Raw genomic sequence first — 57671 nt, 5'->3', positions numbered from 1 at the left:
TCAGCACCGCCCAGTCGCGCACGCAGCCTTCGTCGTGGGCGGGGGAGGTGCGCAGCTTCAGCGGCCAGTCCGGCCAGGTCAGCGACTTGTTCTCGCGTTCCGGCGGCCGGGGCATGATCTCGATCTGCGTGACCGAGGCCGCGCCCTGGCGGATCGAGGTGCCGACGCAGTCCGCGCCGGTGTCGCCGCCGCCGATGACGACGACGTGCTTGCCGGTGGCGCTGATGGTGCCGTGCGGGGCCGCCAGGGCCTCGTCGTCGCCGGCGAGGCGCTTGTTCTGCTGGACCAGGAAGTCCATGGCGAAATGGATGCCGTCCAGGTCGCGGCCGGGCACCGGCAGGTTGCGTGGCTGCTCGGCGCCGCCGCACAGGACGATGGCGTCGAACTCCGCCTGCAGCGTGGCCATGCTGATCACCTTGCCGACCTCGACGCCGGTGCGGAAGGCGACGCCTTCCTCGGCCATCTGGTGGACGCGGCGGTCGATCAGCCACTTCTCCATCTTGAAGTCGGGAATCCCGTAGCGCAGCAGCCCGCCGATGCGGTCATGCTTCTCGAACACGGTCACGGCATGGCCGGCGCGCCCGAGCTGCTGGGCGCAGGCCAGGCCCGAGGGGCCGGAGCCGATGACGGCGACGCGCTTGCCGGTGTGGTGCGCGGGCAGGCGCGGCCGCACCCAGCCTTCTTCCCAGCCACGGTCGACGATCGCGCATTCGATCGTCTTGATGGTCACCGGCGTGTCCTGGATGTTCAGCGTGCAGGATGCCTCGCAGGGGGCGGGGCAGATGCGGCCGGTGAACTCCGGGAAGTTGTTGGTGGAGTGCAGCGTCCGCAGTGCTGTTTCCCACTGCTCCCGGTACACCAGGTTGTTCCATTCCGGGATGATGTTGTTCACCGGACAGCCGTTGTGGCAGTACGGGATGCCGCAATCCATGCAGCGTGCCGCCTGCTGGGTGAGTTCGTTCTCCGGCAGGGGATGCACGAACTCGGTCCAGGTCTTGCTGCGCACCTCGGGCTTGTCGTAGCCGCGGTCGTGCCGCTCGATTTCGAGAAAGCCTGTGGGCTTGCCCATTCTTCAAGTCCTCCGAACGGCTTTCGGTCAGTCGGCTGCCGCAGCCTTGGCGTGGTGATCGGCCCGCAGCTCCAGCAGGGCGCGCCGGTAGTCGTTTGGCATCACCTTCACGAAGTGGGGCAGGGCGGTCTTCCAGTTCTCGAGCAGTTTCCGCGCGCAGGCGCTGTTGGTGAACAGCAGGTGCCGCTCGACCAGGATGCGCAGCCGTTCGGCATCGAAACGCAGCACGTCGCCCATGCCGTTATCGGTGACGGACACCGAACGCTGGCGCGGCCGGTCGGCCTCGTCGGCGGGGCCGGTGGGTGTCGCTTCGATCTTCTCCAGCGTCACGCTGTCGGTGTTGCAGAGGCTCTGGAAGCGGCCCTCGGGGTCGTAGACATAGGCGATGCCACCGGACATGCCGGCGGCGAAGTTGCGGCCGGTCTCGCCGAGCACGACCACCACGCCGCCGGTCATGTATTCGCAGCCATGGTCGCCGCAGCCTTCGACCACGGCGACGGCACCCGAGTTGCGCACGGCGAAGCGCTCGCCGGCCACGCCCTCGAAATAGGCCTCGCCGGTGATGGCGCCGTAGAGCACGGTGTTGCCGACGACGATGTTGTCCGCCGGCGTGCGCGGTGCCTGCGGGGGCTGGCGCACGATGACCCGGCCACCCGAGAGGCCCTTGCCGACATAGTCGTTCGCATCGCCGATCAGATCGAGCGCCACGCCGCGGGCGAGGAAGGCGCCGAAGCTGCCGCCCGCGGTGCCGCGGAAGGTGATGGCGATGGTGTCTTCCGGCAGGCCGGCCAGCCCGTGGCGCCGGGCGATCTCACCGGAGAGCATCGCGCCCACGGTGCGGTCGACGTTGCGGATGCCGCGTTCCAGCCGCACCGGGGTGGCGTGCTCGATGGCCGGGCGTGCCGCCTCGATCAGCTCGCGATCCATCACGGTGTCGAGCGCGTGGACCTGGTGCTCGCAGTTGCGGATCGCGATGTCGGGGCCTGCCGGCACCTGATGCAGCAGCTTGCTGAGATCGACGCCCTGTGCCTTCCAGTGCTGGAGGGCGCGGCGCATGTCCAGCCGGTCCACCTGGCCGGTCATCTCGTCCATGTTGCGGAAGCCGAGCTTCGCCATCAGCTCGCGCACTTCCTCGGCGACGAAGAAGAAGTAGTTGATCACGTGCTCGGGCTGGCCGGCGAAGCGCTGGCGCAGCACTGGGTCCTGCGTGGCGACGCCGACCGGGCAGGTGTTGAGATGGCATTTGCGCATCATCACGCAGCCGGCGGCGATCAGCGGGGCGGTGGCGAAGCCGAACTCGTCGGCGCCGAGCAGCGCGGCGATGACCACGTCGCGGCCGGTGCGCAGGCCGCCATCGACCTGCACCGCGATGCGGCCGCGCAGCTCGTTCAGCACCAGCGTCTGCTGCGTCTCGGCGAGGCCGATTTCCCACGGCGAGCCGGCATGGGTGAGCGAGGTCAGCGGGCTCGCCCCGGTGCCGCCATCAAAGCCGGAGATGGTGACATGGTCGGCGCGCGCCTTGGCGACGCCGGCGGCGACCGTGCCGACGCCCACTTCGGAGACCAGCTTCACCGAGATGCGGGCCCGCGGATTGGCGTTCTTCAGATCGAAGATGAGCTGCGCAAGATCCTCGATCGAATAGATGTCGTGGTGCGGCGGCGGCGAGATCAGGCCGACCCCGGGCGTGGAGTGGCGGACGCGGGCAATGTGCTTGTCCACCTTGTGGCCCGGCAACTGTCCGCCTTCACCGGGCTTGGCGCCCTGTGCCATCTTGATCTGAATGTCGTCGGCATTGACCAGGTACTCAATGGTCACGCCGAAGCGGCCGGACGCCACCTGCTTGATCGCCGATCGCATCGAATCGCCGTTGGGCAGTGGCCTGAAGCGATCGGGTTCCTCGCCGCCTTCGCCGGTATTCGATTTGCCACCGATGCGGTTCATGGCGATGGCGAGCGTGGTGTGCGCCTCGCGGCTGATCGAGCCGAAGCTCATGGCCCCGGTGGCGAAGCGCCGGACGATCGAGGCAGCGGGCTCGACTTCTTCCAGCGGCACCGGGGTTTCGGCGAATTTCAGCTCCATCAGGCCGCGGATGGTCAGCAGCCTTTCGTTCTGGTCGTTGATGGAGGCGGCGAATTCCCGGTAGTCCGCGATCGAGTTGCCGCGCACCGCGTGCTGCAGGCGGGTGATCGATTGCGGCGTCCAGGCATGGTCCTCGCCGCGCAGGCGGAAGGCATAGTCGCCGCCGACGTCGAGCAGATCGAGGTAGATCGGGTTGTCGCCATAGGCGTTGCGATGGCGCTGCACCGCTTCGCGTGCGATCTCGGCCAGCCCGATGCCTTCGATGGTGGTGGCGGTGCCGGTGAAGCACTTCTCCACGAAGTCGCTGGACAGCCCGACCGCGTCGAAGATCTGCGCGCCGCAATAGGACTGGTAGGTGGAGATGCCCATCTTGGACATCACCTTGAGAATGCCCTTGCCGACCGCCTTGAGGTAGTTCTTCTGCACCTCATAGGGTTTCATCGGCAGCTTGTTGCGGACGCGGACCTGTTCCAGCGTGTCGAAGGCGAGATACGGGTTGATCGCCTCGGCGCCGTAGCCGGCCAGCACGCAGAAATGATGCACTTCGCGGGCTTCGCCGGTCTCGACCACCAGGCCGGTGCTGGTGCGCAGCCCCTGGCGGATCAGGTGGTGGTGCACGGCGGCGGTGGCCAGCAGGGCCGGGATCGGCACGCGCTCGGCCGAGACCGCACGGTCGGACAGGATCAGGATGTTGAACCCGGCCAGCACCGCGTCGGTGGCCTCATGGCAGATCCGCTCCAGCGCCGGCGCCAGCCCCGCTTCGCCTTCGGCGATGGCCCAGGTGGTGTCGATGGTCTGGGTGCGGAACGCATCGCCGACCAGCGAGGAAATGGCGCGGATCTTCTCGAGGTCGCTGTTGGTGAGGATCGGCTGCGCCACTTCCAGGCGGTAGTGGTTGCCGGCGTGGTGCCCGAGCAGGTTCGGCCGCGGCCCGATCATGGAAACCAGCGACATCACCAGCGCCTCGCGGATCGGGTCGATCGGCGGGTTGGTGACCTGGGCGAAGTTCTGCTTGAAGTAGTTGTAGAGCAGCTTGGGCTTGCGCGAGAGCACCGCCACCGGGGTATCGGTGCCCATCGAGCCGACCGGGTCATCGCCGGTGCGTGCCATCGGCTCCAGGAAGAACTGGATATCTTCCTGCGTGTAGCCGAAGGCCTGCTGGCGGCACAGCATGGCCGCCTTGCCGTTGGCCGCCGCATCGGTCAATGCCGCGGCATCGGCCGGATCCGCCAGGTCTTCCAGCTTGATCTGGGTTTCCTTCAGCCACTCGGCGTAGGGCTGCTTCTCGGCCAGGTCCCGCTTGATTTCCTCGTCGTCGATAATGCGGCCCTGGTCGAGGTCGATCAGCAACATCTTGCCGGGCTGCAGGCGCCACTTGCGGACGATGCGCTCCTCGGGCACCGGCAGCACGCCGGCCTCGGAGGCCATGATCACGTGGTCGTCGTCGGTGACGATGTAGCGCGCCGGGCGCAGGCCGTTGCGGTCGAGTGTCGCGCCGATCTGGCGGCCATCGGTGAAGGCGATGGCGGCCGGGCCGTCCCAGGGCTCCATCAGCGCCGCATAATATTCATAGAAGGCGCGGCGCTGCGGATCCATCAGCGGATTGCCCGCCCAGGCCTCCGGGATCAGCATCATCATCGCATGCGCCAGCGAGTAGCCGCCGGCCACCAGCAATTCCAGCGCATTGTCCAGGCAGGCGGTATCGGACTGGCCGTGCGGGATCAGCGGCCACATCTTGTCGAGATCGGGCCCGATCAGGGTCGAGGCCATTTCCTGCCGGCGCGCGTACATCCAGTTGACGTTGCCGCGGACGGTGTTGATCTCGCCGTTATGCGCGAGGAAGCGATAGGGATGCGCGAGGCGCCAGGAGGGGAATGTATTGGTCGAGAAACGCTGGTGCACCAGCGCAAGCGCCGAGGTGGTCAGCGGATTCTGCAGGTCCCGGTAGAAGCTGCCGACCTGGGTCGCCAGCAACAGCCCCTTGTACACCATCGTCCGGGTCGAGAAGGACGGGATGTAAAGGTCACGCAGCCCGGGCAGCTTCCTGTCCTCGGCGAGGGCGCGGACATTGTTCAGCACCTGCTTGCGGATGGTCAGGATCTTGCGCTCGAACGCATCCTGCGTCTTGAGCCCGGCGCTGCGCACCACGATCGCCTGCCGGATCACCGGCATGCTGTCCAGCACCCGCACGCCGAGGCCGGTGGTGTCGACCGGCACGTCACGCCAGCCCAGCAGCGTCTGCCCTTCCGCGGCGACATAGCGCTCGATCAGGCGGGTGGCGAACTCGCGGGCCTGGTCTTCACGCGGCAGGAAGCACATCGCGACCGCGTAACGGCCTGGCACCGGCAGTGTCAGTCCCTGGCTTTCCGCCCAGTCGCGCAGCAGGGCATCGGGCATCTGCACCAGGATGCCCGCACCGTCGCCGACCAGCGGATCGGCCCCGACGGCGCCGCGGTGATCCAGGTTGACCAGGATCTGCAGCCCGCGGGTAATGGTGTCGTGGGATTTCTGGCCTTTGATATTGACGATGAAGCCGACGCCGCAGGCATCGTGCTCGTTGCGCGGGTCATAGAGGCCCTGGGCCGGAAAACCATCCATCATCGACAATCCTCAGTAATACCTGCGTACGGCGAGCGTTGGGATTTTGGCGCAGCCCTTGCGATGCGTTCTTGCAACACGAAATTCACTCACCTGAGGTTTCCTGAGGGCCCGCCGGCCGATCGCGGGGGCGGAACCTATAGCCTTGACCGTACATCCGCAATGACCGGCCTCGACATCCTGCCGGACGTGCCGGAAGGACTGGTCAGAGGTCTGGACCGGAGGCTGTGGTCATTCAGATCTTGACATAATGGCTGGCTTGTGTCCCAAGCAACAAAAATTGCAGACCCCGGCCACCCTGATTGCCGGAAATTGCGGTCTGCCCCGCTTTATCGACCGAACCGGTGGCCGCGTCCCAGCGCAGCCGCTGGCGCGTTGTCGTACCATGCCGTGTCGGGCGTGGCGGACGAGGAAGCTCTGCCGCCGTCGATTATTTGCGAATACTCTGGCCTTGCTGCGTCTGACACACAGGATGACGTCAGCCCGGCAGCCAGGGCTGCACCGTCACCACGATCCCCAGCGTGATCAGGGCGATGCCGAGCTCGCCAAGCGCGCCGACGATGAAGGGGCGGAAGCCCTGCCGGCGCATCGCGCGCAGGTCGGTCTGCAGGCCCACGCCGGCGAAGGTCAGCAGGAACGCCCAGCGTGACAGCGCCGCGATATCCGCGCTCTGCGTCGGGGTGAAGGCCCCGAAGGTCGCCAGCAAGGAAACCAGCAGGAAGCCGAGGATGAATTTCGGGAACTTCGCCCACAGGAAGGCGGCCTTGTTGCCGACCGCCTGGGCCTGCCCCCGTGTGGCCCAATAGAGAGCAAAGCCGAGCACGACGAAGCCGATCGTGGCGTTGCGTGTCGTCTTCGCCAGCACCGCGATCCGGCCGGCTTCGTCGGACCATAGCGCGCCCGCCGCGGCGGCCTCCGCGGTGTTGTCGATCGCCAGCCCCGCCCAAAGGCCGTAAGCTTGGTCGGTCAGGCCGATGGCCTGGCCGATCACGGGGAAGGTAAAGAGCCCGATCGCCCCCAGGGCCAGGATCGCGGCGATGGCATAACTGACGTCCTCGTCCTTCGCGTCGATCGCTCCCCTGGCTGCGATAATGGCGGAAACGCCGCAGATCGAGGAGCCGATGGCGAGCAGGCTGGTCAGTTTTTCGGACAGTCCGAAACGCCGGCCAAGCCAGGTCATCAGGGCGATGGAAAGGATCAGTTCCACCGCCACCACGATCAGGCTGATGGCGCCGAGCCTGAGCACGTCACCGAGCAGGAAGCGCACGCCGAGCAGGATGATGCCGATCTTCAGCCAGAACTCGTAGGTCGCGACGCCGGCGCGGAAAATCCGCGGCACGCCGACGGTGTTGGAAACGACGAGCCCGATCAGGATGGCCCAGAGCACGTATTCGATCGTGGGAACGGCCACGTGGTGTGTCCGGCCCCAGTCGGTCAGGGCATGCTCGGCGACCTTGCCCGCATAGCCGATGGCGAACAGCAGCCCGAGACCGGGGGCGAGTGCCAGGCTGCGGGGGAACCGGCCGAAGCGCAGCGGCTCGGACGTGGTCAGCGACATGCGGCGGCAGGCTACCAGGTGATGCGTGGGACGTAGCCGGCGACCACGACCAGGACCGCCGCGGCGGCAGCCAGCACGGCCCATGTGTCCGGCGACAGGTGGGGGCGTTCAGGGGGCGGTGACATGGATCGGATTCCTGCGGCTCCGGGGGGCATCGGGACGTCCGGGGAAAGGGCTGGGTTGGGATGCCCGAAGGCGGGGAAATGCGACTGCAAACGTCCTGGGTCGGACGATGCCGGGATCACCTGCAAGAGCAGGGCGTGTCGTGTGACGGGCCAAAATCATGCCGCGCCGTGTCCGCGCATTGTCGAGGGTGTTCAGCGTTCATCGATGAAACAACGCTGCAAGATTGCATATTGTAAGTCAAGCTCATCTTTTTGCGAAAATGCGACGTCGAATGACTGGATCGACGTTAGTTTGGTATCAAATCACCCTATGGGCCAGCCATATATGACGGCGGCTGCACGCATCATATCGTGCTGGTCGTGAACTGGGGCAGATGATCAACTTCATGGGGGCAGCGGTCTGTTGGCGTCGTCGAGCAATGGCACGCCGTACTCGGCCAGGATCCGGTTGATCTCCGGCTGGTTCTCGGCGATCAGCCGATTGAGTGTGCGCTTCCACGTCTGGTCGGTGTGCCGCACGCCCATGCCGATGCGGAACGTCATCTGCGCCCCTTGTTCCTTTAGCAGGGGGACAACCACGAGGCTCGGGGTCACGTGCCGCGCGTAATAGCCGGCCATCGGGCCCCACAGCACGCCGGCATCGATGCGACCCGCAGCGATATCCTCGACCATGGTCCGTGCCGGAGCCTCGACCCGCGTATCCACGGTCAATGGATAGGACCTGGCCAAACCCATCAGCCCGTTCCGCACCATCAGCGTCGCCGGAGGCGTGCCCGCGACCACGCCGATATGCTTGTCTCGCAACCGGACATCAGCGAGCGTGTCGATGCCGTCGAGACCGTTTCCCGCCCGATAGACCAGGGCATAGGTGGTGCGGTAATACGGATTCGTAGTCTGCATGACGGAATCGCCGACCGCGACGCCCATCACCACGTCGCATCGTAACGCTGCCAGCGTGTTGCGCACGAAGCCGATTACCTGCGGATGGTAGGTGTAACTGACCGGCTCACCAAGCTTGCCCGCCAGCAATGCGGCCAGCCGGTTTTCGAACCCTTCCTGCCCGGAATCGGAGAATGGCAGGTTATGGGGGGCGGCGCAGACGCGGAACACGTGCGGGTCGACCAGTTCGACCGACGCGCCCAGCCCCGGCGCCTGGGCGAGGGCCGGTGCGGCCAGCGCGAATCCCACCGCAACCGCGGCCAGCCTGCGTGTCATCCCATGCATTCGTTCTCCGCCTTCACGTAGCTTGCGGGCTTCGGGGCATGCTGGGCCGGTCGGCCGCGCCCCAGCGCACCATCGGCGCGGGCGCGCAGATACACGTAGATGGAATCGACGTAGCACATCACGTTGCGATCGCCGCCAAGCGCGGGCATCACCAGTGTCTGGGCCGCGTTCACGTCCTGCTTGCCACCGGCAACGGTCGAGAAGAAGTCAGAGTAGCCAAGCCGCTTCAGCGATTCCACCAAGGCGGGGCCATAGCTCGATCCCATGCCATCGGGGCCGTGACACCGCAGGCATTCGGCCGAATAGCGGACGAAGCCGGAATAGGTGTACCAATCGACCTCGCCGCCCTTGCCGATCTGGTAGGTCGGGTTGCCGTTCTTGTCGACGTATTTGCCGTCATCCGACCGTATCGGGGTCGGATCGCCCGGCGGCTCGGCCTTGGCCAGGGGCGTGCCTGCCAGAAGGGAAGCGGCCAATGCCGCCGGCGCCGTACAACGCCACAGTCGCTCTATCAAAGCCACCTCGATCGCAAAGGAGATCCGGCCGGCGCCGCGGCAATGCCAACGGTGCCGGCCGAAGACAGGAAGAAACGCCGTGCCGCCGCTTGCCTCAGTTGGCCGGCAGCCTGAACACCGTGAGCGTGCCGCCCAGCGCGGTGAAATTGTTCAGCGACGCATAGCCGCCAACGGCACCGAGCCCGGCATGTGGATCGGTCAGGCCAGCGGCGAGTCCGATGCCGGCCCAGCCGCCGACCCCGGACAGGACGGCGACGTATTGCCTGCCGCCATGCTCGTAGCTGATGACGTTGCCGATGATGCCGGACGGCGTCTTGAACCTGTACAGCTCCTTGCCGGTGCTGGCGTCCACCGCCTTCAGATAGCCTTCCAGCGTCCCGTAGAACACGACGCCGCCCTTGGTGGCGAGCGCCCCCGACCACACCGAGAAAGGCTCGGGCAGCGACCAGACGATCTTGCCGGCCCGTGCATCCCAGGCGATGAAGTTGCCCATGTTGCTGCTGCCCGGCGGCGGATACATCGACAGGGTCGCACCGACATAAGGCTGTCCCGCCGTGTAGGCCACCCGGAACGGCTCGTAATCCATGCAGACGTGGTTGGTGGGCACGTAGAACAGGCCGGTGACCGGGGAGTAGGCGGCCGGCTGCTGGTCCTTGGTGCCGAGGGCGGCCGGGCAGATGCCGGTGGTGTTGGTGTCCTCGCCGTTCTGCGCCGTCGAGTATTTCGGTACCACCAACGGGCGCCCATAGGTCGGGCTGTTGCGGTCCATGTCGACCTTGGTGGCCCAGTTCACTGCCGGGTCGTATTTCTCCGCCACCAGCAATTCGCCATTGATGCGATCCAGGGTGTAGGCGAAGCCGTTGCGATCGAAATGGACCAGCAGCTTGCGCGGCCGGCCATTGATCTCCTGATCGGCCAGGATCATCTCGTTGACGCCGTCGAAATCCCATTCGTCATGCGGCGTCATCTGATAGACCCATTTGGCCATGCCGGTGTCGGCGTCACGGGCGAAGATGGTCATCGACCACTTGTTGTCGCCGGGCCGCTGTCTTGGATTCCAGGTCGAGGGATTGCCGGTCCCATAATAAATCAGATTGAGCTCGGGATCGTAGGCATGCCAGCCCCAGGTCGTGCCACCGCCGATCTTCCACTGGTCGCCTTCCCAGCTCTTCAGGCTGGAATCGGCACCGATCGGCTTGCCAAGCTGCGTGGTCTTCTGCGGATCGATCATGACCTCTTTGTCTGGCCCGACCGAAAAGGCGCGCCAGACCTGCCTGCCGTCAGCGACCGAATAGGCGGCGAACCAGCCGCGCACGCCGAACTCGCCGCCGGAGACGCCGACATAGACCTTGTCCTTGATCACGATCGGCGCCGAGGTGCCGGTCTCCCCCTGGCCCGGATCACCGGTCTTCACCGACCAGGCAACCTTGCCGGTCTTGGCGTCGAGTGCGACCAGCCCGGTATCGGCCTGGTGCAGGAAGATCTTGCCGTCACCGTAGGCCACGCCGCGGTTGACGGTGTCGCAGCACATGATCGGGATGACGTTCGGATCCTGCTTGGGCTCGTATTTCCACAGGATCTTGCCATCGTTGTTCAGGTCGAGCGCGTAGACGATGTTGGGGAATGGGGTGTGCACGTACATGACGTCCCCCAGCACCAGCGGCCCGCCTTCATGGCCTCGCAACACCCCGGTCGAGAAGCTCCAGGCGACCTGCAGCCGGCCGGCGTTCTCGGGGGTGATCTGATCAAGGGCCGAGTAACGCTGGTTGTCATAGGTGATCGTCGGCATGATCACATTGGCCGGGTTGGCCTGCAGCTTCACGAGATCTTGCGCCGGCGCGGATCCGCTGCCCCCGATTAAGCTCACCATCAAGGTCGCGAGAATGGTGCCGGTTGACAGGGATTTCCTGGACACGACGTGCATTGGTTTCCTCCCGTTTTGATTTATTTCGCTTACGACACGGCGGCACGCAATCGGGCCTGTCCGGCATTCGTCACAAGCTCGGCTGGGAAGAGCGGCTGCGGCACCATGTGATGGCGGCGCCCGATCGCTGATCCTGCGAATCGGCGCCACCTTCGAGGAAACCCGCCCTTCCCACCTGCGGGTGTCATTGAAGCCGGAAGCAGCGAAAACTATTCAGCGATCAGGCCGGTCGGCAAGAGCTTTTCTCTTCCCGGAACTGCGAGCCGGCTCGTGATACTTGGCGTGTTCAGCGAGCCGGAACGGGAGCAGCCGCACGCCCCCGCCAGTCATAGTGCGGGGTCCCGCCTGTCGAATCCTGCCCGGCCAGAAGCCGCATCAGCGCATGGTCGGGGGAGCGCTCGCAGGCCGGGTCGGTCGCGGCGGCATCGCCGGTAATCGCCAGGGCCTGGCAGCGGCAACCGCCGAAATCGATCTCCCGCCGGTCACAGGAACGGCAGGGCTCAGGCATCCAGTCAGTGCCGCGGAATGCCTGGAATGCCGGCGACCGCTCCCAGATTTCCGCAAGGGGTCGCTCGCGCACCGACCAGAATTCCAGACCCGGGATGGTCTCGGCGGCATGGCAGGGCAGCACGCGTCCGGAGGGGGTGACATTCAGGGAGCGGCGTCCCCACCCGCCCATGCAGGGCTTGGGCCAGCGTGCGTAGTAATCAGGGACCACAAGGTCGATGGCCAGCCGGCCCTCGTACTGCACCCGCAACTGCGCGAGGCTCGCCATCGCCTGCTCGACCTGTGCCCATGTCGGCATCAGGGCGGCACGATTGCGCAGGGCCCAGCCATGATACTGCGCATGGGCGATCTCGATGCGGCCGGCGCCGAGCGAAGCCGCCAGGCCGACCAGGCCAGCCAGGTTTCCGATATTGGCGCGATGGATCACCGCGTTCACCGTCAGGGCCAGGCCCAGCTCCACCACGCGATGGGCCAGCGTCAGCTTGCGGCGATGGGCGCCCGGGTAGTCGGCGATATGATCCGCGCTGCCGGCATCGACGTCCTGCAGCGAGATTTGCACGTGGTCGAGGCCGACGCCCCGCAGCCGGTCAAGCCGTGTGGCGTCGAGCCCGACCGCCGAGGTGATAAGGTTGGTGTAGAGCCCGGCCGCGTGTGCCGCGCCGGCGATCTCCACCAGGTCACGCCGGGCGGCGGGCTCGCCGCCGGAGAGGTGCACCTGCAGCACGCCGAGCCCGGCGGCCTCGGTGAACACGCGCGCCCACTCTCCCGCCGTCAACTCCCCTGCCTGTGGCTCGAGCGCCGTTGGATTCGAGCAGTAGGGGCAGGCCAGCGGGCAACGATGTGTCAGCTCGGCGAGCAGGCCAAGCGGAGCCGGAAGCGCCGGCGGCGGGGCGGCGGTCATGGCGCCAGCAGGCGGCGGCTGGCGAGATCGGCGAGCAGGTCGCACACATCCGCCGCGATCACCTCGCGCTCGGCCGCATAAAGCCCGGCGAGCTCGTCGATGATCTGGCCGATGCTGCGGCTGCCGTCGCAGCGTTGCAGGATCTCGCTGGCCGGACCTTCCGCTTCGATGACGCGTTCGGGGCCGAGCAGCACCCAGGCATTGCGCGTGCGGTCGAAATGCAGGCGCACGCCGGGGGCGAGGCGGGGACGGTCGGGCAGGTCGACGGACACGCTCAGCCCTCCGGCACGAAGGCGCCTGGCGGTATCAGGCCGGGCGAGACATAGGCGTGATGCAGCGCGTCCAGCATGCTCCACAGCACGTCGCACTTGAAGGTCAGCGTGTCGATCACGGCCTGTTGCTGTTCGGGGGTGCGCGCATGTCGCTTCACGTAATCGAGCGCGAAATGCGCGTCGCGCCGGGCCTGCGGTGGGCGCTTGGCGAAGTAAGACAGGGTTTCCGGCGTGATGTAGTCGTAATGCGCCAGCATGCCTTCCATCCGCTCGGAGATGATCTGTGGCGAGAACATCTCGGTCAGGCAGGAGGCCACTGCTTCCAGCAGGCTGCGCTCGCGCACGAAATGGACATAGGCCTGCACCGCGAAGCGGGTCGTGGGCAGCAGGGCACGTGTCGAGGTCACCAGCTCCCGGGCGAGGCCGAGACCGTCGGTCAGCTTCAGCCAGCGCTCGATTCCGCCTGGATGCGTGTCGGTGCCGTCATGGTCCTCCAGGCGCCTGCGCCATTCCCGTCGCAGCACCGGGTCCTCGCAGCGTCCTATCAGCGAAGCATCCTTCAGCGGAATCATCGACTGGTAGTAGTAGCGATTGAGGGCCCAGGCCTGAACCTGGGCCTTGCTGCTGCGCCCGCTGTGCAGCATGCGGTGGAAGGGGTGCAGGTTGTGATAGCGCGCTGCTCCCAGCTCGCGCAGGCGGGATTCCAGTTCGTCAGGCGTGAGCAGACGGGTCATATCTGAACCTGCATTCCGTCATATGCGATTTCAAAACCGGCGGCTTCGGCCATTCGCCGCTCCGGCGAATCGGCCAGCAGGATCGGGTTGGTGTTGTTGATGTGATAGAAGATGCGCCGCCCCGGCAGGTCGCGCAGGCGGGACAAGGAACCCGCTTCGCCGTCGATGCAGACATGGCCCATCCGTTGCCCGGTCTTCACGCCGACGCCGGCGGAGATCATCTCGTCATCGGTGAACAGCGTGCCGTCGAAGAACAGAGCATCGGTGTCGCGCAGCGCCGCCCGCACCGGCCCGGTAATTTCGGCACAGGCCGGGGCGACGACGATGCGCCGTCCGGCGGCGTCGAGCCGCACGGCATAGGTCGGTCCCGGCTCTGGCTGGCTCGCCTGGCGATCTTCCAGGTAGAGCGGGACTTTCCCTGGCATCGGCAGCACCGTCATGGTGATCCCGGCGCACGCGACAGACGTATGCGGCGGCAGCGGAATGCGTCGCACCAGACTGGGATCCAGCACATCGAAGACCCGATTGCTCCCCAGCACCTCGAGGATGGCAGGGGGGGCGTAGATGTCGAAGGCCTGGCTTTCCCGCAGTGTCAGCAACCCGGCGATGCCGTCAATATCAGCGCTGATCAGCAGCACGGCTGTAATCGGAGTGTCACGCCCGTCGCCCCGTGGCGCCAGTGACGGTGTGGCAGTCAACTGCTGCCGCAGATCCGGTGACGCACCGATCAGCACCCAGTTCCTGCCATTTGCCGTCACGGCCATGCCGGCCTGGGTCGCGGGCCGGACCCGTGCATCCCCGGCCCTGGCCAGACAGCAAAGCCGGCAGGCACAGTTCCATTGCGGGAACCCGCCGCCGGCTGCCGCGCCAAGGACCAAAGCCGTCAGTGTCGCGGTCTGCTCACCCATCCCCCGTATCAGGCCGATGGAACCTCAGAGCTGCCCGGGCAGATAGCCGTTGATCTCCATGCCGATGCAGATCTCGCGGAGTTTCGGACGCGTCCAGGTCATGATGGAGGTCTCCTCTGCCTTTTGGCCTGTTGTTATGGACGGTGTTGACGCATGCTGGTTGCGGAACGCCTGCGCGTGCGAAAGCGTAGCAGTGCCGGATGATCCCGTCCAGAAGCTGACTGAACGCGGGAAGAAGGACCAGTTTCTGTTCTTCCCCATGGCGGGTGGTGTCTCGGATATCGTGTTTCCGCGGTCGCAGCAGACGCGCCGGCATTGATGTCACGCTGCGCGGCATGCGCGGCGCCGGGATCCATCATCATCACATCTTCGGCACTGCCGCGGGCCGCCGCACAGGCGTCGGTGCAGCCGGGTCCCGATCGCCGGGAATTCGCAGCGGCGCTTCTTCTTTTGGCGTAACGGTGCGCGGATGTTCCGGGCGAAGTCGCGGATAGCGAAGCCCGGTTGTTCAGCGGGGAATGGCCGATTGAGCCTGCCGGCACCTGAGGTCCGGCCGCGAGGATTTGTTCAGAAGCAGCGTACCTCGGCTTCCGCCTGGGCCTCGTCCAGATCGCGCACGATGTCATTGCTGATGCCCGTACGAAACTGCTGGGCGAGGTAGCCACCCACATCCCGGCGCATCCGCAGCACCGTCTCGGCCGCCTCGTAGCGGTCACGCGGCAGCAGCGAGGCGATGACATCGATGGCGCAGGCGCAGCGCTGCAGAGCGTCCCTGGTGCCACCGTTCACGGCCATGCAGGTGAAGACGTATTCCGCACGCGTGGCCGTGGAGTAGTCGGTGGGAGCATCGGGTCGGTCCGCCCGCAAGAGCGTCGGCGGCACCAGGACAAGCACAGCCGCCAGCAGCAGCCTTCGCATCGCGGTCTCCTTCGCATGGACAGGGGAGGACAGGCTACCGTGCGGGCTGATCCGGCCCCTTCTCAATCCTTCGCTCAAGCGGAGTGTGCCATCCGCATACCGGCCCCGCACTGGTGCGCCGTACGTCCACAACAGAGCAGATGGGACGGACAGGAAGGATGGAAGAAAATCGACGGCATACGCTCGACGGCGCGAATGGCTTCGCGCTTGAGACGCCAATGCGTGCCAATACCGGGGCCGGTCGCTCGGGGTGCGCCGGTGCGGTGGTGCCGGAGGCGGGTGACCGGACGACCTGACCTTCCATCGGCAACCATGCGCATCGGCCCGACGTTCTTTCCGAAATGTCGGCGGAATCTTGAATTCTGCTGCGGAAGGGGGGCAGCCGATAGTGAAGGGCAGGCGATGCAGTCCGGTTTTCGTGGCTGTCATGATGCTGGTTTTGCCGGTTGCTGGCGCCCGTGCTGAAAGCCCCGGCCAGGGCGTGACCTCCGGACCGGCGTCCGGCAATCCTTCGGCGGCGGCGGGAAACAGCACCGGGCAGGGCACTGCCAGCGTGCAGGGCACGCCCGATAACAAATCAGGGCCGTCAACCCGGACAGACGGTCAGCAAGGCGTTGCCAACACCAGCCAGCCCGATGCCAAGGGGATCGGGGCGAAACCGGGAACCGAGGGCGGACCGAGCCCTCGTTGATGCCGTCACGCCGTCGGTTCGCGGGTCAGGGCATCTTTCCGGAGGGGGCAGCCTCTGTCGCGGGATGGTCGAGCGCATCCTGCAGCAGACGGGTCAGTGCGAACAGCCGCTGTTCGATCCGGCCAGGTACGTCGCAAACCGAGGCCAGCATTTGCCGGCGTTGATCGAAAACCCGTGCCTGCCACTCCACCTGTTGCCGCAAGGGATCAATCGCGCCAGCTTCACCAGCAGGCCCCGCAGGACTTCCGTGCAGCTTCTCCACCGCTTCCCGCAACTCCACGGCGAGGGCTTTTTGTCGTCGACCGAAGCGTTCCAGTCCGCTCAGGACACTGTCACGCTGCTGGTTCATCACCTCGAACAGCCCGACCAGCAACGAAAGTAGTTGTTGCCGCCGCTGAGCGCCGGCTCGGAGGGCGAAATCCTGGATATCTGCCTTCGCCTGGTCCAGCGGCAGGCGTCGCTCCGCCAGCCGGCGCACGGTTTCCGCCACGGTGGCGTCCGCCTGCCATCCGGCCGCTTCCGGGGCGGGGGATGGCCCAGCCCACATCGCGGCAAGCGACATCTCCGGCACCTTGATCTGCTGGCAGGGCCAATCGGGATCCTGTGTCCTTGGGGGGGCAGCCGGGGTTGCGCCAGTGGCGGCCAGCACGGCGGCCACGGTCACGAAGCTGCGAAGCCATCCGCTCATGCATCGCCTCCGCTGCGGCGTGCGATCAGCCCGCGCGCGGGGTCATAGGCCAGGATGGCGCCGGTGGTGAATACGACGGTTATTCCCATCACGACCGCCAGCGACAGCCAGTCCACTTCCACGTACAGGGCGAAGCGAATCAATTCGACCGCATAGGTGAAGGGATTGATCCGGCAGATCAGGTGCACCACCGGGCTCGATTGCTGCACCAGCCAGAGCGGATAGAGCGCCGAGGAGGCGAAGAACATCGGGAAGATGACGAAGTTCATGACCCCTGCGAAGTTCTCGAGCTGCCGGATCATCGAGGACAACAGCATGCCCATCGCCCCGAGCATGACCCCGGACAGAGCCAGGGCCGGCAGGACCGTGATATAGCCGGGCAGGGGCGGCTCGATCTCCCAGGCCCAGGCGATGGCCAGGAAGACATAGGCCTGCAGGATCGACACCACGGTGCTGGCCAGCAACCTGCCGCTCAGCAGGAACCAGCGTGGAAACGGGCTCACCAGCAGCATGCGCATATGGCCCATCTCCCGGTCATAGACCATCGACAGCGAGGACTGCATGCCATTGAAGAGCTGGATCATCGCGATCAGCCCGGGGGTGACGTAGACCTCGTACAGCACATAGGTCTGGTACGGCGGGATAATGGACACGCCGAGGATCTGTCGGAATCCGGCGGCAAAGATGAACAGCCATACCAGTGGCCGCACCAGTGCCGAGACGAAGCGCCCCCGCTGCTGCAGGAAGCGCAGCGCCTCCCGCCAGATGATGCCGCGCAGGCAGATCATGTACTGGCCAGTGCGGAAGCCACGCGGGGGGATGTGTTCATGGGAGGTCATGGCGCATCGTCCTGCCCGTCGCAGGTCAGGCGCATGAACGCCTCGCGCAGGTCCGTCGCTCCCGCGGCGACCTCCCCGGCCTCGCCCGCCGCCACGACCCGTCCCCGGTGCAGTACCACCACGGCATCGCCCGGGTCGATCTCGTCCAGCAGATGGGTCGCCCACAACACGGCGACCCCCCGGTTTTGCACCAGATCGCGGACGTGTCGCAGGATGCTCCTGCGGGAGGCGACATCGAGGCCGACCGTCGGCTCGTCCAGCACCAGCAGGCGCGGCGCGTGCAGCAGGGCCCGTGCGATTTCCACGCGCCGCATCTGCCCCCCCGACAACAGCCGCGCCCGGTCCCGCGCCCGGACAAGCAGCTCCACATCCCGCAGCACCGCCTCGGCCCGTGCCCGCGCCTCGCGCCCGCCGATGCCATGCAGCGCCGCGTGATAGAGCAGGTTGTCCATGACCGAAAGGTCGAGGTCGAGCGTGCGTGCCTGGAACACCACGCCCAGCCGGCGCAGCGCCTCGCCCGGTTCGCGCGCCACCGGGTGGCCGAGCACCTGGATGCTGCCCTGCCTGGTGTGGAACAGCCGTGTCACCAGGGAGAATAGCGTGGTCTTGCCGGCGCCGTTCAGCCCGAGCAGCGCGGTGAAGCGCGATTGCGGCACCGTCAGCGTCACGTCCCGCAACGCCGGACGGGAGCCATAGCTATGGCTCACCTTCTCGACCATGAGCGCCGGTGGGCCTGGCGGGGTCATTGCGGCGCGACGACCACTCCCCAGGGCAGGCGCCCGACCGGGATCGACTTCACGACCCTCAAGGCCCCGACATCGATGACGGAGATGTCGTTGGACAGGCCGTTCGTGGTGAGGAGGTATTTCCCATCCGGCGTGAAGGCCATCTGCCAGACACGTTGCCCCACCAGCAGGTACTTCTTCACCTCGTAGCTTCCGGTATCCACCACGGCGACACGGTTCGCCGGTCCAAGCGCGACGAAGGCCAGCGAATCATCCGGGGCGAAGCGGAGGCCCACCGGCTGGATCGCTTCCGCCCGCAGCCCCGGTACCGTGAAGGCGATCCTGTGAGTCACCGCGTGCCGGGTCGGATCGATCACGCTCACGGTGCCGCCGAGTTCCGCGGACACCCAGACCTCCCGCCCGTCATGCCGGTACTGGGCGATGCGTGGCCTGGCATCGACCAGCACGCTGGCCACCATCCGCTGACTGGCGACATCGAAGAAATGCGCCATGTTGGTCGTCTCGGAGGTGTTGACGATGGTGCGGCCGTCCGGGCTCACTTCCATGCCCTCCGGTTCCACGCCCGTCGATATCTGCGCCAGCATCTGGCGCTTGGCGACGTCGATGATCGTCACCATGTTGTCGTTCTCGTTGGAGACGAACAGCGGGTTGCCGGAGACATGCAGCACGAAGGTCTCCGGATCGGGGCCGGATGGCAACGTGCCTGTGATCGCCAATGTCTTCGGGTCGATGATCTGGATGATGTCGTCGTCGCTGGCGCACAGCAGGATCTCGCGACCATCGGGTGTCATGGTGATGCCGCGGGGGCGCTGGCCGACCGGAACGGTCTTCACCGTCTTCATCTGGTCGAGGTCGACGACGCTGATGGTATTGTCGCGTTCGTTGCTGACATAGGCAATGAAGGCCCTGGCCGGCAAGGCGGGCAGCGTCGTGGCCAGAAGCAGCACGGCGGTTCGTAGCGCCTTTCGAATCATGGCAATTTGCACCGTGTTTCCGGTCGATCGACACCAAGCGTGTCGAGTTCATTCACCTGATGCAGGAAGCCGGGTTGCGGCGAGACGGACACGACGTTACGGCCGTCGGACAGCAGGATTGGCTGCCGCAACTGCCCGTTCCAGGCGCGCAGTGTCAGCTTCTGCCCCTTGTGGGCGCCCACGCCGAAATCCGGCGACCGCAACTGGCCGATCAGCTTCTGCGGTTCCGCGCCGCCGCGGCTCGCGGCCTCGCCGATCAGGCGCATGGCGGTCCAGGCCTGCATGTCGAGCGGAGTCATGCCACGGTGGAACATGCGCCGAAAGCGATCCTGCACCTGCGTGCCGCCCCAGGATTCGCTCGATGCATCCCAGGTCACCGGGCGCAACCCGGCCGATCCCGCCACCGGTCGCGGGTCCCAGGTGCGGTAGGGCAGATAGCCGGCGAACACCTCGTTCTCGTCGGCGGCGACCAGGACATCGTACTCCGGCAGGCCCTGGGTGAAGACCGGCATCTGCTGCTGCGTCTGCAACAGGCCCGTGTCGGTCTGCCGGGAGCCTCCGGTATCCTTGTAGATGATCTCCTTGACGATGCGCGCACCGAAGCGCTGCGCTGCACGGCGATAGGCATCGGCCAGCAGCGCATCGTCCGGATGCGATCCCGCCGCCAGCACCCAGCGCGACCATTTCTTCCAGACCAGGTACTGCGCCAGCGCGTCGGCCAGCATGCTGCGCGACGGGGCCACATGGATCACCGCGGCACTGCAGTTCTCTTCGCGCAGGGCGTCGTCCGGCGCGGCGATGTTGAACAGGGTGATTCCCCGCTGCGATGCCACGGGGGCAAGCTGCAGGATGGTGGGCGCCGGGGCATCGGTCAGCACCAGTCCGATGCCGTCATCGGCCAGCCGGTTCAGCGCACCAACGACGTCGTCACCGGCGCGCACCGGGATGGTCTGCCACTCGTAGCGTTGGCCGATGAAGCTTCCGGTGCTGTTGTTGTCGGCCAGTGCCAGTCGTGCCCCGGCCAGCCCATCGTCGGCGGCCGGTCGATCGAGCAGGGAGATGGCCAGCCGCGGCTCCGTCCAGCGGAGATAGCCGATGTGGATCACCGCCTCGGCCCGGGCCGGTGCGGCCACGAATCCCATCAACGCCATTCCGGTGATGGCGGTCCGTCTGCCGATGACGTTGTCGGCGGTGCGGTCTGGACGTTTCATTGAGACCAGGATGAACAGCCATCCGGCCGCGTTCAAGGGCCGCAGGACCAAAGGGAGCGTGATGGACAGGGCAGGGGAGGGAAAATCCGGTGAACGATGGCTGGCCCTGCCCGGCGTCATCACGACGCTGACGTCTTTGCAGGCACAGGCGAAGCCGTTGCGGACCGCAGTGTTCGACGTCGAGTTCGTCGACACCAGCCTGGAAGGGGAAATCCATGGCCCGCGGCCGGAGGAAAGGGAGCGACTGATCCGCATGGATGCACAACTGCGCGATCGTCGATATCCGCGGCAACACCAACGAGTCCTGGGCGCGGGGACTGCGCTTCCTGCTGCGCAACCGTCTGCTTGCCGGCGACTGGTCGGCGCCGCGGTGACGAATGGTCGTGGCTGCCAGGGCAGGGTGCGGGATCCATCGCGCTTGTCCATTGCGCATCGCGCGCAGCATAGTCATCCGAGCCCGCATGACGCCGCAACCGTCACCGCCCCACCTGGCCGGGATCACGGGGCGGGATAAGAACAGGAGGGATGGATGGCGGATCGCCCTAAGGAGCGCGTGTACAAGGACGCCGAACTACAGCAACTTCTGCGCGAACGCCTGCCGCACTGGCGGTTCGAGCAAGGCCATATCTGCCGTGCTTATCGGACGGCATCCTGGAAGGCCACGCTGATGGTTGTCAACACCATCGGCCATCTCGCCGAGGCGGCGTGGCATCATCCCGACCTTGCCGTGTCCTATGCAACCGTCGAGGTCAGGCTGATGACCCACACGGCCAAGGGCATTACCGACAAGGACCTCGAACTCGCGGCGAAGATCGAGGAGGTGATCCAGTGGCAGCCCGCCCGGGCGGGGGGTGCCCTGGAGGGCACGCCGGAGGGCGACGAGCGGTTCGCCTATATCACGTACGATGACTGACGCCTGCCGTCATGGACCTTGTCGACCTGATCCTGCTCGCCTGCCTGCTGACCGATCCCGGAATCTGCCGGGAACATCACGTCCTGCTGCAATCCACCGCCTCGTTGCGATCCTGTACGATGCAGGCACCGGCCTTCCTGGCGCAATGGTCGGGGGCTCACCCCGGCTGGCGGGTGGTGCGCTGGCATTGCGACTGGCCCGATCACGAGGGACGGAGCACGGATCTCTCGAGGCGTCCTGCCGGGGCGACGCTTTGACAGGTCACGGTGGCGGATGCTGAAACGCATGGCGTTTGCAGCAAGCGATGATGTGCCCCGCAGAGGGCCACAAGGGAGGTTGCGTGATTCGCATCGGTCTTCTGGCGACCCTGTTGATGGTCGCGTCCGCCATGGCTGCCCGTGCCCAGGATGCGGCGGCCGGGGAGAAGGATTTCGTGGTCTGCCGCTCCTGTCACCAGATCGGCCCGACCGCGAAGAACGCCGTCGGCCCGGTGCTGAACGGCGTGGTCGGCCGCAAGGCCGGCACGATTCCGGGCTTCAGCTATTCCGAGGCCAACCGCAATTCCGGCCTGACCTGGACGCCCGAGGAACTGGACAAGTACCTCACTTCGCCGCAAACCGTGGTTCCCCGCACGAAAATGATCTTCCCGGGAATCAAGGATGAGACGAAGCGCAAGAATATCATTGCCTTCCTGGAGCAATACGGTCCGGACGGAAACAGGAAGTAGTCGGCCGGGTGCCGCCGGGCGGCACGACCGATGCGCCTGATCGAGCCCCTCGGCCTGCTCGAGGGCGAGGCGGCCCGGCAGGCGATCGGCGAGGGCCGGGCGCTGAGGCTGGCGGGGGGCGGTGCCTTCACCCTGGCCCGCCTGATCGATGGCGATTCAAGGCGCCTCGTGGCGGCCACGGACCTGCCCGCCGACTGGCATGACCTTGCCACCCGGCTTGGCACCACCCCGCCCGACTGGGCCGGGTTTGGTGCCGTGCCGGTGGTCATGGGCATCGTCAATGTCACCCCGGACAGTTTCAGCGATGGCGGCGACCGTTTCGACCCCGGCCGCGCCTGCGCCGCGGGACGGGAGATGGTGGAAGCGGGGGCCGGCATCCTCGACATCGGCGGCGAGAGCACGCGGCCCGGCTCCGCCCCCGTGTCGCCGGAGCAGGAACAGGCCCGTATCCTGCCGGTGATCCGCGGCCTGCGCGATCTCGGGGTGCCGATTTCGGTCGACACACGCCACGCATCCACCATGGCGGCCGCGCTCGATGCCGGGGCCGCCATCATCAACGACGTCTCGGCGCTGGCCCACGATCCCCGAGCGCTTGCCGTGGTCGCCGGCCATGGCGCCCCCGTGGTGCTGATGCATATGCGCGGCACCCCCGACACCATGGCCTCGCTTGCCCAGTACCAGGATGTCGCGGTGACGGTGACGCGGGAACTCGCCGCCCGTGTCGCCGCGGCGGAGGCGGCCGGCATTCCCCGCGCCCGGATCGTGCTCGATCCCGGGATCGGCTTTGCCAAGGACCTCGGCCATAACCTGGAGACGCTGCGGCGCCTGCCGCTGCTGCTCAATCTTGGCTGCCGCCTTCTGGTCGGGGTGTCGCGGAAATCCTTCATCGGCGGGGTCGTCGGCGGCATTCCCCCGAAGCAGCGCGATCCCGGATCACTGGCGGCGGCGTTGTTCGCGCTGGCACGCGGGGCCTCGATCCTGCGGGTGCACGATGTCGCGGCGACGGTGCAGGCGGTGCGCGTCTGGCAGGCGCTGTCGACCGGCCTGCCGCCGCACTGATCCGCGTGCCGACGGGGGGCGGGTTTCGCCTGCCCCTCTGGCCCCGCTCTTGCTAAACCGGCCCGGGGGCTGCCGCCGCAGGCAGGCCGAACAGTATGGAACTGCCGACGGCGTGAAGATCCTGCTGGCTGACGACGATGCTGATCGGGCCGCCTATCTCGCCCGGGCGCTGCGCCGCGACGGCGATATTTCGGTCGTCTGCGCCCTTCCGGGGCAGCTTCTGCACGATGCCGTGGCGCTGCATGCGCCCGACGTGGTGCTGGTGGACATGACCCGGCCCGACCGCGACACGCTCGAGGGGGTCAGGCAGCTTTCCGGCAGCCGCCCGCATCCGGTCGTGCTGTTCGTGGACGAGGACGATCCGGCGTTCATGGAAGAGGCCATTGCCGCCGGGGTCTGTTCCTACAATGTCGGCTCGGTCGCGCCCGCCGAGGTTCGGCCGGTGCTGCGCGCCGCGGTCGCCCTGTTCCACCGCCATGAACAGACCCGTGCCGCCCTCAGCGAGGCCGAGGCCCGCCTGCAGGAACGGGCGCTGATCGACCGGGCCAAGGCCATGCTGATCCGCACCCGCCGCTGCTCCGAGCCCGAGGCCTATCGCTGGCTGCAGCGCCAGGCCATGGCCGGCGGCCGGCGCCTCGCCGACGTCGCCCGCGCGGTGCTGCAGACCAATGGGGAGATCGCGCCATGACCGCCGCCCTGCGCCTCGGCGTGCTCCGTCTTGCCGACAGCGCGCCCGCGGTGCTGGCTGAAGCCGAGGGGCTGTTCGCCGCCGAGGGGGTGGAGGTGGCGCTGCAGGTCGAGCCGTCCTGGGCGAATGTCGCGGACAAGCTGGCCTGGGGCATGCTGGACGCGGCCATTATGCTGCCGCCGCTGGCGCTGGCCATGGCCGCCGGGTTGCGGGGCCGCCGCACCGGCCTGATCGTGCCGATGGGTATCAGCCGCGGCGGCAATTCGGTGGTGGTCGCGCGCGACGTGCCGGCGGGGGCGGATCTGGCCCCCTGGCTGCGCAGCCGCGCGCAGCCGCCGCGCTTCGCCGTCGTGCATGGCTTTTCCACCCATAACCTGCTGCTGCGCCACTGGCTGGCGGCGGGCGGCATCGATCCGGACCGCGCCGTGGAGATCGTCGTGGTGCCGCCCGATCGCGTAGTCGGTGAACTCGCCGCTGGCCGCATTGCCGGCTTCTGCGCCGGTGCGCCCTGGGGGGAGGTTGCGGCGGAGCAGGGGGTCGGTCAGGTCCTGTTGGGCACGTCGTCAATTCGCCCGGGGCATCCGGAAAAATGCCTCGCCCTGGCCGAGGGGCTCTTGCGCAGTCGGCCCGGCGAGGTGGCGGCGCTGCTGCGCGCATTGCTGCGGGCGCAGCGTCTATGTGCCGATCCGGCCCTCGCGCCGGAGTTGGCTGCGCTGCTGGCGGCGCGGCTGGCCTTGCCGCAGGCGGCGGTGCGCCTGGCTCTGCCCGGTGGTGGCGCCACGGAGTGCATCGGCTTCGCCGGGGCGGACGCGATTACGGTCGGGGAGGCGCTCTGGTTCCTGGCGGAGATGCGCCGGTGGGGATGGCTGGAGGACGGCGCCGACGATGCCGCCTTCGCGGCCAGGGTCTACCGGCCGGACGTCCTGGCCGAGCTTGCCGTGGGATAAAGGCAGCTCGACCAGTGGGAATGGGCCTGTGTTCGCCCAAAATATGATCATTTATGCCTGTAAGCGCGGAAAATAGGCAAATATAGATATTTATATGTGCATTTGCCTGCATCGTGAGCGCATCCGGGGTGGCGATTTTGCCCATTCCGTGGTCGCGTTTTGTGGCATGCCCATTGCTCCTTAGCCACTGCCGGGCGCAGCCTGCCCGGGGACGGGCATCCAATGGCGGATGTCCCGTGTCATCGGGGCCGTTCCGGCCTCTGACCGATGCCGGCGGGCCAAGGACGGTCCGCCCCGGGCGCCATGCCCCCGGAGCATCAGCCAATGACCAAGGGTTTCTTCAAGGCCGGGCATCTGCCCACCCTGTTCGCCGCTTTCCTCTATTTCGACCTGAGCTTCATGACCTGGGTGCTGCTCGGGCCGCTCGGCGTCGCCATTTCCCGTGACCTGGGCCTCACCCCGGCCGAAAAGGGGCTGATGGTCGCGGTGCCGGTGCTGGCCGGTGCCATCCTGCGCGTGATCCTCGGCGTGCTGGTCGACCGCTACCGCCCGAAGCGGGTCGGCATCGTCGCCCAGATCCTGGTGATCGCCGGGCTCGGCGTCGCCTGGGCGCTGGGGATCTCCAGCTATCAGGGTACGCTGCTGCTGGGCGTGGTGCTCGGGCTGGCCGGCGCCTCCTTCGCCGTCGCCCTGCCGCTCGCCTCATCCTGGTATCCGCCGGAGCACCAGGGCACCGCGCTCGGCCTCGCCGGCGCCGGCAATTCCGGCACGGTGCTCGCCGCCCTGTTCGCCCCCGGCCTCGCCGTGCTGTTCGGCTGGCAGAATGTGATCGGCCTTGCCACCCTGCCGCTGCTGGCGACGCTGGCCCTGTTCATTCTGCTGGCAAAGGACAGCCCGCTTGCGCCGGCCCGCAAGCGTTTCGCCGATTACATGCGGCTGCTGCGGATCGGCGATGCGTGGTGCTTCATGTTCTTCTATGCCGTCACCTTCGGCGGCTTCGTCGGGCTCGCCTCCTCGCTGACCATCTACTTCAACGATGCCTATGGCCTGTCCGCCGTCGCCGCCGGCTATTGCACCGCGACGGTGGTGTTCGCCGGCTCCCTGGTCCGCCCCCTGGGCGGCGCCGTGGCCGACCGCGTCGGCGGGGTGCGGGCGCTGACCGCGCTCTATGCCGTCGCCGCCATGGCCTTCGCCACCATCGCCACCGGCCCCGGCTCGATCTGGCTGGCGATGCCGGTGTTCCTGATCGGCATGCTGGCCCTGGGCATGGGCAACGGCGCGGTGTTCCAACTGGTGCCGCAGCGCTTCCCGCGCGAGATGGGCATCATGACCGGCCTCGTCGGCATGACTGGCGGCTTCGGCGGCTTCTACCTGGCGTCCAGCCTCGGTTACGCCCGCCAGATCACCGGCAGCTACGGTCCCGGCTTCATGGTCTTCGCGGGGCTCGCCGCCATCGCCCTGGTCGGCATCGCCGGAGTCGGGCGCCGCTGGCGCGGCACCTGGGTCGCCCTCTACAACGCGGCGCGCGTCTGAGCGGGGAGGGCAGGCACCATGAACATGCTCGCACCCAGCCGCCGTCGCCTCGTGCTGGTCGGCAACGGCATGGCCGGCATCCGCACGCTGGAGGAAATCCTCGCCCGCGCGCCAGCCGCCTTCGACATCACCGTGTTCGGCGCCGAGCCACACGGCAACTACAACCGCATCATGCTGTCCCCGGTGCTTGCCGGGGACAAGAGCTTTGCCGACATCGTCACGCATGACCGTCCCTGGTACGCGGAACGCGGCATCGAGCTGATCGCCGGCGAGGCAGTCGCCGAGATCGACCGCACCGCCCGCGTGGTGCGCGGCGAGTACGGCACCACGCGCCCCTATGACGTGCTGCTGCTCGCCACCGGATCAGAGCCCTTCATCATCCCCGTGCCCGGCGCCGATTTGCCGGGCGTGGTCGGGTTCCGCGGTATCGCCGATGTCGAGACCATGCTCGGCGCGGCGCGCACGGGCGCTCCGGCAGTGGTGATCGGCGGTGGCCTGCTCGGGCTCGAAGCCGCCAGCGGCCTTGCCCGCCGCGGCATGGACGTGACCGTGCTGCACCTGATGCCGACGCTGATGGAGCGTCAGCTCGATCCGGTCTCCGCCGGCATGCTCCGCGACGATCTCACCGCGCGCGGCCTGACCATCCTCACTGAAGCCAATACCAAAGCCATCCTGGGCGAGGGCCGAGTCCAGGTCGTGCAACTGGCCGACGGGCGCGAGATCCCGGCCGAACTCGTGGTCATGGCGGTCGGCATCCGCCCGAACGCGACGCTGGCGCGGGCGGCGGGACTCGCCTGTGGCCGCGGCGTGCGCGTGGACGACGCCATGCGCAGTTCCGATCCGCATGTCTTCGCAGTCGGCGAGTGCATCGAGCATCGCGGCGCCACCTACGGCCTCGTCGCCCCGCTCTGGGACATGGCCAAGGTCTGCGCGGATGCCCTCACCGGGGTCGCCGACACGGCCTATGTCCCCGCCGTCACCGGCACAAGGCTGAAGGTCACCGGCATCGACATGTTCTCCGCCGGTGACTTCCTCGGCGATGCCGGTACCGAGGAGATCGTCTTCCGCGACGCCGCCCGTGGCGTGCACAAGCGCCTCGTGCTGCGCGGCGACACGCTTGCCGGTGTCGTGCTCTACGGCGATGCCGCCGATGCCGCCTGGTATTTCGGCATGCTCAAGGCCGGCACCGACGTTTCGGCGCTGCGCGACGGCCTGATCTTCGGCCCCGCAATTGCCGGTGCCCCCGCCGCCGGTGTGGAAAGCCTGCCCGACACCGCCGAGATCTGCGGCTGCAACGGCGTCTCCAAGGGCCGCATCGTCGAGGCCATCACTCGCCTGAAGCTCACCACCGTGGAAGCGGTGCGCGCCCATACCAAGGCCTCCGCTTCCTGCGGCAACTGCACCTGTCAGGTGGAGGCGCTGCTGCAGCACACCGCCGGCAGCGCTTATGACGCGGCCCCCAAGGTCAGGCCGATGTGCAAATGCACCCCGCACGGCCATGACGCGGTGCGCGCGGAGATCCGCGCCCGCGGGCTGAAGACCATCCCGGCGGTGATGCGCGCGCTTGACTGGGCCACGCCGGATGGCTGCGCGTCCTGCCGCCCGGCGCTGAACTACTACCTGCTGTGCGAATGGCCCGGGGAGTATGTCGATGACGCCCAGAGCCGCTTCGTCAACGAGCGCCTGCACGCGAACATCCAGAAGGACGGCACCTATTCGGTGGTGCCCCGCATGTGGGGCGGCGTCACCACCGCCGCCGAGCTGCGCGCCATCGCCGACGTGGTGGAGCGCTACGCCATCCCCGGCGTGAAGGTCACCGGCGGCCAGCGCATCGACCTGCTCGGCGTCACCCGCGAGCAACTGCCGCAGGTCTGGCGCGACCTCAACGCCGCCGGCATGGTGTCCGGCCACGCTTATGGCAAGGCGCTGCGCACGGTGAAGACCTGCGTGGGCTCCGAGTGGTGCCGCTTCGGCACGCAGGATTCCACCGCCATGGGCATCGCCCTGGAAAAGATGGCCTGGGGCAGTTGGACGCCGCACAAGACCAAGCTCGCCGTCTCCGGCTGCCCGCGCAACTGCGCCGAGGCCACGATCAAGGATTTCGGCGTCATCGCGGTGGAGAGCGGCTGGGAACTGCACGTCGCCGGCAATGGCGGCATCAAGGTGCGCGTCACCGACCTGCTCACCAAGGTCGCCACGCCCGAGGAGGTGCTGGAATACGCCGCCGCCTTCCTGCAGCTCTATCGCGAGGAGGCGCGCTACCTGGAGCGCACCGCCCCCTGGGTCGAGCGCGTCGGTATCGACAGCATCCGCCGGCGCCTCGTCGACGATCCCGATGGCCGTCGCGCCCTGCGCGATCGCTTCCTGCACGCGCAGCGTTTCGCCCAGGACGATCCCTGGGCGCAGGAGGCCGAGAAGGCTGAGCGGTTCACCGATCTTGCCGTGGTGGAGTGATGCCGATGGACGGAGGTTTCCCCGCCTGGCGGGATGTCGGCGCGATCGACGACATCCCGCTTCCCGGTGCCCGCACGGTCGCGACCGCCGCCGGGCCGGTTGCCATCTTCCGCACCGCCGACGACCAGGTCTTCGCGCTGTACGATCGCTGTCCGCACAAGGGCGGCAAACTGTCGCAGGGCATCGTGCACGGTCATTCCGTAACCTGTCCGCTGCACAACTGGGTGCTGTCGCTGGAAACCGGCGAGGCCGCGGCGCCCGACGATGGCTGCGCCCGTCGCTTGCCGGTGCGGCTGCAGGGACGGCGCATCCTGCTCGGGGCCGGCGCATGACCGCCGTGCACAGCACCTGCCCTTATTGCGGCGTCGGCTGCGGCGTCATCGCCGGCGGCGAGGCGGTACGGGGCGATCCCGCGCATCCATCCAATCGCGGCCGGCTCTGCTCGAAGGGGGCGGCGCTTTCCCGCACCCTCGATGACAGCTTCCGCCTGACCGAGCCGTTGCTCGGCGGCGTGCCGGCCGGCTGGGACAGCGCGCTTGACCACATCGCCGGTCGCTTCGCCGACACCATCGCCCGGCATGGGCCGGACAGCGTCGCCTTCTATGTCTCCGGCCAGTTCCTCACCGAGGACTACTACGTTGCCAACAAGCTGATGAAGGGCTTCATCGGCAGCGCCAATATCGACAGCAATTCGCGCCTGTGCATGGCCTCGACGGTGGCCGGCCATGTCCGTGCCTTCGGCGAGGACGTGGTGCCCGGCACCTACGACGACTGGGAGCAGGCCGATCTGGTGGTGCTGGTCGGCAGCAACACCGCCTGGTGCCATCCGGTGCTGCATCAGCGTCTGCAGGCCGCACGGGCGGCGCGTGGGACCAAAGTGGTGGTGCTCGACCCGCGCCGCACCGCCACCGCCGAAGCCGCCGACCTGCATCTGCCGCTCGCCCCCGACAGCGACGTGGCAGCGTTCAACGGCCTGCTCGTGCATCTCGCCGGGTCAGGCGCTCTTGATGACGCCTGGATCGGGCGCCATGCCACCGGCCTGGCCGATGCGCTCGCCGCCGCGCGCGCCGACGCGCCCTGCCTCGACGCCGTCGCGGCGCGCTGCGGCGTCGATCCCGAGGCGCTGGAGACCTTCTACGCCTGGTTCGCCGCCACCGAGCACAGCGTCACGGCGTTCTCGCAGGGGGTGAACCAATCGACCGGCGGCACCGACAAGGTGAACGCCATCATCAATGTCCATCTCGCCACCGGCCGCATCGGCCGGCCCGGCATGGGGCCGTTCTCGCTGACCGGCCAGCCCAACGCCATGGGCGGGCGGGAAGTCGGCGCGCTCGCCAACCAGCTCGCCGCGCATCTGCGTTTCGATCACGCCGAGGACCGCGCCGTGCTGCGGGACTTCTGGCAGGCCCCCAACCTTGCCACCACGCCCGGCCTGAAGGCCATCGAGCTGTTCGAGGCGGTGGCCGATGGCCGCGTCAAGGCGATCTGGATCGCCGCCACCAACCCCGTGGCCAGCATGCCGCGCGCCGGCCGCGTCCGGCAGGCGCTGGCGGATTGCCCCTTCGTCGTCGTCTCCGATTGCTGGCCCACCGACACCACCGCGCTGGCTGATGTCGTGCTGCCCGCCGCCGGCTGGGGCGAGAAGGACGGCACCGTCACCAGCTCGGAGCGCCGCATTTCCCGCCAGCGCCCGTTTCGGGCCGCGCCCGGCCTCGCCCGGCCGGATTGGTGGGCCTTCGCTCAGGTGGCGCGCCGCTTGGGCTGGGCGGACCACTTCGCCTGGGACGGCCCGGCTGCCATCTTCCGCGAACATGCCGCGCTGTCGGCCCGCGCCAATGACGGGTGCCGCCTGTTCGATATCGGCGCGCTCGCCGGCCTGGACGATGCTGCCTATGACGCGCTGCGGTCGGTGCGCTGGCCGCTGCCGGCCGGCGCGGCCGGGGAGGGGGGACGGCTGTTCGCCCTCGGCGGCTTCCCCACCGCGGATGGCCGCGCCCGGCTGGTGCCGGTGCGGGCCCCGGAACCCCGACCAGATGGCGCCTTCGTGCTGAACACCGGCCGCGTGCGCGACCAATGGCACAGCATGACCCGCACCGGCCGCGTACCGGAACTCGCCGCCCACACACCCGAGCCGCTCCTGTCCATCCATCCCGGCGATGCTGCCCGACTCGGCCTCGCCGATGGCGCGCTGGCCCGGGTGGAAACGCCGGAGGGCGCGGTCGTGCTGCGCGTCGGCACCACGCACGCCCAGCGCCGCGGCGAGGTGTTCGCGCCGATGCACTGGAGCGGCACCTTCGCGTCCCATGGTACGGTCGCGCGCGCCACCGGTGCCGGCTGCGACCCGCTTTCCGGCCAGCCCGGGCTGAAATCCACGCCCGCCCGGGTGGCACCGCTGCCCGCGCATTTCGAGGGTCTGCTGCTCCGCCGCATCCCCGGCACCGCTCCCGACGGCGTTCACTGGGTCCGCATTCCCTTGCCGGCGGGTGAGCTGTTCCGCCTCGCCGGCCTTGACGCCCAGCCGGAAGGCGACGCGCTCGCCCGCCTGCTTGGCGCCCCTGCCGGGGCCGAAATCATCGAGATGGCCGATCCAGGCCGCCTGACCTTTCGCCGCGCCGCGCTGCTGGGCGGGGAATTGCACGCCATCCTGGCGCTCGCCCGCACCCGGGCGGCCCTGCCGTCCGAGGCGGCGCTGGCCGACCTGCTCGGCCGCCGGGTCGTCCCGACGACACGCCCCCGCCTGCTCGCCGGCATCGCCACGGCACCCGCCGAGGGACCCCGCATCTGTGCCTGCCTCGGTGTTTCCGAGGCCGCCATCCGCCACGCCATCGTGACCCATCGCCTGCACAGCATTGCCGAACTCGGTGCCATGCTCGGCGCCGGCACGAATTGCGGTTCCTGCGTCCCCGAGCTTGAGAGGATCCTGCGCGATGTCCGCGAACCCGCCCTCTGACCGCCCTGCCGGGGTCCTGTTGCGCGCTGCCGACGCGGACGCCGCCCACGCCCTGCTGTCGCTGGCGCAAGCGGCGGGCATCGCGGTGACGCTGGTGGCCCCGGAACCGCCCCCTGTCCCGAAGCGTCCCCGCGCGACCCTGGTCGGCGCCGGACCCGGGGATCCCGAACTGCTCACCTTGCGCGCCGTCCGCGCCCTGCGCGAAGCCGATGTCGTGCTCTACGACGCCCTGGTCGAACCCGCGGTGCTGGATCTTGTCCCGCCCAAGGCCCGCCGCATCGATGTCGGTAAGCGCTGCGGCCGCCACGCCATGAGCCAGGCCGCCATCAACACCCTGATCGTCCGGGAAGCCCGCGCCGGCGCCCATGTGGTCCGGCTCAAGGGCGGCGATCCCTTCATCTTCGGCCGCGGCGGCGAGGAACTCGACAGCCTGCGCGCCGCCGGCGTGCCGGTGGAGGTGGTCCCCGGCATCACCGCCGCCTGCGCCACCGCGGCGCGGCTGGGCATCCCGCTCACCCATCGCGACGTGGCGCGCTCACTGCATCTGGTCACCGGCCATGGCAGCGACGGCGCCGTGCCGGGGCATGACTGGGCCGGACTCGCCGCCTCCGGTGGCACCGTCGCCGCCTACATGGCCGCGCGCACCCTGCCCACCATCGCCGCCCGTCTCACCGAGGCCGGCCTGCCCGGCTCCACCCCCGCCGTCGCCGTCGAGAACGCGAGCCGCCCCGGTGAGCGCGCGCTGTTCGGCACGCTCGCCGAGTTGCCCGCCTGCTTGCACGAACAAGGGTTTTCCGGTCCCACTCTGGTGCTGATCGGCGCGGTGGTCGCGCTGGCACAGGCCCGGAAAGACACGCTCCATCGTGCCGCCTGAGACATCGCTCGCCCGCTTCGCCGAATTCGTCGCCGCCCTCGGGCGCGGTCCGGGCAAATCGCGCGCGCTCACCCGCGACGAGGCGCGCGAAGCCTTCACCATGGCCCTGGCCGGGGACGTGGATCCGCACCAGCTTGGCGCCTTCCTGATGCTGCTGCGCTACCGCGGCGAGGACGGCGCGCAGATCGCCGGCATGGTCGAGGCGGCCCAGGCCACGTTGCCTCCGGCCCCCCCGGCCGATCTCGACTGGCCGAGCTACGGCGCCGGCCGCACCCGGGGCCTGCCCTGGTTCCTGCTTGCCGCGCTGGCGCTCGCCCGATCGGGCGTACGGGTGCTCATGCACGGCTCGAACGAACTCGGCAGCGCGGTTTCCGTCGCCGACGGGCTGGCGGCACTCGGCCTGGCGCCGGCCCGCGACATGGACGCGGCGGCGGAGTCGCTCGATCGCACCGGCTTCGCCTATCTGCCGGTGGCCACGCTTGCCCCCGCGCTTGACCGGCTGCTTGGTCTGCGCCGCCTGTTCGGGCTGCGCTCGCCGGTGAACACCGCGTCCCGCCTGCTCGATCCGGCGCGCGCGCCGGCCGGAGTCGATGGCGTGTTCCACCCGGCCTATCTGGATGTGCATCTGGCGGCGGCCGAATGCCTGGGCCGCCCGCGCCTGCTGGTGCTGAAAGGCGGCGGCGGCGAAGCCGAGCGCGTCCCGGCCAAGCCGGGGACGGCGTTCCTCTGGTCACAGGCCGGCGGCCGGACGGAAATCGCCTTGCCGGGTCAGCCCGGCCTCGTTCTCGCCGAGACCCTGCAACGCTCGCCGGATCTCTTCGCCGCCGTCTGGCACGGCGAGGCCACGCCACAAGCCGCGATCATGACCATCCAGGCGACGATCGGCCTCGCATTGCTGGCCCTTGGGCGGGCACAGGATCCCGGCGAAGCCGAGGCCGAAGCAGCGCGGATCTGGGCGGATCGTCGCTGACGTGGCGGGGCGTTGCCCCGCGCCCCACCAGGAGGCTTTGCCTCCTGGACCTCCACCAAGGGCTTCGCCCTTGGAACCCATGACTCTGTGCCGCGCAGCGAGAATGGGATCCAAGGGCCTTGTGGCCCTTGGCGGGTCACGGGCAGAGCCCGTGCCTTACGCTTCCGGCGGGTCTTCCAGCCCCAGCGCCCGCAACCGGGCCCCTTCCTCGTCCCATCCCCCGCGTTCGCGCACATTGAGGAACAGGTGCACCGGCCGTTCGAACAGCCGGGTCAGTTCGGCGCGGGCGCGGGCGCCGATGTCGCGGATACGGGTGCCGCCCTGGCCGATCAGGATCGCCTTCTGCCCGGCACGCGCGACGTAGATGGTCGCCTCGATGCGCACCGACTTGTCCTTGCGTTCCTGCCAGGACTCGGTCTCGACCGTGGTGCCGTATGGCACTTCCTCGTGGGTCTGCAGGAAGACCTGTTCGCGCACGATCTCGGCGGCGAGCAGCCGGTCGGGCAGGTCGGTCAGGTCGTCGTCCGGGTAGAGATGCGGGCTTTCCGGCATGGCGGCGGCCAGGGCCGCGAGCAGGGCTTCCAGCCCGTCGCCCTTGGCGGCGCTGACCATGAAGGTCTGCTCGGCCGGCACCAGCGTCGCCAGCTCGGCGGTGAGCGGCAGCAGGCGCGGCCGGTCGATCAGGTCGACCTTGTTCAGCACCAGCCAGATGCGCCCGCCCCGGGCCTTGATCCGTTCGGCGATGGCGCGCACGTCGTCGGTGAGGCCGGTGCGGGCGTCGACCAGGAACAGCACCAGGTCGGCGTCCTGCGCCCCGGTCCAGGCGGCGTGGACCATGGCGCGGTCGAGCCGGCGGCGCGGGCGGAAGATGCCCGGCGTGTCCACCAGCAGGATCTGGGTGGCCTCGCGCACCAGGATGCCCAGCACGCGGAAGCGCGTGGTCTGGGCCTTCGGGGAGACGATCGAGAGCTTGGCCCCGGTCAGCCGGTTGAGGAGGGTCGACTTGCCGGCATTCGGCGCGCCGACGATGGCGGCAAAGCCGCAACGAGAAGGTGTATCGGTCATCCGCGCAGTTTCCGCAGCAGGTCCTCGGCGGCAAGGCGTTCGGCGATGCGCTTGCTGCCGGCCGTGCCGGTGCCTTCCTGGCCGGCGGCGGCGACCGCGATCACGAACACCGGATCATGCGGCGGCCCTTCGCGGGAAACCATGGTGTAGTTGGGCAATTGCATGCCGCGCGCGAGCAGCCATTCCTGCAGCGCCGTCTTGGGGTCCTTGGGCGGCTCGGCCAGGCTGTTCATGGGATCGTCCCAGGCGTGGCGGACGAACCGGCGCGCGGTTTCCAGCCCGCCGTCGAGATAGAGCGCGCCGATCAGCGCTTCCATCGCGTCGGCCAGCACGGTGGCGAGCCGGCGCACCCCGGCGCGGGATTCGCCCGGCGCCACCTGCAGCACGGCAGGCAGCCCCAGGCGCTCGGCGATGCCGGCGAGCACGGGCTGCGAGACCAGATGCGCGAGTCGGGGGCCGAGCTGGCCTTCCTGCTCCTGCGGGAAACGTTCGGCCAGCCACTCGGCGATCAGCAGGCCGAGCACCCGGTCGCCGATGAACTCCAGCCGCTCGTTGGAACCGGCGCCGTTGCTGCGGGCGGTCCGCCCGCGGGCGAGCAGGCGGCCGGCCACCGCGGAGCGATGGGTGAGGGCCTCGCGCAGCAGGTCGGGTTTGGCGAAGTCGTGCCCGAGGATCTCCTGCGCCCGGGCGTGAGCCGGCAGCGCGGCCTGGCCGCTCAGTGAATCCCCGAGAAGAGACGGCGCCAGCGGATCTCGAACGGCCAATCCCAGAACTCCCACAGCGACGCGGAGCCGCCGATCGACAGAAAGATGAATTCAGCCCGGCCGACCAGGTTCTCGACCGGCACGAAGCCGACGGCATTGAGGACACGACTGTCGAGCGAGTTGTCGCGATTGTCGCCCATGGCGAACACGTAGCCGTCGGGGACCTTGTATTCCTGCGTATTGTCGAGCGGCCCGTCGTCGGTCGCCTTCAGGATGTAATGTTCCCGCCCGCCCGGCAGCGTTTCCAGGTAGCGCTTGAGCAGCATGCGCGGCCCGTCGCCCTCGGCGATGTATTCGCCGGCGGGCTTGCGGGGTACGGGCTGGCCGTTGATGTAGAGCTGGCCCTGCTTCATCTGCACGCGATCGCCGGGCAGGCCGATGATGCGCTTGATGTAGTCCTGGCTGGTGTCGCGCGGCAGCTTGAACACGGCGACATCGCCGCGCTGGGGCATGCGGCCGAAGATACGGCCGTGGAACAGCGGCGGCGACAGCGGCAGCGAGAAATGCGAATAGCCGTAGCTGTACTTCGAAACGAACAGGTAGTCCCCCACCAGCAGCGTCGGGATCATCGAGCCGGATGGGATGTTGAACGGCTCGAACGCGACCGTGCGGATCGCGATGGCGATCAGGCCGGCATAGACGATGGTCTTGATGTTCTCGACGAGTCCACTGGACTTACGCCGAGCCATGGATTGCTGCGCCATCGGAAGGGGAATGCCTGGGGTTCTTGGGCTGGGCGGGTGGCGCGGATGAAGCCCACCCCTTCCGGTTCTGTCAAGGTAGCGGCGGAACCATGCGCCTGCCGCGTCATGGCGCGACCGCCGCCGCGGCCCTGGCAGGGCGGGTGAAGCTTCGGTGACAGGGCGCGCAGCCCGGGCCTGTCATGCAGCCGCAGCACGGCCGATGCCGGTGTTTCCCAAAGGGGTCAGCCGCGCGCCCGATCCACCTGGTGCACCACGCTGGCCGCGCGCAGGGCGGCGATCACGCGGCCGAGATGGCCGAGATCGCGTACTTCGACGTCCACCACCGCCTCGAAGAAATCCTGCTGGCGGTTGACCACGCGCAGGCTGGCGATCGCCCCGTCCTGCTTGGCCACGGCGTTGGTGATCTCCGCGAGCGCCGCGGTCTCGTTGCTCGCGATCACCGAGATCCGGCCGACATGGCCTTCGCCCTTCAGTTGCTTGGGGTCGGCGGTGAATGCGCCCGGCTCCCATTCCACGTCGATGAAGCGCTCCGGGGTGGCGGCGAAGCTCTCCAGGGTCGGGCATTCGCGGGTGTGGATGGTGACGCCCTTGCCGGTGGTGACGATGCCGACGATGCGATCGCCCGGCAGCGGGTGGCAGCAGCCGGCGTAGTGGATCGCCATGCCGGCGACCAGGCCGCTGATCGGCAGCTTGGTGCTGCCCCCGCCCGGGCGCGGCTGGCGCGGCGGCAGGCTCGGCATCATGCGCGGGGCGCGCGGGGCCTGGCGCAGCTCCGGATAGGCGGCGGTTACCACTTCGCGGGCGCCGATATTGCCGTTGCCGACGGCGGTGTAGAGGTCGTCGAGGGTGGCGGCCTTCAGGCCCTGGCCCTTCAGGGCCTGCTCCAGCACTTTTTCCGACCCGTCCACGCCTTCCTGGCGGAAGGCCTTGGCCAGCGCGCTCTTGCCGGCGTCGCGGTATTGCTGGCGCTGCTGCTGCAGCACGTAGCGGCGGATGCGCGCGCGGGCCTTGCCGGTGACGACGAAGCGTTCCCACTGCGGGCTGGGCGTGCCGCCGCGGGAGGTCATGATCTCCACCTGGTCGCCGTTCTGCAGCTCGTGGCGCAGCGGCATCAGCCGGCCATTGACCTTGGCGCCGACACAGGTGTCGCCGACCTGGGAATGCACGGCGTAGGCGAAATCCACCGGCGTCGCGCCGCGCGGCAACTGGATCAACTGTCCCTTCGGCGTGAAGCAGAACACCTGGTCCTGGTACAGCTCGAGCTTGGTGTTCTCGAGGAACTCGTCGGTCGAGGAGTTCTCCAGGATTTCCAGCAGGTCCTGCACCCAGCGGAAGCGCTGCGCCTCGGCGGCGGCGGCGTCGTGCTGCTTGTAGATCCAGTGCGCGGCCAGGCCGTTCTCGGCGATGTCGTGCATCTCGTCGGTGCGGATCTGCACCTCGATCTTCTGGTTGCGCGGCTCGCGCAGCGTGACGCCGGTGTGCAGGCTCTGGTAGCCGTTCGGCTTGGGGGTGGAGATGTAGTCCTTGAAGCGCCCGGCGATCACCGGATAGGCGGCGTGCACCGCGCCGAGCGCCGCGTAGCAGGCTTCCCGCGTCGGCACGATGATGCGGAACGCCATGATGTCGGAGAGCTGCTCGAACTGGACGTTACGACGCTGCATCTTCTCCCAGATCGAGTAGGGCGATTTCTCCCGTCCGGAGACGCCCTGCACGTGGATGCCGCAATCGCCGCAGACCTTGGCCAGTTCCGCCCTGACTTCCTCGATCACGTCCGCACCCTGGCCGCGCAGGAAGTTCAGCCGGGCCTGGATGGTCTCGTAGGCCTCGGGCTCGAGCTGGGCGAAGGACAGCGTCTGCAGCTCGGTCTTCAGCGCGTCCATGCCGATGCGCTCGGCCAGCGGCGCGTAGATCTCCATGGTCTCGCGCGCGATGCGCTGGCGCCGCGGTGCCTGGGTGACGAAATGCAGCGTGCGCATGTTGTGCAGCCGGTCGGCCAGCTTGACCAGCAGGACACGGATGTCCTTGCTCATGGCCAGCACCAGCTTGCGGAAATTCTCCGCCTGTTTGGTGCGGTCGGACTGCAGTTCCAGCCGGGTCAGCTTGGTGACGCCGTCGACCAGCCCGGCGATCTCGGCCCCGAACTTCTTCTCAAGCTCGGCGCGGGTGATGCCGGTGTCCTCGATCACGTCGTGCATCAGCGCGGTGGCGATGCTGCCGACATCGAGGCGGTAGCCCGCCAGGATCTCGGCGACCGCGACGGGATGGGTGATGTAGGGATCGCCGTTGTCGCGCTTCTGCTCGCGATGCGCCTCGGCGGCGAGGGCATAGGCCCGCTCGACGATGCCGATATCCGCTTTCGGATCGTAGGAGCGCAGGCGGTTGAGGATGGTGGAAATATCGGTCGTCGCGGGGGTGTCGGGCCCGCGTGGCGGCAGGATCGTGACCGAGCCTGACGGCGGGGCGTTGCTGGTCGCCCCGTCGGGCCGCGGTGGCGGCGCGGCGCGCCAGGGATCCGGAGCGCCGCCCGTCATCGCTGTTTAGCGGCGCCGGCCGCCAAGCTCCGCCTCGATGGCGGCTTCGATGTCGTCGGGGGAAATATCATCGTTCTCGACCGGAAGCTGCTGGGCTTCTTCGTCGGCAGAGACGTCCTGCAGGCCGAAGATGTTCTGGTCGGTCGGGATGAGGTCCAGCACTTCCTCGTCGGCCGGCTCGGGCTCGGGGGCGCGGGAGAGCGACTTGACCAGGTCCTGCTCAAGGCGGTCCAACTGGATGGTCTCGTCGGCGATCTCGCGCAGGGCGACAACCGGGTTCTTGTCATTATCGCGGTCCACCGTAAGTTCCTCGCCACGCGAGAGATTACGGGCCCGCTGTGCGGCGAAAAGAACCAGCTCGAAGCGGTTCGGGACTTTCTGGACGCAGTCTTCGACGGTGACGCGCGCCATGCGCTCAACCTCCAGGGCCAGGCAATGCGGGTAATGGACCTAGATATGCCCCTCGGCCCCGCGGCGCAAGGGCTGGCGCACGGGCGCATGGCAGAAGCGGCCTAAAGGCGGGAAATCGCCTGGTCGCCGAGACCGGCCAGCAGGTCCCCGACGCTCCGGCGCAGCACCGGATGCACCCAGTCCGGCGCCACCTCGCGCAGCGGTGCCAGCACGAAGGCGCGCAGATGCGCGCGCGGATGCGGCAGCACCGGATCGGGGGCGGGCCGGACCTCGCCATGCAGGTCGATGATGTCGAGGTCGAGCGTGCGCGCGGCATTGGGCACGCTGCGCACTCGTCCCGCCCGCGCCTCGATCGCCTGCAGCCACTCCAGCAATGTGGCCGGCGCGATGGTGCCTTCGAGGGCGGCGACTCCGTTGATGTAGTCCGGCTGGCCGGACGGGGGCACGGGTGCAGTACGATACCATGACGAAATGGTCACGAGACGCAAACCAGGCAAGGAGCGCAATGCCTCGGCGGCGGCACGGCAGGTGACCAGCGCCGGGTGTCCTGCGGCATCGGGCAGATTGGCGCCAATGGCGACCAGGATCATCGGTTCTTCTCGCAGGGAGTTGACGCTTTCACCTTCCGGCAACTTGCGTGGTACACTATCATGATATGCACCGGTCGATTCTGTTTGCCACACACCGCACCGTATCGTAGCACCAACGAAGTTCCTAGAAAGGCTGCATCTGATGCATTTTCTTCCCACTGAACGCACCGCGTTGTTCATTGACGGTGCAAATTTGTATTCCGCTTCACGTAATCTTGGCTTCGATGTCGACTATCGTAATCTTCTCGATTTCTTTCGCAGGAAAAGCCATGTCATTCGCGCTTATTATTACTCTGCCGTTTTGGAAACCGAGGAATATTCCCCACTCAAGCCATTAACGGATTGGTTAGCCTATAATGGTTACACCCTGGTGACGAAGCCGGCCAAGGAATTCACCGATTCCACCGGCCGCCGTCGCGTCAAGGGCAACATGGATATCGAGCTGGCCATCGACATGCTCGAACTCGCCGACAAGATCGACCATGCCGTGCTGTTTTCCGGCGACTCGGATTTCCGCCGGCTGGTGGAGGCAGTGCAGCGTCGTGGCGTGCGGGTTTCGGTCGTCTCCTCGATCCGCACCTCGCCGCCGATGGTCGCCGACGAGCTGCGCCGCCAGGCCGACCAGTTCCTCGAGCTGTCCGACATCGCGCCGGAGTTCACCCGCCGGCAGATGGAACCGCGGCCGGCCCGCACGACGCCGCTGCGGCAGACCCCGGCCGAGCCCTTCGCCGACAGTGCCGAGGCCCCCTGAGCGGGATCAGTCCGCCGATGCTGCGCACCGAGCCGGCCGCGATCGCGGCCCCTTCGCATGATTGTCCGCTCTGCCCGCGGCTGGTTGCCTATCGGGCGGCGAACCAGGCGGCGAACCCCGATTGGTTCAACGGCCCGGTGCCCAGCTTCGGCCCGGTCCAGGCCCGCCTGCTGGTCGTCGGCATGGCTCCGGGCGTGCGCGGCGCCAACCGCACCGGCCGGCCCTTCACCGGCGACCATGCCGGGGTGTTGCTCTACCAGACCCTGCTGCGCTTCGGCCTCGCCGAAGGGACCTATCTGGCGTCTCCCGACGATGGGTTGGTGCTGAAGGACACGCGCATCGTGAACGCGGTGCGCTGTGTGCCGCCGGCCAACCTGCCGGAGCCGGCGGAGGTTGCCGCCTGCAATCCGTTCCTTGAATCAGAGCTGCGGGGAATGCCGCAACTGCGGGCGGTGCTGGCGCTTGGTGTGCTGGCGCATGCGGCGGTGCTGAAGGCTTGCGGCATTCCGCCAAGCCGCATCCGCTTCCGCCATGGCGCCATCCACGACCTGCCTGACGGGCTGCTGCTGGCGAACAGCTACCATGTCAGCCGCTACAATACCCAGACCGGGCGGCTGACCACGGAGATGTTCGAGGCGGTGATGCTCGACGTGCTTGGCCGGATCAAGGCCGCCGCCTGAAAGCCGGGTCCGGTCAAGAATAAAGAGCATGCCGGCCGGTGACGGCCGGCACGCTCCGGATTGTCGACCCGGGCTGGTGAGCGGGCGTCAGTTCAGCACGCGCCCGCCCGGCTTGCCTGCCCCAGCCCCGGCGAAGGCCGGTTCCATTTCGCTGCCGACGCGTTCGAGCGCGATGCGCGGCGCCACGATCGGCCGCTCCGCCACCGGCACCGGCAACGGGACCGGGGTCTTGGCCACGGTCAGCGTCGAGGCGCGCAGCAGCGCCGCCACGAAGGACCGGCCCCAGACCAGCGGCGAGCGGTGCTCGATCGCCGCCCACAGCGCCCGCCAGCGCGCCTGCCGCTCCTCCAGCCCCATGCGCAACGCCGAGTCGAGCGCATCGGCCATGGCGTCCGGGTCATGCGGGTTGACCAGCAGCGCGGCTTCCAGTTGCCGGGCGGAGCCGGCGAAGCGGGAAAGCACCAGCACGCCCGGATCGGCCGGATCCTGGGCGGCCACGAATTCCTTGGCCACCAGGTTCATGCCGTCGCGCAGCGGCGTGACCAGGCCGACCCGCGCCAGCCGCATGTAGCCCGCGACCGTGGAGCGCTCCACGCCGCGCGCGACCAGGCGCAGCGGCTGCCAGTCCGGCTCGCCCAGATCGGCGTTCAGCGCGCCGGCCTCGCGGTCGAGCGCGGTGCGCAGCGCCCGGTAGCTTTCCACGTCCTTGCGCGACATCGCCGCGATCTGCAGCATCGTCAGGTGGCCACGCCAGTCCTGCCGCTTTTCCAGCAGGCGGCGCAGGCCAACCAGCCGCTGCAGCAGGCCCTTGGTGGGGTCCAGCCGCTCCACGCCCAGGATCAGACGCTGCCCTTCCAGGTCGCGCCGCAGCCGGCGGACGGCGGGGCTCTCGGCCATCTCGGCGGCGCGGGCGGCGAAGCTGCGGGCCTCGATCTCGACCGGGAACACGCCAAGCCGGATCCGGCGCCCCCCGAAGAAAAGGCTGTTGCCCGGGCCGCGCATGGCGCCGGCCAGCACCTGGGCGGCGGCGGCGAAATTGGTGACGTCGTTGTCGGTCTGGAAGCCGATCAGGTCGGCCGACAACATCTCGCGCACCAACTCGGTCATTTCCGGCGCGGCGGCCAGTACGTCGGGCGAGCAGAAGGGGATGTGCAGGAAGAACCCGATCGGGTTGCGCACTCCGCGCGCCCGCAGCGCCGCAGCCATCGGCATCAGGTGGTAGTCATGCACCCAGATCAGGTCGGTGGGCCGCAGCAGCGGCTGCAGCGCCGCCGCCATGCGCGCGTTCACCTCACGGTACACCCGCGCGTCGCGCCGGTCGTACTGCATGAGCTCGGGCATGGTGTGCAGCAGCGGCCACAGCACGCTGTTGGAGAAGGCGTTGTAGTAACGGTCGTGCTCGTCCTGGGTCAGGTCGATGGTGGCGTATTCCACCGAGCCCGAGCGTTCGATCATGGCCGGCCGGCCGGCCGCGCCGGCGGCGATGACGCCGCTCCAGCCGAACCATAGCCCGCCGCGCTTCTCCATCAGCCCGTCCAGCGCGACAGCGAGACCGCCCGCCTGGGTGCCCGCCGAAGGGGCCGGTACCCGGTTGGAGACGACGACAAGCCGGTTCATGTGACCTCCAGCAACGCCACGGGCCGCACCGCGGAAAGACTGTCGCTTTCCCGCTCGTCCACGCCTGCGTCTCGTTCAGTACCGAGGGCGGGCGACATCCCGCCCAGGACGTCCGCGACGCGGCGCCCCGAAAGGAAACCAGATGGCAGCACGAGCTCTGCCGTGGTCCCGCTCCGCCGCGCCGTGGGATGCGGCAGGGACAGCGAGGGGGCAGGCCGCCGGGAAGGGAGTGGTGCATCCACACGCGGCCCGGCCACCGACCACGTCCGCGCACCGGCGTTCGGGGGGAACGCTCCGGTCGGGCAGGTATCGATATGGCAGGGCGGGAATGGCACCAGAAGCTCCTCGAGCGCTTGTCGCGCGGGCGTTATTCACCAGTTACGCATGGCAAGATTGCGGCGAAGAATCGGTCCCGTTGCGGCCGTCGCACGCCCGTCTGCCACGGCTTTGATGGGACGTTGTGTAAGCAACCCGCCAACATCACTGCGGGAGACGCAACAACCCGCGCCTCCGCCCTGCAGCCGGCGCCGGCATTCGCTGTCGCGATCAGTCGGCCACCAGTTACGCACGTCTCAGACGTGATCTTCTACGTTCAGAATACTGATCGGTTTCGTGCAATTGCGGAAGACAATGCCGTGAGCCCCACAATCGCATGCGAGAATCACCGGCTGCCCTGGTAAATGGGCCAGTGTGGAACGGGATTGGGGGATCCGCGCCTGTGCCGTCCGGGGCGCCGTCGAACCGGGGCGGCCGCCTGCCGGTCATGATCAGGCCAGCAGGAAGGCCACCGTGCAGCTTGCGGGCAAATGGCCGTGCCGTACCGCCTCGGCGGCGCCGGCACGGCTTTCGAACAGCATCGGCCCGTCCATGGCGTCGACCAGCAGCGGCGCCGGACCGAGATTGCAGGCGATGACCAGTTCCGTGCCATCGCCCATGCCCCAGCGCGCCAGCACCCCGGTCTCGCCGACCGGCCCGGCGCCGAGGCTGCGGCAGCCCGGAATCCGGGCCATCAGGTGACGCCGGCGCAGATCCAGCAGCAGATGGTACAGCGCCGCCATGCGTGGTTCGGCATCGGTGGGATCGGGCCGCGAGAGCAGGAAGGTTTCCGGGGCATTGGGATCGGGGATCCGGTCGCGCCGCCCGGCATCCGCGAAGGCAGCGAAATGGGCGAATTCCCTGCGCCGTCCTTCGCGCACCCGCCGCGCCAGCTCCGGGGGGTGGTCGGTAAAGTACAGGAACGGCGTCCGGCTGCCGCATTCCTCGCCCATGAACACCAGGGGGATCTGGGGCGTCAGCAGCAGCAGCGCCGCGGCGGCGCACAGGGCCTCGGGATCGGCGAGCAGGGTCAGCCGCTCGCCCATGGCGCGGTTACCGATCTGGTCGTGGTTCTGCAGGCAGATCACGAAGGCGGTGGTCGGCAGGTCGGCGCTCGGCTCGCCGCGGCGGCGGCCGCGCGCGGTGGTCTCGCCCTGCCAGGCGAACCCTTCCGCCAGGCAGCGCGCCAGCCGCGCCGCGGGATCGTCGAAATCGCCGTAATACCCCTCGCTCTCGCCGGTCAGCAGGCGATGGACGCAATGGTGGAAATCATCCGCCCATTGCCCGTCGAAGCGCGCGCCGCCAGCGAGCAGGCCGGCACGGTTGTCGCCATGTTCCAGCACCAGATGCACCGGACGCCCTGGCTCCACCCCGGCGCGGATGGTGCGGGCGAACTCCGGCAGCACTGCCTGCGGGGAGATGGCATGCACCGCATCGAAGCGCAGCCCGTCGAAGCGATACTCGTTCAGCCAGTACAGCGCATTCTGGATGAAGAAATCGCGCACCTCCGGCCTGTGGAAGTCGATCGCGGCGCCCCAGGGCGTGTGCTTGCCTTTGGTGAAGAAGGCGCCGGCATACCCATGCAGGTAATTTCCGTCCGGCCCGAAGTGATTATAGACGACATCGAGCAACACCATCAGCCCGAGCCCGTGCGCGCGGTCGACCAGTGTCTTCAGCTCGCCCGGGCTGCCATAGGCGGTCGCCGGGGCGAAGGGCAGCACCCCGTCATAGCCCCAGTTCCGCCGCCCCGGGAAATCGGCGACCGGCATCAGCTCGATCGCGGTGAAGCCGATGTCGCGCAGCCCTTCCAGCCGGTCGGCCAGCGCCATGAAGCCGCCGGCGAGGCCGACATGCACCTCGTAGATCACCGCCTCGTGCCAGGGGCGTCCGGGCGAGGGGTGGCGCCAGTCATGCGCGCGTGGGTCGAGCACCACGCTGCGGCCGTGCACGTCGCCGTCCTGCAGCCGGCTGGCCGGATCCGGCACCGCGCGCCCGCCGGGCAGGCGGTAGCGATAGCGCGCGCCGGCGCCACACTCCGCGCGCGCCTCGTGCCATCCCCCGGATCGCCGGGTCATCGTCAGCGGGGCGGCGCCGTCCACCTCCACCACCACCGACTTCGCATCCGGGGCCCAGAGCCGGAACAGCGTGCCGCCATCGGCCTGCAGCTCGGCCCCGAAGGGAAGCCGGTGGGCATGGCGTGTCATCCGAGGAAGCGTGTCATCCGGGGGCCTCGAGGAACAGCGTCGAGAGCGGCGGCAGGGTCAGGACCACGGAGCAGGGCTGGTCATGGCTGGGGACCTCCTCGGCCGTGCACCAGCCGCCATTGCCCAGGTTGGAGCCCCCGTACAGCGCGCCGTCCGAATTGAAGGTTTCCCGCCACGATCCGCCGCGCGGCACGCCGACGCGATAGCCCTGGCGCACCACCGGCGTGAAGTTGCAGACCGCCAGCACCGGCCGGTCGCCCTCGGCGCCGAAGCGCAGGAAGGCGAAGACGGAATACTCGCGGTCGTCCACCACCACCCAGCGGAACCCCTCCGGCACGCAGTCGCCCCGGTACAGCGCGGGGGTGGCGCGATAGAGCAGGTTCAGGTCGCGCACCAGCTTCTGCACCCCGGCGTGGCGCGGATCGTCGAGCAGGTGCCAGTCGAGCCCGTGGTCGTGGTTCCATTCCCGCGTCTGCGCGAATTCGCCGCCCATGAACAGCAGCTTCTTGCCGGGATAGGCCCACATGAAGCCGAGATAGCAGCGCAGGTTGGCGAAGCGCTGCCACTCGTCGCCGGGCATCTTGCCGAGCAGCGAGCCCTTTCCGTAGACCACCTCGTCATGCGACAGCGGCAGGATGAAGCGCTCGGAGAAGGCGTAGACCAGGCCGAAGGTGATGTTGTCGTGGTGCCAGCGCCGGTGGACCGGATCCTCGTGCATGTAATGCAACGTGTCGTGCATCCAGCCCATGTTCCACTTGTAGGCGAAGCCGAGCCCGCCGAAGGCGACGGAGGCATCGCCCGGGCCGCGGGTCACGCCCGGCCAGGCGGTACTTTCCTCGGCGATCATCGCCACCCCGGGGGCGCGCTCGTGCAGCACCTGCGACAATTCCTGCAGGAAGGAGATGGCCTCCAGGTTTTCCCGCCCGCCGTATTTGTTGGGCACCCACTCGCCCTGGCGGCGTGAATAGTCACGGTAGAGCATCGACGCCACCGCGTCCACGCGCAGCGCATCGGCGTGGTACTGCTCGATCCAGTGCAGCGCGCTGCCGATCAGGAAGCCGCGCACCTCGTTGCGGCCGAGATTGTAGATGTAGGTGTTCCAGTCCTGTTGGAAGCCTTCCTTCGGATCGGCATGCTCGTAGAGAGGGGTGCCGTCGAAGCGGGCGAGGCCGTGCGCGTCGGTGGGGAAATGCGCCGGCACCCAGTCGAGGATGACGCCGATTCCGGCCTCGTGCAGCGCATCGACGAGGCGGGCGAAATCTGCGGGCTGGCCCATGCGCGCGCTCGGCGCGAACTGCCCGAGCGGCTGGTAGCCCCAGGAGCCGTGGAAGGGATGTTCCATGACCGGCATGAACTCGACATGGGTGAAGCCCATGGACTGTACATAAGGAACCAGCTTCGCGGTCAGGGCCTGCCAGCTCGCCGGGCTCTCCGAGTCCGGCAGCCAGGAGGCGGCGTGCACCTCGTAGATGCTGATCGGCGCGTCCGGGGCGTTGCAGGCGCGCCGGCGGGCGAGATAGGCGGCATCGCGCCAGCGCAGGCGTGGATCGGCGACCACCGAGGCGGTGGCCGGCGGCACCTCCGCCAGCGCCGCCACCGGGTCGGCCTTCAGCGGCAACGGCTCGCCATCCGGCCCGAGCATCTCGTATTTGTAGATCACGCCGGCGCCGAGGCGGGGGATGAACAACTCCCACACCCCCGCGCCGTGGCGCAGCCGCATCGGATGGCGCCGCCCGTCCCAGTGGTTGAAGTCGCCAACGACGGAAACCCGGCGGGCATTCGGCGCCCAGACGGCGAAGCGCACGCCGCACACGCCCTCCAGCTCGACCAGTTGCGCGCCGAGGACGCGGCCGATCTCGCGGTGCCGGCCTTCGGCGAGCAGGTAGACATCCAGATCGCCCAGCGCCGGGCCGAAGGAATAGGGGTCCTCGGTCTCGTGCACCAGCGCGCCGCTTTCGATGCGAAGCCGGTACGGCACCGCCGCGCTGACCGCGCCGGCCCAGAACCCCGCCGGGTGGATGCGGTCGAGCTGGCCGAGCACGGCCTCGCCCTCGCGGGAGACCACCTCCACCGCGGTGGCATCGGGCAGGAAGGCGCGCACGGCGCCGCCATGCGGTCCCAGCACGGCGAAGGGATCGCCGTGGCGCGCCGACACGATGGCGTCGACGGCGCCGGGATCGACCCAGCAGGCGTTCATGGCGACATCGTTCATTCCGCAGGCTCCGGTTCTGGCACGAGCACGCGATCGGCGATCTCCGCAAGTCCGCGCAGCGGAATTCCGATCCAGCCCGGCCGGTTCTGCGCTTCGTAGCGCACCTCGTAGGCGGCCTTCTCCAGCAGGAACAGGTCGATCAGCGGCGTCTCGCTCCCCGCCGGCACCCAGCGCCGGGGGGCGGCGTCGAGCACGGCGAGATAGCTTTCCAGGAAACGCTGTGCGGCTTCGACGCGGAAACGCTCGAGCAGTTTCGCCCGCCTCTCTTCGGTGGCCGGGCTTGCCGCTGCCCGGCCGGGGGCGGCGGTGGCGGCGGCATACTCGAAGCTGCGCAACAGCCCGGCGACATCGCGCAGCGGGCAGGATTTCTGCCGCCGCTGCTGCATCGGCCGGGCCGGCTCGCCCTCGAAATCGATGATGTAGGCGTCGCCCGACACCACCAGCACCTGGCCGAGATGGAAATCGCCATGCACCCGCGTGCGCAGCCCCCCCAGCCCCGCCTGCGTCAGCCAGTGCACCGCCTCCCGCAGCCCGTCCGCCCGCGCGATCACGCCGGATGCCAGCTGGCGGGTTGCCTCGTCCGGCCAGTCGCCGCGGCCGCGCAGGATGTCCAGCATCAGGTCGATCTGCTCGATCGCGCCTTCGGCCCAGCTTTCCAGGATCGCCGCGTCGGCCTCTTCCGGCGCGAAGTCGGGATCCTCGGTCGGCTCCGCCAGCACCGCATGCATTTCCGCCAGCCGCCGTCCCATGGCCGCGGCGAAGCTCGCATAGGTGGCGAAGGCGTCGTACTCGGCCTCGGTCTCGTGGCCGGTGACGGCGATTTCCTCCACCGTGCGGGCGAGAAAGTCGAGCGTCCAGCCCCAGCCGTCGCCCTGGTTGCGCACGAAGGCCTGTGCCAGCATCAGCGTGTGCGGCGTGCCATCGGCGGCGACGCGCACCACCTCGCCGAGCAGGGGGGCGGTGTTGCCGAAGCCGCGTTCCGTCAGCACGCGTGTCATCTCGCCTTCCGGGTGAACGCCTGCGGCGACATGGCGCAGGATCTTCAGCACCAGCACATCACCCAGGATCAGCGAGCTGTTGGACTGCTCGGCCGAGAGGCGCCGGAACTCGGCATGTTCCGGCACCACCACCGCGCCCATGCGTGATGTGGGCAGGAAGCGGATCTCGCCCTGCGGCAGCGGCAGGCGGGCGCCGCGACGCAGCAATCCGACGATGGCATGGGTGAAGGCATCCACCGCGAAGCCGTCGGTCAGCACGCCGACCCGTCGCCCACGGCGGATGCGCGCCAGCGCGAGCTGCTGTGCCAGCGCTCCGGTTGTCTCGTCTTCCCAGGCGATGCCGAGCGGCAGCACGTAGTGCTCGCGCCGGTTGCCGTGCGTTGCCTCGATCTCGGCGAACAGCACGTCGGCGCCGTCCAGTGGCACCGCGTAAGCGAGCCGCACCGCCTCCAGCCGCTCGCCCTTGGCGGCGAACCAGCGCCGCTTCGGCACATAGGCGGGCAGTGCCTCGCGTTCGAGGATGGCGCGTCCCTGCGGCGCCAGGGCCTCCTCGATCCCCCGCCGCACCACGATGGTGGCGAATTCCGGCAGCGCATCCGGCACCGGCGCGTGCCAGGGCGGCAATTGCGCCTGCGCCGCCAGCAGGAACCAGAAGAAGCCGAAAGGCGGCAGGGTCAGCAGGTAGCTCAGCTGCCCCACCGGCGGGAACACCGAGCCGCCCACCATGTCGACCGGCAGCCGGCTGGCGAAGGCGGAGAGGTCGAGCTCCACCGCCTGCGCCGTGCGCGAGAGATTGCAGACGCACAGGATGGTCTCGGGATTCTCCCCCGGCAGCTCGCGCAGATAGGCCAGCACCTTGCGGTTGCCCGGATAGAGGAAGCGCAGCGTGCCCCGGCCGAAGGCGCTGAAGCGCCGCCGCACCGCGAGCATCCGTCGCATCCAGTTGAGCAGGGAATGCGGATCGGCTTCCTGGGCTTCCACGTTGAGCGCCTGGTAGCCGTACAGCGGATCCATGATCGGCGGCAGCACCAGCCGCGCCGGATCGGCGCGCGAGAACCCGCCGTTGCGGTCGCTGCTCCATTGCATGGGGGTGCGCACGCCGTCGCGGTCGCCGAGATGGATGTTGTCGCCCATGCCGATCTCGTCGCCGTAGTAGATCACCGGCGTCCCGGGCATCGACAGCAGCATGGCGTTCATCAGCTCGATGCGCCGCCGGTCGCGCTCGAGCAGCGGGGCAAGGCGGCGGCGGATGCCGAGATTGAGGCGCGCGCGCCGGTCGGCGGCATAGGTCTCCCACAGATAGTCGCGCTCGGCGTCGGTGACCATCTCGAGCGTGAGTTCGTCGTGGTTGCGCAGGAAGATCGCCCATTGGCAGGTGGGGGGAATTTCCGGCGTCTGGCGCATGATGTCGGTGATCGGGAAGCGGTCCTCCCGCGCGATCGCCATGTACATGCGCGGCATCAGCGGGAAGTGGAACGCCATGTGGCATTCGTCGCTGTCGCCGAAATACTGCTGGGTGTCCTCGGGCCACTGGTTGGCCTCGGCGAGCAGCATCCGTCCCGGCGCGTGCGCATCCAGCGCCGCGCGGATCTGCTTGAGGACGGTATGGGTTTCCGGCAGGTTCTCGTTGTTGGTGCCTTCGCGCTCCACCAGATAGGGGATGGCGTCCAGGCGCAGCCCGTCCACCCCCATGTCCAGCCAGAAGCGCATCACGCTCAGTACTTCCTGCAGCACGCGCGGGTTGTCGAAGTTCAGGTCGGGCTGGTGGGAATAGAAGCGGTGCCAGAAATAGGCCCCCGCCACCGGGTCCCAGGTCCAGTTGCTCTTCTCGGTATCAAGGAAGATGATGCGCGTGCCGGCGTATTTGTGGTCGGTGTCGGACCAGACATAGAAATTGCGCGCGGCCGAGCCGGGCCGGGCCTGGCGGGCCCGCTGGAACCACGGGTGCTGGTCGGAGGTATGGTTGATGACCAGCTCGGTGATCACCTTGAGCCCCCGTGCATGCGCCGCGTGGATGAAGCGCCGCACGTCGCCGAGATTGCCGTATTCGGGGTGCACGCCGCGATAATCGGCGATGTCGTAGCCATCATCGCGGCGCGGGCTCGGGTAGAACGGCAACAGCCAGATCGCGGTGACGCCGAGCTCGGCGATGTAGTCGAGCTTCGACATCAATCCCTTGAAGTCGCCGACCCCGTCGTTGTCGGAGTCGAAGAAGGACTTGAGGTGAAGCTGGTAGATGACGGCGTCCTTGTACCAAAGCGGGTCTTCGGGCGGCGGCGGTGCGGTGTGGTGGCTCATGCTGGTCCGGTCTGTGCGGGGGCTGCACGCCAGATGGCGTACGGTTCGGCGGGGTCGAGGGTGATACGTTGCCACTTGCCATGCCAGGCGACCATGCGCCGGCGCAACAGGTCCTCCGCGTGCAGGGTGCCGCTGTCGGGCAGGTGCCAGCGCCACAGCGGCAGCTCGATGGCGGCTTCCTGCCGGTGCATGGGATCGAGGCTCACCGCCACGATCAGCACGTTGGACCGGTCGGGCGTGGCCTTCTCGTACAGCAGGATCGCCTCGTTCGCCGCCGGCAGGAAGGTTACGCCGAGATGGCTGTGCAGGGCAGGGTTGAGCCGGCGGATGCGGTTCAGTTCGGTGATCTCGGCGACGATGTTGCCGGGGCGCTCCCAGTCCCAGGCACGCAGCTGGAATTTCTCGGAATCGAGATATTCCTCGCGCCCGGGAAGAGGGGTGCCCTCGCACAGCTCGAAACCGCAATAGACGCCCCACAGCCCCGACAGCGTCGCCGCCAGCGCGGCGCGGATCAGGAAGCCCGGCCGCCCGGAGGTCTGCAGGAACACCGGGTTGATGTCGGGCGTGTTGACGAAGAAATGCGGCCGGAAGAACTCGCGGGGCGCGGTGGTGGTCAGCTCGGTCAGGTATTCCTGCAGCTCGCGCCTGGAGTTGCGCCAGGTGAAGTAGGTGTAGGACTGGGTGAAGCCCAGCTTGGCCAGCCGGTTCATGATCTTCGGCCGGGTGAAGGCCTCGGCGAGGAAGATCGCGTCCGGATGGCGCGCCCGCACCTCGGCGATCAGCCATTCCCAGAACGGGAAGGGCTTGGTGTGCGGGTTGTCGACGCGGAAGATGCGCACGCCCTGCCCGCACCAGAACAGCACCACTTCCGCCAGCGCCACCCACAGCCCCGGCACGGCGCCGCGGGCGTAGAAATCGACGTTGACGATGTCCTCGTATTTCTTCGGCGGATTCTCGGCATATTTCAGCGAGCCGTCGGGTCGCCAGTCGAACCAGTCCGGATGTTGCTTCAGCCAGGGATGGTCGGGCGAGCACTGGATGGCGAAATCGAGCGCGAGCTCCAGCCCGTGCGCCGCCGCCGCCTCGCGCAGGGCCTGGAAATCGGCGAGCGTGCCGAGTTCGGGATGCAGCGCGTCATGCCCGCCTTCCGGCCCGCCGATGGCATAGGGGCTGCCAGGGTCGTCGGGGGCGGGGTGGAGGCTGTTGTTGCGCCCCTTGCGGTTGGTCCGTCCGATCGGGTGGACCGGCGGGAAATACAGCACGTCGAAGCCCATGTCGCGGATGCGCGGCAGGTGGCGGATGACGTCGCGGAAGGTGCCGTGCCGATGTTCATCGTCGCTCATCGAGCGCGGGAAGATCTCGTACCAGCTGCCGAAGGCGGCGGCCTCGCGTTCAGCATCGACCGGGCGGTCGCGGTCCAGCCGCACCGCGAAGGGCCGTTCGTCGGCGTCCGCCATCAGCCGGGCCGTCTCCTCGGCCAGCAGGATCGCCACCTGTTCGGCGGGGGCGGCGCTGTCCAGCCGGGCCAGTACCGGCTGCAGCCCGGGCACGCGCGCCACCGCGGCATCGACCAGCGCGCGTCCCTCGCGCAGTTCCAGGGTCACGTCCACGCCGGCGCGGTGCTTCTTGCCCAGCTCGTCGCGATAGCTGGCAAAGGCGTCACGCCAGGCCTCGATGGTGAACAGGTGCCGCCCTGCGCGCGCCAGCGGAAAGCTGGCCTGCCAGCGGTCATTGACCAGCGGGCGCATGCGTGCCTCGCGCCATTGCGCCTCGTCCGCCGGCCGCCACAGCAGCGCCACGCCGAGCTGGTCGTGACCGTCGCAGACCACATCCGCCTCGACGGTGACGATCTCGCCAGTCAGGCGCTTGGCCGGGAAGCGCCCGTCATCGACGCTCGGCGCCACCTGCTCGATGCCGATGCGCGGCGCGCCGGCTGCCTCGGCGGCACTCGGCCCCAGCGGATGGCGCGGCAACGGCACCGGCTGCGTCGGCTCCGGCACCAGCTCGCGCACTTCTCCCGGGGCCAGCGTCACGTTTTCCGCGATGGCGCCCAGGGAGAGTGACGCGGCCCGGTTGAGCGCCGCATTGGTCAGGATCAGCCGTTCGCCACGTCGGAAGGCAATGCCGTCGGCACCGGGGCCGCTGAGCAGCTTCGGGTTTCCCGTGGCCGGTTCCGCATTGGCGGCGCGAATGGTGGCGGCGAGATCGAAGGGGGGAGGCGGGGGCAGATCGCCCGGCGCGTCGCGGCGGGCATCCATCTGATCGGGCGAGGCGAACTCGAAGCCCATCGGCATCAGCCAGCCATCGCCGAAGGCGGCGGCGAAGCGGGCGGCGCGTTGCAGCACCGCCGGTCGCAGCGTGGCATCGGGCTGGCTTGCCGCCACCCGCGGCCCGAAAGGCGCCTCGGCACAGGCGATCACGCCGCCGATCCGCCGCAGGATCTCCGCCTCCGTCCACAGCCAGTCCGCCCGGAAGTCCCAATAGGGCAGCGAGGAAAACGAGAAGTCGAGGCCGGTGCCGGCAAGCGCGCGCAGTTGCGGCAGGGTCAGCTCCGGCGTCCAGCCCAGGAACAGGCAGGGGCCATCGTGCCGCGCCGCCGCGATCAATGCCCGCAGGGTCATTGGGTGCAGCCGTCCGAGGGCGAGCAGGCGATATCCGGCCACGCCCGCTTCCCGCCAGCCGTTCATCATCCCGGCCCAGAACGCGGCCAGCAGGGCGTTCTCCGCCTCGGCATGGGCACGGGCCGCCGGGGTGGCGTCGCGGCGTGGGTCAAGCGCCACGTCGGGATCGGGCGGGGTGAACAGGTCGGCCCGTTCGCGCACCAGCGGGGAGCGCATGCCGACACGGTCGGCCACCACGTCCATCAGCAGCTGCAGCTTGCGCTCGCGACACAGCGCGGCGATCCGGCGCAGGCCGTCCACCGCATCGCCGGGCCAGCGCAGGGCCGGGTGCAGGCGGGAGAAATCCTCCGGCAGGAAGATATCGTCGGCGGCGAACACCGGCGCGGTCAGCACATGAGTGAATCCCAGCGCCGCCGCGCGGTCCAGATGCAGGGCCCAGCCGTCGAGCGGACCAGCCTGCAGCGGATGGAGATAGTAGATTCGCGGATGCGTGGCGGATGCAAGTCCCGGAACATGCGCCTCCGCGGTGGTTCCGACCTGGTCCATCGTGTCCGTCCTCTCTTCACCCGCGCGTGGTGTCGGAAGCGCAGCACCTGGCCGTTGGTTGCGCGCCAGGATCTGCCGTCACGCCTGCAACCGAATCCTGGCCGGCCGGCAGCAAAGGGCAGGGCCGGCATCGGAAAAATGCCGAACCACACACACATCTTCGCCGACGGTATCGGCCGGGCGCAACCAAGCACGCCGGCGACCGGGTCGACAATCAGGAACACGACAGGGCGGAAGACGAGCGTGCATTGCGATCCCGTTGATCCTCGAAAGCCTGGCACAGAACGCGCGGCAGGCGGATCGGATCGGCAGTGCGTCGAAACTTTTGCGAATCGGCCGCGTCGTTGCCGTCCGCGGCCGGAAGCTCCGTGCGGGCCCGGACCCGGGCTCAGTCCAGCCGCACGCCGCCGGTCACCGCCTGATAGGTGGCGATCGCCAGAGCCAGGGGCTCGAACGGCTTGGTGATAACGAAGGCCGGCTCAAGCGCGTTGCCGGTGAGCAGGCGTTCGGGATAGGCGGTCACGAAGATCACGGGGGCGTGATGGCGTTGCATGATCCGCGCCACCGCATGCGTGCCGTCGCCACCCTGGCCCAGATTGATGTCGGCCAGGATCAGGCCGGGCTTGCAGCGCTGGGCGATGGCCACCGCATCGGTCTCGGTCGCCGCCACGCCGACCACGCGGTGGCCGCAGCTCTGCACCAGCTCCTCGATGTCCATGGCGATGATCGGCTCGTCCTCGATGATCAGGACGTCGGTGGCGGCGGCGCTGCGCAGCCGGTCACGGGCGCTTTCGAGATCCGCGGCGGCTTCGGCGGGGGGCACCTGCACGATGGTCGCCGCCGCGTCCAGCGGCATCTCCTCCAGCACCGTCAGCAGCAGCAATTGCCGCTGGCGCTGCGAAAGGCCATGGGACAGAGGGATCGTCGTCGATCTCAGGGCATCGAAGCGGCGGGTCACCGCCCCGTAGAGCGCGATGCGGGCCTCCGTGGCGGTGTCTTCCGCCAGGATCTCCTTCACGCTGTCGGCCACCAGCCCGTCGCCGGCCGCCTGGCTTCCGGTCAGGGCGCGCGCATAGCGGCGCACATAGGGGAGGGCACGGAGCAGGTCTTCGCGATGGTGTGAGATCATGCCATGGCCCCTTGCGTGCGACGGGAGTGGCGCGGAGTGTCCACGCCCACCCGCAGAACTGGATCGGATCCCGGTTGGACGAACGGCGTCGCCTGCTCATTGCCCTGCTGCCGGAGCTGCGGGGCTACGCCCGGTTTCTCGTGCGCGGCACCGCCGAAGCTGACGACCTGGTGCAGGAAACGCTGGTCCGCGCCTTGCCGGCATTGCCACAACTCGTCAATGGAACCAGCCTGCGCCCGTGGCTGTTTGCCATCCTGCGCAACGCCTTCTTCGAACAGGCCCGTCGCCGCCGCAGCGAGCATGCGGCGCTGCAGAACTCGCCGATCGAGACCGGGGCCAGCCTGCCCGAGCAGCATGGGCGGGTCGACCTCACCGATCTGCAAAGACATCTCTTCGCGCTGCCGCCCCTGCTGCGCGAAGCCCTGGTGCTGGTGGGGGCCCATGGGCTCTCCTACGAGGAAGCCGCCGCGATCTGCGGCGTGCCGGTCGGGACCATGAAGGCGCGGGTGTCGCGGGGACGGGCGCAACTGGCCCGGGCGATGGCAGCGCCGTTCCGGGAGCCGGAGGGCTGAGCGGCTGGACTGATTCTGCATGTCAGGCGGTTGCTTCGCGTCGATCACGGCGTGCAGCGGCCCTGCGCGGCCGCGTGCATCGATACATGGGTCAAACTGCGTCCCAGCATAAGCAGTGCGCTCATGACAGACGGAGCTGCTCGCGCATTCGTGAGGACATCGACGCAACCATGCGCCCAGTTGGTTCATCTAATGACCATCCTCAGGCACTGGAGACAGGCATGACGACGCCCCCGACATTTCACGACCAGGTGATCGCCATTCTGCCAAAGCTGCGGGTCCAGGCCCTCGCGCTCACCCGCAACCGGGCCGCCGCCGAAGACCTTGTCCAGGATTCCGTCTGCAATGCCCTTTCCGCCCAGGACAGCTTCATCCCGGGCACCAATTTCGCCGCGTGGATGCACCGGATCCTGCGCAACCGCTTCATCTCCAATCTGCGCAAGCGCCGTGACACCACCGACATCGATGACGTTCCGAGCTCGGTGTTTGCTTCCGATGCGCCGCATGAGGACCGGCTGGCGCTGAAGGAACTGGCCAAGGCGATGGCCCGCCTGCCGTCCGACCAGCGCGAGGCGCTGGTGATGGTGGTGATCCATGGCATGAGCTACGAGGCCCTGGCCGAGGCCACGGGGTGTGCCGTCGGCACTGCCAAGAGCCGCGTCTTCCGCGCCCGCCGCCAGCTCGAGGCATGGTTGTTCGGCGAACGTCCCGAGGAGACGGCGCGCGCGAAAACGGTGGCGAGCCATGCCCCCGGCGCACGAGAATCGACCGGGCAGGTGGATCGGACTCCGTTATAATAACTCTGGGCCAACGGGCCCGGTTTCTGGGGCGTGGCAGTGGCGGCCTGTCGCCTGCGGCAGGGCCGCCCGCTGATGGGCCTGAACGGACATGAAGCACCTCGCGATGACGCGGCGGAAGGACATTCGGCAGTTACCCGCCCCGCCGCCTGGCCGGGGCGAGGAAGACCGGGGTGAAGCGGCGTTCGATCTCTGGCTTCAGCGCGGCCTGCATCAATTGTTCGACGGCATCGCCCGCGAACCGATCCCCGACGAACTCCTCCGCCTGATCGAGGACGATCGGCGTGCCGCCGCCAAGGGGACTCCTGATTCCGCCGGTACGGAGGAGCCGGAGCAATGACAGCCACGGGCGCAAGCTGGCAGGTTCCGTCGCGCGGATCGCGTCCGGCCTGCTGCTGACGGGCCGGTCTGGCGTGCGCCCCTTGCGTGCGCTTCTTACCGTGCGGGCTCGTCTCATGGTCCTGCTGGGCGTGGCGGCCATTCCGGTGGTCGCCATGGCGGCGTGGATCTCCTGGCAGAACGGCAGCATGGTGGCGGCCGGTGCCCTGGAGCGTGCATCGCTGGTGCGGGCGGCCGCGGTCGCGCGCCATCAGATGGTGATGACGGACGTGGCGGAGCTGTTGGCCAGTTTCGCCGCGCGCGCTGATATGCTGCAGTTGGCGCCCGAGCGCTGCGATGCGGTCCTGCGCAGCCTGCCGGGGCTGCATCCCGGGCGCTATGCCAATGTCGGCCTGCTGGACGGCGAGGGGCGGCTGCGCTGCAGTGCCCTGCCTTTGCCAGATGCGGTGCCGCGCGGTTTGTCCATGCGCAACGACAGCTGGTACGTGGCGGCACGGCGCAGCGGTCGGCTTGTCCTGGGATCGCTGACGCGCGGCCCGGTCAGCGGTCGCGCGGTGCTGGTCGCGGCGCTGCCCTTGCCGGGTCCTGACATGGGCATGGCGATCGCGGGGCTCAGCGTGGATTGGCTGGCCGCGCCGCAGCAGGTGAGCGATTACGAGGCCGGCAGTTCGCTCTGGCTCGTCGACGAGGCCGGCGAGACGATTCCGGTCGCCGGGGCGGCGACCGCCACCCTGCCGCCGCGGCCGCTGATGCAACGCCTGTTCACCAGTGCCGATCCCGTGATCGGTACCGGACGGGACGGGGTGTCCTACGCCTATGCCGGGGCGACGCTGACGCATGGGCTGCGCCTTCTGCTCGCGACCCCGGCCGAGGCCGATCAGCGCGCCGCGCGCGGGGTGATCCTGCGCCGCTTCGCCGGCCTCGCGGTCAT

General features: G+C 68.5%; 48 protein-coding genes (2 of these 48 cut by a window edge). 19 read left to right on the top strand and 29 right to left on the bottom strand.

Annotation, left to right across the window (positions count from 1 at the left end; translation table 11 throughout):
• The 17 genes from NBY65_RS29000 to NBY65_RS28920 form a co-directional block, all read right to left on the bottom strand.
• Positions 1–1069, bottom strand: the 5' portion of a protein-coding gene (locus NBY65_RS29000) for a glutamate synthase subunit beta (RefSeq protein WP_150042383.1). It extends 368 nt beyond the left edge of the window; 1069 of the gene's 1437 nt are visible here — the first part of the coding sequence; it begins with the start codon at positions 1067–1069; its stop codon lies beyond the left edge, outside the window.
• Positions 1070–1096: 27 nt separating this feature from the next.
• On the bottom strand, positions 1097–5749 hold the full coding sequence (gene gltB, locus NBY65_RS28995; protein ID WP_250265750.1) for a glutamate synthase large subunit: 4653 nt from the start codon (positions 5747–5749) through the stop codon (positions 1097–1099).
• A 475-nt stretch (positions 5750–6224) separates the two neighbouring features.
• The gene (locus NBY65_RS28990; protein ID WP_150042384.1) at positions 6225–7304 is read right to left on the bottom strand and encodes a YeiH family protein; all 1080 of its coding nucleotides are present in this window, start codon (positions 7302–7304) and stop codon (positions 6225–6227) included.
• Between the two features lie 509 nt (positions 7305–7813).
• Positions 7814–8644, bottom strand: a complete 831-nt coding sequence (locus NBY65_RS28985; protein ID WP_203330572.1) for a substrate-binding domain-containing protein — start codon at positions 8642–8644, stop codon at positions 7814–7816.
• A complete protein-coding gene (locus NBY65_RS28980; protein WP_203330573.1) occupies positions 8641–9129 on the bottom strand; it encodes a c-type cytochrome, methanol metabolism-related in 489 nt (162 codons plus the stop codon). The genes NBY65_RS28985 and NBY65_RS28980 overlap by 4 nt, the downstream gene beginning before the upstream one ends.
• 133 nt (positions 9130–9262) lie before the next feature.
• The gene (xoxF5, locus tag NBY65_RS28975; RefSeq protein ID WP_338110425.1) at positions 9263–10990 is read right to left on the bottom strand and encodes a lanthanide-dependent methanol dehydrogenase XoxF5; all 1728 of its coding nucleotides are present in this window, start codon (positions 10988–10990) and stop codon (positions 9263–9265) included.
• 388 nt (positions 10991–11378) lie between these two features.
• Entirely contained in the window at positions 11379–12500 is a 1122-nt protein-coding gene (pqqE, locus tag NBY65_RS28970; protein WP_150042386.1) for a pyrroloquinoline quinone biosynthesis protein PqqE, read from the bottom strand.
• The gene (gene pqqD / locus NBY65_RS28965; RefSeq protein ID WP_150042387.1) at positions 12497–12772 is read right to left on the bottom strand and encodes a pyrroloquinoline quinone biosynthesis peptide chaperone PqqD; all 276 of its coding nucleotides are present in this window, start codon (positions 12770–12772) and stop codon (positions 12497–12499) included. Before pqqD ends, pqqE begins: the two co-directional genes overlap by 4 nt.
• A 2-nt stretch (positions 12773–12774) precedes the next feature.
• Positions 12775–13506, bottom strand: coding sequence for a pyrroloquinoline-quinone synthase PqqC (gene pqqC, locus NBY65_RS28960; RefSeq protein WP_150042388.1), 732 nt, complete (start codon positions 13504–13506; stop codon positions 12775–12777).
• Positions 13503–14414, bottom strand: coding sequence for a pyrroloquinoline quinone biosynthesis protein PqqB (pqqB, locus tag NBY65_RS28955; RefSeq protein WP_203330575.1), 912 nt, complete (start codon positions 14412–14414; stop codon positions 13503–13505). Before pqqB ends, pqqC begins: the two co-directional genes overlap by 4 nt.
• 24 nt (positions 14415–14438) lie before the next feature.
• Positions 14439–14675 carry a pyrroloquinoline quinone precursor peptide PqqA gene (gene pqqA / locus NBY65_RS28950; protein WP_203330576.1) on the bottom strand — a complete coding sequence of 79 codons (237 nt, stop codon included), beginning with the start codon at positions 14673–14675 and terminating at the stop codon, positions 14439–14441.
• A 306-nt stretch (positions 14676–14981) separates the two neighbouring features.
• Positions 14982–15332: a hypothetical protein gene (locus tag NBY65_RS28945; RefSeq protein WP_150042389.1), complete on the bottom strand. Its 351-nt coding sequence runs from the start codon at positions 15330–15332 to the stop codon at positions 14982–14984.
• A gap of 716 nt (positions 15333–16048) precedes the next feature.
• On the bottom strand, positions 16049–16711 hold the full coding sequence (locus NBY65_RS28940; RefSeq protein WP_150042390.1) for a hypothetical protein: 663 nt from the start codon (positions 16709–16711) through the stop codon (positions 16049–16051).
• The gene (locus NBY65_RS28935; protein ID WP_150042391.1) at positions 16708–17550 is read right to left on the bottom strand and encodes an ABC transporter permease; all 843 of its coding nucleotides are present in this window, start codon (positions 17548–17550) and stop codon (positions 16708–16710) included. Before NBY65_RS28935 ends, NBY65_RS28940 begins: the two co-directional genes overlap by 4 nt.
• Entirely contained in the window at positions 17547–18296 is a 750-nt protein-coding gene (locus NBY65_RS28930) for an ABC transporter ATP-binding protein (RefSeq protein WP_150042392.1), read from the bottom strand. Before NBY65_RS28930 ends, NBY65_RS28935 begins: the two co-directional genes overlap by 4 nt.
• Positions 18293–19270: a PQQ-dependent catabolism-associated beta-propeller protein gene (locus NBY65_RS28925; protein ID WP_150042393.1), complete on the bottom strand. Its 978-nt coding sequence runs from the start codon at positions 19268–19270 to the stop codon at positions 18293–18295. The genes NBY65_RS28930 and NBY65_RS28925 overlap by 4 nt, the downstream gene beginning before the upstream one ends.
• Positions 19267–20403 carry an ABC transporter substrate-binding protein gene (locus NBY65_RS28920; protein WP_239002893.1) on the bottom strand — a complete coding sequence of 379 codons (1137 nt, stop codon included), beginning with the start codon at positions 20401–20403 and terminating at the stop codon, positions 19267–19269. The genes NBY65_RS28925 and NBY65_RS28920 overlap by 4 nt, the downstream gene beginning before the upstream one ends.
• Between NBY65_RS28920 and NBY65_RS34275 the strand changes: the two genes are divergently transcribed.
• From NBY65_RS34275 to NBY65_RS28855, 13 genes are all read left to right on the top strand, one after another.
• Positions 20366–20995: a DUF3280 domain-containing protein gene (locus tag NBY65_RS34275; protein WP_239002894.1), complete on the top strand. Its 630-nt coding sequence runs from the start codon at positions 20366–20368 to the stop codon at positions 20993–20995. The two genes, NBY65_RS28920 and NBY65_RS34275, sit on opposite strands and share 38 nt — an antisense overlap.
• 15 nt (positions 20996–21010) lie before the next feature.
• Positions 21011–21394 (top strand): 4a-hydroxytetrahydrobiopterin dehydratase, encoded by a 384-nt coding sequence (locus NBY65_RS28910; protein ID WP_150042394.1) that lies wholly within the window; start codon positions 21011–21013, stop codon positions 21392–21394.
• Positions 21395–21405: 11 nt separating this feature from the next.
• Positions 21406–21651: a hypothetical protein gene (locus NBY65_RS28905; protein ID WP_150042395.1), complete on the top strand. Its 246-nt coding sequence runs from the start codon at positions 21406–21408 to the stop codon at positions 21649–21651.
• Positions 21652–21734: 83 nt separating this feature from the next.
• The gene (locus NBY65_RS28900) at positions 21735–22121 is read left to right on the top strand and encodes a c-type cytochrome (protein WP_239002895.1); all 387 of its coding nucleotides are present in this window, start codon (positions 21735–21737) and stop codon (positions 22119–22121) included.
• A gap of 30 nt (positions 22122–22151) precedes the next feature.
• The gene (gene folP / locus NBY65_RS28895; protein ID WP_150042396.1) at positions 22152–23180 is read left to right on the top strand and encodes a dihydropteroate synthase; all 1029 of its coding nucleotides are present in this window, start codon (positions 22152–22154) and stop codon (positions 23178–23180) included.
• A gap of 112 nt (positions 23181–23292) precedes the next feature.
• On the top strand, positions 23293–23868 hold the full coding sequence (locus NBY65_RS28890; RefSeq protein ID WP_150042397.1) for an ANTAR domain-containing response regulator: 576 nt from the start codon (positions 23293–23295) through the stop codon (positions 23866–23868).
• Positions 23865–24815 carry an ABC transporter substrate-binding protein gene (locus NBY65_RS28885; RefSeq protein ID WP_150042398.1) on the top strand — a complete coding sequence of 317 codons (951 nt, stop codon included), beginning with the start codon at positions 23865–23867 and terminating at the stop codon, positions 24813–24815. The genes NBY65_RS28890 and NBY65_RS28885 overlap by 4 nt, the downstream gene beginning before the upstream one ends.
• Positions 24816–25139: 324 nt before the next feature.
• Positions 25140–26348, top strand: a complete 1209-nt coding sequence (locus NBY65_RS28880) for a nitrate/nitrite transporter (RefSeq protein WP_150042399.1) — start codon at positions 25140–25142, stop codon at positions 26346–26348.
• 18 nt (positions 26349–26366) lie between these two features.
• On the top strand, positions 26367–28802 hold the full coding sequence (gene nirB, locus NBY65_RS28875; protein ID WP_150042400.1) for a nitrite reductase large subunit NirB: 2436 nt from the start codon (positions 26367–26369) through the stop codon (positions 28800–28802).
• 5 nt (positions 28803–28807) lie between these two features.
• On the top strand, positions 28808–29134 hold the full coding sequence (gene nirD, locus NBY65_RS28870; RefSeq protein ID WP_150042401.1) for a nitrite reductase small subunit NirD: 327 nt from the start codon (positions 28808–28810) through the stop codon (positions 29132–29134).
• Complete coding sequence (locus tag NBY65_RS28865) at positions 29131–31752, top strand: nitrate reductase (RefSeq protein ID WP_150042402.1); 2622 nt, start codon at positions 29131–29133, stop codon at positions 31750–31752. The genes nirD and NBY65_RS28865 overlap by 4 nt, the downstream gene beginning before the upstream one ends.
• The gene (cobA, locus tag NBY65_RS28860; protein ID WP_150042403.1) at positions 31730–32626 is read left to right on the top strand and encodes a uroporphyrinogen-III C-methyltransferase; all 897 of its coding nucleotides are present in this window, start codon (positions 31730–31732) and stop codon (positions 32624–32626) included. Before NBY65_RS28865 ends, cobA begins: the two co-directional genes overlap by 23 nt.
• On the top strand, positions 32616–33596 hold the full coding sequence (locus tag NBY65_RS28855) for a glycosyl transferase family protein (RefSeq protein ID WP_162530677.1): 981 nt from the start codon (positions 32616–32618) through the stop codon (positions 33594–33596). Before cobA ends, NBY65_RS28855 begins: the two co-directional genes overlap by 11 nt.
• Before the next feature lie 156 nt (positions 33597–33752).
• Here NBY65_RS28855 and era read toward each other — a convergent pair whose 3' ends face one another.
• From era to folK, 6 genes are all read right to left on the bottom strand, one after another.
• Positions 33753–34661, bottom strand: coding sequence for a GTPase Era (gene era / locus NBY65_RS28850; protein ID WP_150042405.1), 909 nt, complete (start codon positions 34659–34661; stop codon positions 33753–33755).
• Positions 34658–35362: a ribonuclease III gene (gene rnc, locus NBY65_RS28845; protein ID WP_203330582.1), complete on the bottom strand. Its 705-nt coding sequence runs from the start codon at positions 35360–35362 to the stop codon at positions 34658–34660. Before rnc ends, era begins: the two co-directional genes overlap by 4 nt.
• Positions 35363–35376: 14 nt before the next feature.
• The gene (gene lepB, locus NBY65_RS28840; RefSeq protein ID WP_250265749.1) at positions 35377–36129 is read right to left on the bottom strand and encodes a signal peptidase I; all 753 of its coding nucleotides are present in this window, start codon (positions 36127–36129) and stop codon (positions 35377–35379) included.
• A gap of 221 nt (positions 36130–36350) precedes the next feature.
• Complete coding sequence (locus tag NBY65_RS28835; protein WP_150042406.1) at positions 36351–38660, bottom strand: RelA/SpoT family protein; 2310 nt, start codon at positions 38658–38660, stop codon at positions 36351–36353.
• A 6-nt stretch (positions 38661–38666) separates the two neighbouring features.
• The gene (rpoZ, locus tag NBY65_RS28830; RefSeq protein WP_150042407.1) at positions 38667–39071 is read right to left on the bottom strand and encodes a DNA-directed RNA polymerase subunit omega; all 405 of its coding nucleotides are present in this window, start codon (positions 39069–39071) and stop codon (positions 38667–38669) included.
• Between the two features lie 101 nt (positions 39072–39172).
• Positions 39173–39661 (bottom strand): 2-amino-4-hydroxy-6-hydroxymethyldihydropteridine diphosphokinase, encoded by a 489-nt coding sequence (gene folK, locus NBY65_RS28825; RefSeq protein ID WP_150042408.1) that lies wholly within the window; start codon positions 39659–39661, stop codon positions 39173–39175.
• Positions 39662–39803: 142 nt separating this feature from the next.
• On the opposite strand from folK, the gene NBY65_RS28820 reads away from it, so the two are divergent.
• Both NBY65_RS28820 and NBY65_RS28815 read left to right on the top strand, forming a co-directional pair.
• A complete protein-coding gene (locus NBY65_RS28820) occupies positions 39804–40412 on the top strand; it encodes a LabA-like NYN domain-containing protein (RefSeq protein WP_150042409.1) in 609 nt (202 codons plus the stop codon).
• Between the two features lie 17 nt (positions 40413–40429).
• The gene (locus NBY65_RS28815) at positions 40430–41092 is read left to right on the top strand and encodes a uracil-DNA glycosylase (protein ID WP_150042410.1); all 663 of its coding nucleotides are present in this window, start codon (positions 40430–40432) and stop codon (positions 41090–41092) included.
• Between the two features lie 87 nt (positions 41093–41179).
• Here NBY65_RS28815 and NBY65_RS28810 read toward each other — a convergent pair whose 3' ends face one another.
• The 6 genes from NBY65_RS28810 to NBY65_RS28785 all read right to left on the bottom strand — a co-directional run bounded on the left by NBY65_RS28810 (position 41180) and on the right by NBY65_RS28785 (position 55032).
• On the bottom strand, positions 41180–42709 hold the full coding sequence (locus NBY65_RS28810) for an alpha,alpha-trehalose-phosphate synthase (UDP-forming) (RefSeq protein WP_150042411.1): 1530 nt from the start codon (positions 42707–42709) through the stop codon (positions 41180–41182).
• 767 nt (positions 42710–43476) lie between these two features.
• Positions 43477–45228, bottom strand: a complete 1752-nt coding sequence (gene treZ / locus NBY65_RS28805) for a malto-oligosyltrehalose trehalohydrolase (protein WP_150042412.1) — start codon at positions 45226–45228, stop codon at positions 43477–43479.
• A gap of 13 nt (positions 45229–45241) precedes the next feature.
• On the bottom strand, positions 45242–47440 hold the full coding sequence (gene glgB / locus NBY65_RS28800) for a 1,4-alpha-glucan branching protein GlgB (RefSeq protein WP_239002896.1): 2199 nt from the start codon (positions 47438–47440) through the stop codon (positions 45242–45244).
• Positions 47437–50736: a maltose alpha-D-glucosyltransferase gene (gene treS, locus NBY65_RS28795; protein WP_150042413.1), complete on the bottom strand. Its 3300-nt coding sequence runs from the start codon at positions 50734–50736 to the stop codon at positions 47437–47439. Before treS ends, glgB begins: the two co-directional genes overlap by 4 nt.
• Positions 50733–53903, bottom strand: coding sequence for a maltotransferase domain-containing protein (locus NBY65_RS28790; protein WP_150042414.1), 3171 nt, complete (start codon positions 53901–53903; stop codon positions 50733–50735). Before NBY65_RS28790 ends, treS begins: the two co-directional genes overlap by 4 nt.
• A gap of 388 nt (positions 53904–54291) precedes the next feature.
• Positions 54292–55032 carry a response regulator gene (locus tag NBY65_RS28785; protein ID WP_150042415.1) on the bottom strand — a complete coding sequence of 247 codons (741 nt, stop codon included), beginning with the start codon at positions 55030–55032 and terminating at the stop codon, positions 54292–54294.
• Between the two features lie 74 nt (positions 55033–55106).
• On the opposite strand from NBY65_RS28785, the gene NBY65_RS28780 reads away from it, so the two are divergent.
• The 4 genes from NBY65_RS28780 to NBY65_RS28765 form a co-directional block, all read left to right on the top strand.
• Complete coding sequence (locus NBY65_RS28780) at positions 55107–55604, top strand: sigma-70 family RNA polymerase sigma factor (RefSeq protein WP_239002897.1); 498 nt, start codon at positions 55107–55109, stop codon at positions 55602–55604.
• Positions 55605–55825: 221 nt separating this feature from the next.
• A complete protein-coding gene (locus NBY65_RS28775; RefSeq protein WP_150042416.1) occupies positions 55826–56401 on the top strand; it encodes a sigma-70 family RNA polymerase sigma factor in 576 nt (191 codons plus the stop codon).
• 91 nt (positions 56402–56492) lie between these two features.
• Positions 56493–56741 (top strand): hypothetical protein, encoded by a 249-nt coding sequence (locus NBY65_RS28770; protein WP_408895387.1) that lies wholly within the window; start codon positions 56493–56495, stop codon positions 56739–56741.
• 115 nt (positions 56742–56856) lie between these two features.
• On the top strand, positions 56857–57671 hold the 5' end (the start) of the coding sequence (locus NBY65_RS28765; RefSeq protein WP_150042417.1) for a sensor histidine kinase. It continues 892 nt past the right edge of the window; only the first 815 of its 1707 coding nucleotides appear in the window; the start codon lies at positions 56857–56859; its stop codon lies off the right edge, out of view.

Source organism: Rhodovastum atsumiense, from assembly GCF_937425535.1.
Taxonomy (GTDB): domain Bacteria; phylum Pseudomonadota; class Alphaproteobacteria; order Acetobacterales; family Acetobacteraceae; genus Rhodovastum; species Rhodovastum atsumiense.
The sequence above is the reverse complement of the archived record's forward strand: the minus strand, read 5'-3'. Positions and strand labels throughout refer to the sequence as shown.

Excerpts from the sequence above, each read along its gene's own strand:
- pqqC (WP_150042388.1), bottom strand. The coding sequence starts at position 13,506 with ATGACCCGTCTGCTCACGCCTGACGAACTGGAATCCCGCCTGCGCGAG.
- lepB (WP_250265749.1), bottom strand. The coding sequence starts at position 36,129 with ATGGCGCAGCAATCCATGGCTCGGCGTAAGTCCAGTGGACTCGTCGAG.
- NBY65_RS28945 (WP_150042389.1), bottom strand. The coding sequence starts at position 15,332 with ATGCGAAGGCTGCTGCTGGCGGCTGTGCTTGTCCTGGTGCCGCCGACG.
- glgB (WP_239002896.1), bottom strand. The coding sequence starts at position 47,440 with ATGAACGATGTCGCCATGAACGCCTGCTGGGTCGATCCCGGCGCCGTC.
- NBY65_RS28775 (WP_150042416.1), top strand. The coding sequence starts at position 55,826 with ATGACGACGCCCCCGACATTTCACGACCAGGTGATCGCCATTCTGCCA.
- NBY65_RS28990 (WP_150042384.1), bottom strand. The coding sequence starts at position 7,304 with ATGTCGCTGACCACGTCCGAGCCGCTGCGCTTCGGCCGGTTCCCCCGC.
- NBY65_RS28880 (WP_150042399.1), top strand. The coding sequence starts at position 25,140 with ATGACCAAGGGTTTCTTCAAGGCCGGGCATCTGCCCACCCTGTTCGCC.
- NBY65_RS28885 (WP_150042398.1), top strand. The coding sequence starts at position 23,865 with ATGACCGCCGCCCTGCGCCTCGGCGTGCTCCGTCTTGCCGACAGCGCG.
- folK (WP_150042408.1), bottom strand. The coding sequence starts at position 39,661 with ATGATCCTGGTCGCCATTGGCGCCAATCTGCCCGATGCCGCAGGACAC.
- NBY65_RS28925 (WP_150042393.1), bottom strand. The coding sequence starts at position 19,270 with ATGATTCGAAAGGCGCTACGAACCGCCGTGCTGCTTCTGGCCACGACG.
- treS (WP_150042413.1), bottom strand. The coding sequence starts at position 50,736 with ATGAGCCACCACACCGCACCGCCGCCGCCCGAAGACCCGCTTTGGTAC.
- NBY65_RS28940 (WP_150042390.1), bottom strand. The coding sequence starts at position 16,711 with ATGAGCGGATGGCTTCGCAGCTTCGTGACCGTGGCCGCCGTGCTGGCC.
- treZ (WP_150042412.1), bottom strand. The coding sequence starts at position 45,228 with ATGACACGCCATGCCCACCGGCTTCCCTTCGGGGCCGAGCTGCAGGCC.
- NBY65_RS28985 (WP_203330572.1), bottom strand. The coding sequence starts at position 8,644 with ATGACACGCAGGCTGGCCGCGGTTGCGGTGGGATTCGCGCTGGCCGCA.
- NBY65_RS28835 (WP_150042406.1), bottom strand. The coding sequence starts at position 38,660 with ATGACGGGCGGCGCTCCGGATCCCTGGCGCGCCGCGCCGCCACCGCGG.
- NBY65_RS34275 (WP_239002894.1), top strand. The coding sequence starts at position 20,366 with ATGTGGATCACCGCCTCGGCCCGGGCCGGTGCGGCCACGAATCCCATC.
- nirD (WP_150042401.1), top strand. The coding sequence starts at position 28,808 with ATGGACGGAGGTTTCCCCGCCTGGCGGGATGTCGGCGCGATCGACGAC.
- NBY65_RS28905 (WP_150042395.1), top strand. The coding sequence starts at position 21,406 with ATGGACCTTGTCGACCTGATCCTGCTCGCCTGCCTGCTGACCGATCCC.
- NBY65_RS28910 (WP_150042394.1), top strand. The coding sequence starts at position 21,011 with ATGGCGGATCGCCCTAAGGAGCGCGTGTACAAGGACGCCGAACTACAG.
- NBY65_RS28770 (WP_408895387.1), top strand. The coding sequence starts at position 56,493 with ATGAAGCACCTCGCGATGACGCGGCGGAAGGACATTCGGCAGTTACCC.
- pqqB (WP_203330575.1), bottom strand. The coding sequence starts at position 14,414 with ATGGGTGAGCAGACCGCGACACTGACGGCTTTGGTCCTTGGCGCGGCA.
- rpoZ (WP_150042407.1), bottom strand. The coding sequence starts at position 39,071 with ATGGCGCGCGTCACCGTCGAAGACTGCGTCCAGAAAGTCCCGAACCGC.
- nirB (WP_150042400.1), top strand. The coding sequence starts at position 26,367 with ATGAACATGCTCGCACCCAGCCGCCGTCGCCTCGTGCTGGTCGGCAAC.
- pqqE (WP_150042386.1), bottom strand. The coding sequence starts at position 12,500 with ATGACCGCCGCCCCGCCGCCGGCGCTTCCGGCTCCGCTTGGCCTGCTC.
- NBY65_RS28865 (WP_150042402.1), top strand. The coding sequence starts at position 29,131 with ATGACCGCCGTGCACAGCACCTGCCCTTATTGCGGCGTCGGCTGCGGC.
- pqqA (WP_203330576.1), bottom strand. The coding sequence starts at position 14,675 with ATGGGGAAGAACAGAAACTGGTCCTTCTTCCCGCGTTCAGTCAGCTTC.
- era (WP_150042405.1), bottom strand. The coding sequence starts at position 34,661 with ATGACCGATACACCTTCTCGTTGCGGCTTTGCCGCCATCGTCGGCGCG.
- NBY65_RS28930 (WP_150042392.1), bottom strand. The coding sequence starts at position 18,296 with ATGACCCCGCCAGGCCCACCGGCGCTCATGGTCGAGAAGGTGAGCCAT.
- NBY65_RS28820 (WP_150042409.1), top strand. The coding sequence starts at position 39,804 with ATGCATTTTCTTCCCACTGAACGCACCGCGTTGTTCATTGACGGTGCA.
- cobA (WP_150042403.1), top strand. The coding sequence starts at position 31,730 with ATGTCCGCGAACCCGCCCTCTGACCGCCCTGCCGGGGTCCTGTTGCGC.
- NBY65_RS28785 (WP_150042415.1), bottom strand. The coding sequence starts at position 55,032 with ATGATCTCACACCATCGCGAAGACCTGCTCCGTGCCCTCCCCTATGTG.
- NBY65_RS28815 (WP_150042410.1), top strand. The coding sequence starts at position 40,430 with ATGCTGCGCACCGAGCCGGCCGCGATCGCGGCCCCTTCGCATGATTGT.
- gltB (WP_250265750.1), bottom strand. The coding sequence starts at position 5,749 with ATGATGGATGGTTTTCCGGCCCAGGGCCTCTATGACCCGCGCAACGAG.
- folP (WP_150042396.1), top strand. The coding sequence starts at position 22,152 with ATGCGCCTGATCGAGCCCCTCGGCCTGCTCGAGGGCGAGGCGGCCCGG.
- NBY65_RS28935 (WP_150042391.1), bottom strand. The coding sequence starts at position 17,550 with ATGACCTCCCATGAACACATCCCCCCGCGTGGCTTCCGCACTGGCCAG.
- NBY65_RS28790 (WP_150042414.1), bottom strand. The coding sequence starts at position 53,903 with ATGGACCAGGTCGGAACCACCGCGGAGGCGCATGTTCCGGGACTTGCA.
- NBY65_RS28810 (WP_150042411.1), bottom strand. The coding sequence starts at position 42,709 with ATGAACCGGCTTGTCGTCGTCTCCAACCGGGTACCGGCCCCTTCGGCG.